Origin of the sequence: Citrobacter sp. HN-141 (genome assembly GCF_033341895.1) — a bacterium.
Taxonomy (GTDB): Bacteria; Pseudomonadota; Gammaproteobacteria; order Enterobacterales; family Enterobacteriaceae; genus Citrobacter.
In genome coordinates this window covers 1-56,297 of the sequence record NZ_JAWPBF010000010.1, presented here as the reverse complement: position 1 = coordinate 56,297, position 56,297 = coordinate 1, and the positions used below count along the sequence as shown (strand labels likewise).

The following is a 56,297-nucleotide window of genomic DNA, read 5'->3' as shown; positions in this document are numbered from 1 at the left end:
TCTGGCATAAGCCGCGCTGAATCGGTCATTCATCACTGCCTCCTTGTGGCTTATTCTGTCCACCTGGCCGCATTGAATCCTGACCGTTCTTGCGCACTCTTCGTAGGATTACGGATTTACTTTGCGGATTTGTTTCACGTCGATTTCAACGGAGTTCCAGTCTTTATCCACTTCACCCTGAATTTCAACCGTATCCTGCGGGCCGACGGTTACGCCGTTCCAGCGTTTATGGTCGATATCCACATTAACCGTGCCAGTGGCATCCTTAAACAGGTACAGATCGTCGGAAATACGTTCAACGATGTTCCCGCGCAACGTGACCCAGGTGTCATCACGCAGTGATTTTGCACTTTCAACAGTGGTACTGCTGCCGTTCGGGCCAGTAAACCCGCCATTTTGACTTTGCGTCGTCGTAGGTCCAGAGAAACCGCCCTGCTGTGCGGCAAAAACAGGTGCGGAACACAATGCCATCACAGCAACCATTGCAGCTAATTTTTTCATCTTCATGTCTCCCTTTCATGTTGGTTTACGACTATTTAATAAGTTAATCCTTAACAAGTTCTTAAGGCAAAAAAAGATACTTTTTTTGCTGTACAGAGACCGTTATCACAAGGTTTACTGTCGGCAAAGAGCGTTATCGCAGGGAAGAACATATGCGTATTTTACTGATCGAAGATGACACATTGATTGGCGATGGCCTTAAAACAGGTCTGAGTAAAATGGGTTTCAGCATCGACTGGTTTACCGAAGGTCGTCAGGGAAAAGAAGCGCTGTACAGCGCCCCTTATGATGCGGTGATCCTTGACCTGACGCTGCCTGGTATCGACGGGCGCGATATCCTGCGCGAATGGCGGACAAAAGGTAAGCAAGAGCCTGTGCTGATTCTGACGGCTCGGGATGCGCTGACAGAACGCGTTGAAGGCCTGCGCCTGGGCGCGGATGACTATCTGTGCAAACCCTTTGCACTCATCGAGGTTGCCGCCAGACTGGAAGCATTGGTACGCCGCGCCAGCGGCCAGGCCAGCAACACTCTGAGCCATGGTCAGGTCTCGCTTGATCCCGGCGCGCTGGTCGCGACAGCCGCAGGTGAACCTTTGTCACTCAAACCCAAAGAGTTCGCCCTACTGGAACTATTGATGCGTAATAAAGGCCGCGTGCTGCCCCGCAAACTGATCGAAGAAAAACTGTATAACTGGGATGAAAACGTCTCCAGCAACGCCGTTGAAGTGCACGTCCACCACTTACGCCGTAAGCTAGGCAGCGACTTTATCCGCACTGTACATGGTATTGGCTACACCTTGGGTGACGCATGAAACTCACACAACGCCTCAGCCTGCGCGTCAGGCTAACGCTTATATTCATGATTTTGGTTTTAGTGACCTGGCTGATTTCCAGCTTTGTCGCCTGGAAGCAAACGACCGATAACGTGAATGAGATGTTCGACACGCAACAGATGCTGTTCGCCAAACGCCTTATCACGCTGGATCTCGATGAACTAAAAGCCTCTGAACGCATAGCGCATACCCCGAAAAAATTCAAACATGGTCATATTGACGACGATGTTCTGACCTTTGCGGCCTACACGCCAGAAGGGAAAATGGTTCTTCACGATGGCGACAATGGCCAGTACATTCCCTATAGCTATCGCCGGGAAGGTTTTGACGATGGCTATCTGAATGGCGACAACGATAAATGGCGTTTTGTCTGGCTGACTTCCGCAGATAAAAAGTATCGAATCGTTGTCGGCCAGGAATGGGAATATCGTGAAGATATGGCTTTAGCGATTGTGACAGCACAATTGGTGCCGTGGTTGGTCGCTTTGCCGCTGATGCTGTTAATCCTGATTGTGTTGTTAAGTCTTGAACTTAAACCACTGAAAAAACTGGCGCAGGCGCTACGTTTACGCGACCCGGAATCAGAAGAACCGCTCAGTTTGAAAGGCATTCCTGGCGAGGTCCGCCCGTTGGTTGAATCACTCAATCAACTTTTCACTCGTATTCATACCACCATGGTGCGTGAACGGCGCTTTACTTCAGATGCTGCTCACGAGCTGCGTAGTCCGCTGACGGCGTTGAAAGTGCAAACCGAAGTGGCGCAACTGTCTGACGATGATCCTCAGGCAAGGCAAAAAGCCTTAATGCAGATGCAGGCCGGGATCGATCGCGCCACGCGTCTGGTCGATCAGTTACTGACGCTTTCGCGCCTTGACTCCCTCGACAACCTTCAGGATGTAGCGGAAATCTCGCTGGAGGAGTTGCTGCAATCTTCAGTGATGGATATCTACCATTCGGCCCGGCAGGCGCATATTGATGTGCGTTTGCAGATTAACGCCCACGATATCAAGCGTATGGGACAACCCTTGTTACTCAGCCTGATGGTGCGGAATCTGCTGGATAATGCGATTCGCTACAGCCCGCAGGGTAGCATTGTGGAAGTGACGCTCAACGCCCGCTATTTTAGCGTCAAAGATAACGGCCCGGGCGTGGCACCGGAAGTCCTGACGCACATTGGTGAACGCTTTTATCGTCCGCCGGGACAAAGCGTTACCGGCAGTGGTCTGGGCCTGTCGATCGTTCGTCGTATCGCGACCTTACACGGGATGTCTGCCTCGTTTGGTAATGCCCCGGAAGGCGGGTTTGAGGCCAAAATCAGCTGGTAAAGACCGCATTATTGCTAATAATGCAAAAGACTTTGCACATTTTGCTAATTTCACCGCACCGCCCGTGGGGGTAAAATCGTCCTCAAACGTATTTCCTTGAGGACACAAAATGAGCAACATTCTGATTATCAATGGTGCGAAAAAATTCGCTCACTCTAACGGTCAGTTAAACGACACCCTGACCGAGGTCGCGGATGGCCTCCTGCGCGACCTCGGGCATGATGTTAAAATCGTGCGTGCAGATGGCGATTACGACATTAAAACGCAAGTACAGAACTTCGTCTGGGCTGATGTGGTTATCTGGCAAATGCCGGGCTGGTGGATGGGTGCACCGTGGACGGTGAAAAAATACATCGATGATGTGTTTACCGAAGGTCACGGTACGCTGTACGCCAGCGATGGTCGTACACGTTCAGATGCCTCTAAAAAATACGGTTCCGGCGGGCTGATTCAGGGCAAAAAATACATGCTTTCCCTGACCTGGAACGCGCCAATGGAAGCCTTCACTGAAAAAGACCAATTCTTCCATGGTGTTGGCGTTGATGGCGTGTATCTGCCGTTCCATAAAGCAAATCAGTTCCTGGGAATGGAAGCACTGCCGACGTTTATCACCAATGACGTGATTAAAATGCCAGATGTTCCGCGTTATATCGCAGAATATCGCAAGCATCTGACCGAGATTTTTGGTTAACTAGTCACCTGGAATTAGAAGGAGTTAACCATGCTTACCGTTATTGCAGAAATCCGTACACGTCCAGGTCAACATCACCGCCAGGCGGTACTGGATCAGTTTGCTAAAATCGTTCCGACCGTACTGAAGGAAGAAGGCTGCCACGGCTATGCGCCGATGGTGGATCATGCTGCGGGTGTGAGTTTTCAGACCACAGCACCAGATTCAATCGTGATGGTTGAACAGTGGGAAAGCATCGCGCATCTTGAAGCGCATTTGCAGACCCCGCATATGAAAGCCTACAGCGAAGCCGTGAAAGGCGATGTGCTGGACATGAATATTCGTATTCTGGAGTCGGGCATTTAAGATTGTCGATTTGCCGGGTGACGCTTTGCTATCCGGCATATAATCGCTTCGTCAGATGAGAGCCGGATAAGGCATTTTACGCCCCTTTCCGGCTTTTCTACATGCAATTACCCTTCGAGATCCGCCAGGTCACCTTTTTCCTGCAACCAGTTGCGACGATCCTCTGAACGTTTCTTGGCCAGCAGCATATCCATCACCGCATTCGTACGCTGATCGTCCTCATCATCAATGATGAGCTGCACCAGGCGACGCGTATTGGGGTCCAGCGTCGTTTCACGTAGCTGCATCGGGTTCATTTCACCCAGACCTTTAAAGCGTTGTACGTTCGGTTTCCCTTTCTTGCGCTTTAACTGCTCCAACACGCCCGCTTTTTCTTCTTCTGTCAGCGCGTAATACACTTCTTTGCCGAGATCGATACGGTACAACGGCGGCAGCGCCACATAGACGTGACCATGTTTCACCAGCGTTCGGAAGTGTTTCACAAACAGCGCGCACAGCAGCGTGGCGATGTGCAGACCATCGGAGTCCGCATCCGCCAGAATACAGATCTTGCCATAGCGCAGCTGGCTCAGATCATCGCTGTCCGGATCGATACCGATCGCTACCGAAATATCGTGAACTTCCTGCGAGGCCAGCACTTCATCAGAAGAGACTTCCCAGGTATTGAGGATCTTACCTTTCAGCGGCATGATCGCCTGGAATTCACGATCGCGCGCCTGCTTGGCCGATCCGCCCGCTGAGTCACCTTCGACGAGAAACAGTTCGGTGCGATTGAGATCCTGTGCGGTACAGTCAGCCAGTTTCCCCGGTAGCGCCGGACCGCTGGTCAGCTTTTTGCGTACCACTTTTTTCGCCGCACGCAGACGACGCTGCGCACTGGAAATCGCCATCTCAGCCAACAGTTCGGCTGACTGCACGTTCTGGTTCAGCCACAAACTGAAAGCATCTTTCACCACGCCAGAAACGAATGCCGCACACTGACGCGAAGAGAGGCGCTCTTTGGTCTGTCCGGCAAACTGTGGATCCTGCATTTTTACCGACAGCACATAGGCGCAACGATCCCAGATATCTTCTGCCGACAACTTCACGCCACGCGGCAGAATATTGCGGTACTCGCAGAACTCGCGCATCGCGTCCAGCAGTCCCTGACGCAGGCCGTTAACATGCGTACCGCCCTGCATAGTAGGGATCAGGTTGACATAACTTTCAGTCAGCAACTCACCGCCTTCCGGCAGCCACAGCAGCGCCCAGTCAACAGTTTCCGTCTCACCGCTAAAATTACCGATAAACGGTTTTTCCGGCAGCGTCGGCAGGCCATTCACCGCTTCGCTCAGGTAGTCATTCAGACCGTCCTGGTAGCACCAGCGCTGCTCGCTGTTGTTAACTTCATCTTTAAAGGTAATTTCTACGCCCGGGCACAGTACCGCTTTGGCTTTCAGTACGTGCGTTAAGCGAGAAACAGAGAAACGTGGGCTGTCAAAGAAGGTTTCATCCGGCCAGAAGTGCACGCTGGTACCGGTATTGCGTTTACCGCAAGTGCCGACCACCTGCAGATCCTGCACTTTGTCACCGTTTTCAAACGCGATGTTGTACACCTGACCATCGCGACGCACGTTCACTTCTACACGTTTTGAAAGCGCGTTGACCACGGAGATACCCACCCCGTGTAAACCGCCTGAAAACTGGTAGTTCTTATTGGAAAACTTACCGCCTGCATGCAGGCGACAGAGGATCAGCTCAACCGCCGGAACGCCTTCTTCTGGGTGAATATCCACCGGCATGCCGCGTCCGTCGTCAATGACTTCCAGCGATTGATCGGCATGTAAGATCACATCCACGCGTTTCGCGTGGCCAGCCAGTGCTTCATCCACACTGTTATCAATCACTTCCTGCCCAAGATGGTTAGGACGGGTCGTGTCAGTGTACATCCCAGGGCGACGGCGTACCGGCTCAAGCCCAGTGAGTACCTCAATGGCATCAGCGTTATAAGTTTGCGTCATGGTTTAAATTAGCAATTCGAATTGATCGTCAGAAACTGTGCAGTCCAAGGAAATCGACAATCGGGTTGAAATAATCTTCGAAGCCCGTGAATGCGTGGTTTCCGCCCTCAATAACTGTCTGACGGCAGGAGGCGTAATACGCCACCGCCTGGCGGTAGTCCAGCACTTCATCGCCCGTTTGTTGAAGCAGCCAAATCAAATCCGGTGCTTCCAGCGGGTCAATCTGCATGACTTTAAGATCGTAAATATGGCGTGACTCTAGCACATATTGCTGCCCCGTGTAGGGGTTCTCGTTTTGACCGAGATAGTCGACCAGCAGTTCGTAAGGCCGTACAGCAGGGTTCACGACCACCGCTGGCAGCATAAAACATTGCGACAGCCAGGTGGCGTAATAGCCTCCTAAGGAAGAGCCGACAATCCCCAGCGACTCGCCGCCATGTTCAAGGATAATTGACTCCAGCATCTCTGCCGCCTGGGCTGGATACGGAGGTAACTGCGGTACAATCATCTCAACGTGCGGATGGTGCTCCGCCAGCCAGTTTTTTAGCAGACACGCCTTCGCCGAACGAGGAGAACTATTGAATCCATGAAGATAGAGAAGCGTAGACATCAGTAGCCTTCTGAAGCGGTATCAGGGTGGAACCGATTTCCCTGTAGACGACACACCTGGGTCTGCAACGTACCGTCGGCAAAGAGTTCCAGAGTACGCCAGCCGGGGCTTATCGTATCTAACGTGAAATTGGCGCAGTGCGGCTTAAATTGCACGCATGTTGATGGCGTCGCCAGCAGTCGGCGGCCGTTCCAGTCGAGATCCAGCTCCTGATGAATATGCCCACAGAGCAGATACTTCACGCGCGGATAGTTCACCAGCACGTTGTCGAGCTCCGCCGCATTACGCAGACTGTGTTGATCGAGCCAACTGCAGCCCGCAGGCAAAGGGTGATGATGCAGAAGCAGCAACGTATTACGTTCAGGCGCATCGGCAAGTTTACGCTCCAGCCACTCAAGCTGAAACTCGCTTAACTCACCGTGAGGGACGCCGAAAACCTGGCTGTCCAGCAACAAGATTTGCCACTGTTCACCGATGAAGATGCGTTTGGCGGGGGAAATACCCGCATCCTGAAGCGCGCTGTACATCGCTGGCTGAAAATCGTGATTACCGGGTAACCAAACGCAGGGCGCACGAAAACTTGCGATGCCCTCAGCAAAATGCTGATAAGCCGCAGCGGATTGATCCTGCGCCAAATCCCCAGTCGCGACGATGAGATCGTACTCTGGCGACTCTGCATGTATTGCATCCAGTACGCACTGGTAGCTATCCCAGGTGTTCACACCCAGTAAGGTTTCATGCTTTTCGGCAAACAGGTGAGTATCTGTAATTTGTAAGATCCTGACTCTGGCCTCACCAGCCAAAGGAAGGGTTAACAGGCTTTCCAAATGGTGTCCTTAGGTTTCACGACGCTAATAAACCGGAATCGCCATCGCTCCATGTGCTAAACAGTACCGTAACCAGTCGGCCAAAAACTGATTAATTTGATGCTTTTCGTCGCGTTGATGCAACTTTTTATTTGGATAATCATACCGCGCTTTGAAGCGAAAGATCTGCTGACTTGAACACACTTCAGCCACCCTCGCATCATGATACAGGCGCACAGTCAGCGACGGCAGGCTCCAGTAGGTAACCGCTGGTGCCGTTTGTTCAATCGCGACAAGCGTAGTGTATCGGGTCGATTCAACAATCGTTAATCGATATTGTGCGTTTGCAACCTGATAGCTCACTGTTTCACCGGCTGCATCATTGCGTGGCAACAGGCGGCGCAACTGCGAAAAATTGGTTTCGCACAGGCGCATCATTTCAGGGAAGTCAGGTGTGTAACGCTTCATTTTTTCCACTCAGTTTTTAACTCTTGATAGTGCAGCTGTAACCATTGCAAGGCGATGACAGAAGCCGCGTTGTCGATTATCCCCTCTTCTACCCATTGGTAAGCCTGCTCCCGACTCACCACATGAACACGAATATCTTCGTTTTCATCCGCCAGACCATGGATACCATTTGCGGTCGAAGCGTCCACTTCACCTACCAAAATCGACAGGCGCTCACTGGTGCCGCCCGGGCTTGCCAGATAGCTCAGCACGGGCTTAGTCCGCTTCACATCCAGTCCGGCTTCTTCCATTGCTTCACGGCGAGCCACATCTTCAACGGTTTCACCTTCTTCAATCATTCCGGCTACCATTTCCAACAGATACGGCGTTTCGCTGGTGTCATAGGCCGCGATACGGATCTGTTCAACCAGCACAACTTCATCCCGCTCAGGGTCAAAGGGTAGCAAGACTGCCGCGTGTCCGCGCTCAAAAATTTCACGCTTCACTTCACCGCTCATACCACCGTTAAACAGACGATGACGGAAGCGATAAAGATCCAGTGAAAAAAAACCGCGGTATAGTGTTTCTCGTGCAATAATTTCTACATCATTTTTAGTGAATGTCATTGGCAAGTTGTCTGGTTTACGCATTGTGCTGTCCTGGTACCAATAGTGATTAAAGTGTGAATTTCAAGGTCGTTTGACTGCTGTTTGAGCGCCCTTGTGTTAAATTGATGCAAATTAACGCCGTATGGCACGTAACGCCAACTTTTTGAAGTGGCGGATTCTGCTAGAATCAGCAATTATTTTTACAATTTGATCAGCGCTAAATACTGCTTCACAACAAGGAATGCAAATGAAGAAATTGCTCCCCATCCTTATCGGCCTGAGCCTGTCGGGGTTCAGTACTCTGAGCCAGGCAGAAAACCTGATGCAGGTTTATCAGCAAGCACGCCTGAGCAACCCGGAATTACGTAAATCCGCCGCCGATCGCGATGCTGCATTCGAAAAAATTAACGAAGCGCGTAGTCCTTTACTGCCGCAACTGGGCTTAGGTGCCGATTACACCTACAGCAATGGCTTTCGTGATGCCAATGGCGTCAACTCCAACGCGACCAGTGCTTCGTTAAGCCTGACTCAGACTCTGTTCGATATGTCAAAATGGCGTGCCCTGACGCTGCAAGAAAAATCAGCGGGCATCCAGGACGTGACCTATCAGACCGATCAGCAAACGCTGATCCTGAATACCGCCACGGCCTATTTTAACGTATTGAACGCGATTGACGTGCTCTCTTATACCCAGGCACAAAAAGACGCCGTTTATCGTCAGTTAGATCAGACGACCCAGCGTTTTAACGTTGGCCTGGTTGCCATCACTGACGTACAGAACGCCCGTTCACAGTACGATACCGTGTTGGCGAACGAAGTTACCGCGCGTAACAACCTGGACAACGCCGTTGAGCAACTGCGTCAGGTCACCGGCAATTACTACCCGGAACTGGCCTCGCTGAATGTTGATGGTTTTAAAACCAACAAACCGCAGGCGGTGAATTCGCTGCTGAAAGAAGCTGAAAACCGCAACCTGACGTTATTGCAGGCACGTTTAAGCCAGGATCTGGCGCGTGAGCAAATTCGTCTGGCGCAGGACGGTCATCTGCCGACGCTGGGTTTAACCGCCTCGACTGGTGTTTCTGATACCTCTTACAGTGGTTCTAAAACTAACACCTCTCAGTATGACGACAGCAACCAGGGCCAGAACAAAATTGGTCTGAACTTCTCGCTGCCGCTGTACCAGGGCGGGATGGTTAACTCGCAGGTTAAACAAGCGCAGTACAATTTTGTTGGCGCCAGCGAGCAACTGGAAAGCGCGCACCGCAGCGTAGTACAGACCGTTCGTTCATCATTCAACAACATTAATGCGTCTATCAGTAGCATTAATGCGTACAAACAAGCCGTTGTCTCTGCGCAAAGCTCCCTGGATGCGATGGAAGCGGGTTATTCTGTCGGTACACGTACCATCGTGGACGTGTTGGATGCCACCACCACGCTGTACAACGCTAAGCAGCAGTTGGCAAATGCGCGTTATACTTATCTTATCAACCAGTTAAACATCAAGTCTGCGCTCGGTACACTTAACGAACAGGATCTAGTGGCGTTGAACAATACGCTGGGCAAACCTATTTCCACCGCACCTGATGCCGTTGCGCCGGAAAACACCCAGCAAGACGCCGCAGCAGATGGTTATACCGCAAACAGTGCGACACCGGCGGTCAAACCGGCAGCCGCACGGACAACCAGCAGCAGTAACGGCAACAACCCGTTCCGTAATTGATGTTGATGACGGGGCTTCGGCCCCGTCTGAACGTAAGACAACGTAAAGATCCGCCCCTTCTCCCGCATTCTCGCCTCTTCCCGCTTCAATTTCGACCAGCCATCCTCTATTCTGAGCAGTATTTACCACTGGGTCCTGGAAGACATAAATGAAACGGACAAAATCTATACATCACGCGTCGTTCCGCAAAAGCTGGAGCGCACGCCATCTGACTCCTGTCGCACTGGCTGTGACCGCTGTTTTTATGCTGGCAGGCTGTGAAAAGAGTGACGAAACGGTTTCGCTTTATCAGAATGCGGACGACTGCTCTGCGGCGAATCCGGGTAAAAGCGCTGAATGTACTACCGCATTCAACAACGCACTGAAAGAAGCTGAACGCACGGCACCAAAATACGCTACGCGCGAAGACTGTATTGCCGAGTTCGGTGAAGGTCAGTGCCAGCAGGCACCTGCCCAGGCAGGAATGGCGCCTACGGGCGAAGGCCAGGCTCAAGCGCAGAATCAAAGCAGTGGCAGCTTCTGGATGCCGCTGATGGCGGGTTACATGATGGGTCGGATGATGGGCGGCGGCATGGGCGCGCAACAACCGCTGTTCAGCTCGAAAAATCCGGCCAGCCCGGCATATGGCAAATATACCGATGCCGGCGGTAAAAACTACGGTGCCGCCACACCGGGCCGCACCATGACCGTGCCGAAAACCGCGATGGCACCAAAACCTGCCACCACGTCTACCGTTACGCGCGGCGGATTTGGTGAGTCGGTGGCAAAACAGAGCACCATGCAACGTAGCGCCAGCGGCACCACGACACGTTCGATGGGTGGCTGATCCCTATGGAAAGAGTCAGTATTGTTGAGCGCCCGGACTGGCGCGACAAAGCTACCGAATACGGTTTCAACTTTCACACCATGTACGGCGAGCCGTACTGGTGTGAAGATGCCTACTACAAGCTCACGCTGGCCCAGGTTGAAAAACTGGAAGAGGTCACCGCAGAGCTGCATCAGATGTGCCTCAAAGTGGTGGAAAGAGTCATCAACAGCGATGAGCTGATGACCAAGTTTCGCATTCCAAAACATACCTGGGGCTTCGTCCGCCAGTCCTGGCAGACACAGCAGCCGTCGCTCTATTCCCGTCTCGATCTGGCGTGGGATGGCACGGGTGAGCCTAAGCTTTTAGAAAACAACGCAGATACGCCAACCTCATTGTATGAAGCGGCTTTTTTCCAGTGGATCTGGCTGGAAGATCAGCTTAATGCGGGCAACCTGCCGGAAGGCAGCGATCAGTTCAACAGCCTGCAGGAAAAACTGATCGAACGTTTCACTGAGCTGCGCGAGCAGTACGGTTTTCAACTGCTGCACCTGACCTGCTGTCGCGATACGGTCGAAGATCGTGGAACGATCCAGTATTTGCAGGATTGCGCGGCTGAGGCTGAAATTGCCACTGAATTTCTCTATGTCGAAGATATCGGGCTCGGTGAAAAAGGTCAGTTCACGGACATGCAGGATCAGGTGATCGCTAACCTGTTCAAGCTATATCCGTGGGAGTTTATGCTGCGTGAAATGTTCTCCACCAAGCTGGAAGACGCTGGCGTTCGCTGGCTGGAACCGGCATGGAAGAGCATTATCTCCAACAAAGCACTGTTGCCGCTGCTGTGGGAAATGTTCCCGGATCATCCGAATCTGCTACCGGCATATTTCGCCGAAGACAACTATCCGCAGATGGATAAGTTTGTCGTGAAACCGATCTTCTCACGTGAAGGGGCTAACGTTTCCATCATTGAGAACGGTAAAACGATCGAAGCCGTGGAAGGGCCATACGGTGAGGAAGGCATGATCGTGCAGCAGTTCCATCAGCTACCAAAGTTTGGCGACAGCTATATGCTGATCGGCAGCTGGCTGATTAACGATCAACCTGCCGGGATCGGCATTCGTGAAGACCGTGCGTTGATCACCCAGGATCTGTCACGTTTCTATCCGCATATTTTTGTCGAATAATTGAGAGTGCCGGGTGGCGGCTTCGCCTTACCCGGCCTACAACACGAATTTAATGCCCGATAAGCGCAGCGCCATCGGGCATTCATCATCCGACCTGCACCGACAACATACTCAGGCTACCCATCTCAATGCCATCGACAGGGATCGTGACAGACTCTTTACCATCCCATGCGCCTAAAACATACAGCAGCGGCAGGAAGTGATCCGGCGTCGGGTTCGACAACGATCCGCCTTCATGCTCGAGATAATTCACCAGCGGATGCTGTTCAACCGGTCCCTGCCAGGTCAGGTTGGCTTTCACATACTCATTGAATGAAGTCGCCCACGGGTATGGTGTATTCTCACCGTGCCAGCGTGCTGTACGCAGGTTATGCACCACGTTGCCACTGGCCACCAGCATGATGCCTTCATCGCGCAACGCTGCCAGCTTACGGCCTATTTCAAAATGCCAGGCCGCAGGTTTGGTGCTATCGACACTCAACTGCACCATCGGGATATCTGCGTTCGGGTACATTTTGATCAGCACCCCCCATGAGCCGTGGTCAAATCCCCACGCCTCTTTATCTAACGTGACTGGCACTGGAGAAAGCAGATCCACCAGATGCTGGGCCAGTTCAGGAGATCCCGGGGCCGGATAATGCGTGTCATACAGTGCTTGCGGGAAACCACCAAAATCGTGGATCGTTTTTGGTGCTTCCATCGCGGTCACACCTGTCCCACGAGTGAACCAGTGTGCCGAGACCACAACAATCGCTTTCGGGCGCGGCAACGCTTCCCCCAGTTGCTGCCAGGCGCGGGTATAAACGTTATCTTCCAGAACATTCATTGGGCTACCGTGTCCCAAAAACAATGCTGGCATACGAGTTGAAGACATGATGATATCCTTACTGAGGGAGTCATTTTGATATCACCACAATACGCTTTTTCGGTTGATGAAGAACTCAGATAACCATGATGAAGATCATCAGTTATTTTGACGATCCGCCCCGAATAGCAGATTGATAAGGAGTTTTATTTGTCGATGTCAGTACCTTTACTTCTGACCTTACTGGCAGGCGCCGCCACATTTATCGGTGCATTTCTTGGCGTGCTGGGACAAAAACCCTCTAACCGCGTTCTCGCGTTTTCTCTGGGTTTTGCCGCAGGCATTATGTTGCTGATCTCCCTGATGGAAATGTTGCCAGCGGCACTGGCAGCAGAGGGAATGTCGCCGGTGCTGGGTTACGGGATGTTTATCGTTGGTTTGCTGGGCTACTTTGGCCTGGATCGTTTACTGCCGCACGCTCACCCTCAGGATTTAGTCCAAAAAACCACACGGCCGTTGCCCGGTTCCATTAAGCGTACCGCGATTTTATTAACTCTGGGTATCAGCCTGCACAACTTTCCGGAAGGAATCGCGACTTTTGTTACTGCCAGCAGCAACCTGGAGCTGGGTTTTGGTATTGCACTGGCCGTCGCATTGCACAATATTCCTGAAGGTTTAGCCGTTGCCGGGCCCGTTTACGCTGCCACAGGCTCCAAACGTACCGCTATATTCTGGGCAGGGATCTCGGGTATGGCGGAAATATTAGGTGGGGTACTGGCATGGTTAATTCTGGGCAGTTTGATTTCGCCCGTGGTGATGGCGGCAATTATGGCCGCGGTCGCCGGAATTATGGTCGCATTATCCGTTGATGAGCTGATGCCGCTGGCAAAAGAGATCGACCCCAATAATAATCCCAGCTATGGGGTACTGTGTGGAATGTCGGTAATGGGCCTCAGCCTGGTTATCCTGCAATCTATGGGAATCGGGTGAAGCCGATGGCGGATGCGGCTCTGCGATTCAGAACATCCGCCTCATTCATGGTGGCAGGGCCGCTATTCGTGGTCCTTGGCGGTGGTACCACCTTCGCCCGCATGGCTAAACAGTTTGTTGCGCGCCTCGAGTAATGCATCTCTGTCTTGCCGGAACGCTCTGCAATAACGTTTCATATGGCAATAATAACCGACAGCAACGAGTGCAATTAATACAATCCAATACCAGGCAATAAACATTCTTTTACCCTTAAAATTTAACATCATTAAACATTTAACGTTAAAATTTTACATAACTATATTCTGACCTACCTCTATAGTGGCATAACATGAAAACAAATATATGATTTCGATCATATAACGTAACGGATAACGCTAATCGAAAAACCTGCATTAAAAAGGAAACAATATCATCACATTTACGCGACTAAATAAAATTTCATTATCCAGAACAACGTCCCTCATTGTCATTCAAAGAATAATAAAAATGTTACCCACTGATAATTAATAAATTTCTCGCGGAGCGGGATATTTATTTAAACATTTACGGGCTATACCATTTAATTATGACAACGCATCAGCATAAGAAAAATATATTAATAACTATTATTTAGTGTTGATACGTAGTACCAGAGCATCCCATCGAACTAAAGCTAAATTCTCCGGCTATAACAACAAAAAACCGAAGCCAGAAAACTGACTTCGGTTTTTTTATCCCTACCGCGGTTGTCGCGGTAGTCAGCAATTAGCTGGCTTTGCGCTCATGCGCCTGACGGTAAGCCACTAAATCTTCGATAGTGACTACAGCCATATTGTGCTTGCCGGCAAACGCAATGCACTCCGGCGCACGCGCCATGGTGCCATCATCATTAGTCAATTCGCACAGCACACCAGCCGGTTTAAAACCAGCCAGCGTCACCAGATCGATAGTGGCTTCGGTGTGGCCGCCGCGAGTTAACACACCACCAGCCTGAGCACGCAGCGGAAAAACGTGACCCGGGCGGTTCAGATCGGAAGGTTTAGCGCCATCTTTAATCGCCGCGCGAACGGTCGTGACACGGTCTGCTGCGGAAACACCGGTAGTCACACCTTCTGCCGCTTCAATGGTCACGGTAAAACCCGTACCGTAAGCGCTGGTGTTATTTTCCACCATCATCGGCAGATCGAGCTGTTTGCGTCGGTCTTCAGTGATGCACAGGCAAACAATACCGCTACCGTGACGGATGGTCAGCGCCATCTGTTCAACAGTCATGGTTTCTGCCGGGAAAATCATATCACCTTCGTTTTCACGGTCTTCATCGTCAAGCACCATCACACCGCGTCCTTCACGCAGCGCAGCAAGCGCATGTTCAACACGTTCGAAAGGCGTACCAAAAGAGGAAAGTAGCGTCTGATTCATGGTAAAAAAACCTCACTAAAATTATGGTTACCAGAATCAGGGCAGTCTTAGGAGTGCCGTCAAAGCGGCAAAAAAATAACGTGAGCGGGTCCATGCCCGACTGGATCGTTACTCTCTCCCATCCGGACTCTAACCGTCGGCCCCGGAATTACACCGGATCTGCTGACCTTTTTGCCGTAACAAAAAGCGCTCGCGGGCTTTCAACATTCGTTGATTTACCGCCGGTGGGGAATTTCGCCCCGCCCTGAGAATAAGCGGGTTAACTATAACGCTATTGATTACCTTCATCAACGCCTTTACTCGACTTAGCTTCACACAATTCTGGTTTATGCCTTGGGCAGTTCGCACTACAATAGGCAGCAACACGTACCAGTTCAGGGAAACCATAATGATTGACCCGAAAAAAATTGAGCAGATTGCTCGTCAGGTTCATGAGTCGATGCCGAAAGGGATCCGGGAGTTTGGCGAAGACGTTGAGAAGAAAATTCGCCAAACGCTGCAGTCGCAGCTGACACGTCTGGATCTGGTAAGCCGCGAAGAGTTTGACGTACAAACCCAGGTTTTACTGCGTACCCGTGAAAAACTGGCGCTGCTTGAGCAACGTCTGACGGAGCTGGAATCGCGTGAAAAAACGGCAGAAGTTAAACCAGCCCCCGCGATCCCGTCAGTCGATCCGCAAGAGTAAAAACGACAACGGGCCGTAAGGCCCGTTAATATGTCAGTGTTCCAGTTCTAATTTTTTCGCCTCTGTTGCCTGCTGGCAGTAAAGTGCATAGCGTTTGCAAAACCAGCTGCGATGTTCCTCATCCATATTTCCAGTGACAGCCTGGATATCAACGGGTCGGCCCTCAGCCTGCATTCTGGCAAAACTCCGGGCCAGGAAATCGAAATTGTTCAGTGAATACATATTGCTGTTCATGAGCATACCCTCCAGTTATTGAATATCTGTTAAGGCCATATGCTTTTTCTGATTTCAGTATTTCCCTGGATACGAAGTTATTCTGTACATATTGTGCGCCCAAAAACCGCCTGCTTCACACTTTTCTACGAAATCTGAGAGAGAGTCAAATGAGGTCTATCAGAGGAGGAATACATCTCCTCCTCTCATCTTTCTTCCGGTACTTCGGGGCGAGAAAACAGCATCGTCAAGCAAGGAAAGCGCGCTAAACGGAAGGTTCGACGCGTTTCCAGTATTTGTTATTTGTCGCTGTCTTTCTGGATCTTTTTGATGATATTGGTCGTCGAACAGCCATCTTCGAAGTTGAGTACCAACACTTCTCCGCCGTTGGCCCACACCTCTTTGCTGCCGGCAATCTCGTCCGGCTTGTAATCGCCGCCTTTGACCAGCAGATCCGGCAGAACACCGGCAATCAGACGCTGCGGCGTATCCTCTTCAAAAGAGACGACCCAGTCGACGGACTCCAGCGCCCCCAGCACGATCATACGTTGTTCAAGCGGGTTGACCGGGCGCGTTTCACCTTTCAGACGTTTGGTGGACGCATCGCTGTTAACCGCGACGATCAGACGGTCACCCAGCTTGCGCGCATTTGCCAGATAGGAGACATGCCCCGCATGCAGGATGTCAAAGACACCGTTGGTCATCACCACTTTCTCACCACGTTTGCGGGCGCTGGCGACAGCCTGCTTCAGCTCATCTTCACTCATCACGCCAAAACCGGTATCAGCGCGACCGCGCACGGCATTCTCCAGCTCGATCGGTGAAACCGTAGAGGTCCCCAGCTTACCGACAACAACACCAGCAGCCGCGTTAGCAAAATAGCACGCCTCTTCCAGCGAATTACCCGCGGCAAGCGTCGCTGCCAGCACGCCGATAACCGTATCGCCCGCACCGGTTACGTCATACACTTCCTGCGCCTGCGTCGGCATATGCAGCGGCGATTTGCCCGGTTGCAGCAACGTCATCCCCTGCTCGGATCGCGTTATCAACAGTGCGGAAAGGTCGAAATCAGCAATCACTTTCATGCCGCGTTCAACCAGTTCATCTTCGCTTTTGCACTTACCGGCCACCGCTTCAAACTCAGACAGATTCGGCGTCAGCAGCGTTGCACCACGGTAGCGTTCAAAATCGGTTCCTTTCGGATCGATAAGCACCGGCACCCCAGCCTTACGCGCCAGCGCAATCATCTGCTGCACGCTTGCCAGAGCACCTTTGGCGTAGTCCGACAGCACCAGCGCGCCGATAGATCCCAGTGCCTGATTGATACGCTCATGCAGTGGCTGCGGATCCACACCTTCAAAACCTTCTTCAAAATCCAGGCGAATCAGCTGCTGGTTGCGGGAAAGCACGCGCAGTTTGGTGATCGTCGGATGGGTCGGCACGGACACGAAATCGCATTTTACGTTTACGTCCGCCAGCGTTTTGCTCAGCGCACGCGCCGCGTCGTCAATACCGGTCAGGCCCACCAGACGCGAATTCGCTCCCAGGGAGGCAATGTTCATCGCCACGTTTGCTGCGCCACCAGGACGTTCTTCAATGGTATCCACTTTGACCACCGGGACCGGCGCTTCCGGGGAGATACGGCTGGTAGGGCCGTACCAGTAGCGATCCAGCATCACATCACCGACAACCATGACTCCTGCACGTTCAAACTCTGGCAGCGTTACTTTCATTCCTGTCTCCTGAGAGATTCTCTGAGGGTCTTAAAATTTGCGCGCGATAATAGCACACTTCACTCGGCAACCAGCCACTTCTGCCAGCTGTCACGCACCAGCGTACGTTCAGCACTGAAGCTCTCCGGCGCGACATGGCCCGGAAGTTCCTGCAGGGCAAGATGGTGAAGTTCATCGCGCAGCGTTGTGTAAGCGCGGGTAAGCGCCAGCGCTTCCTGTTCGTCCATAATGTCGTTTTGCGCCAGTAATTCCAGAATGCGCACGTTATCCGACCAGCGCGTCAGCTTGGGTTTTTCGTGGGCATAGCGCAGCACCAGATATTGCGTAATAAACTCAATGTCGGTGATACCGCCTTCATCTGCTTTGATATCAAAACGATCGCGATGCTTATTGCCCAGATGGGCACGCATTTTCTCACGCATTTCGCGCACGTCTGTCTGCAATGTTTTTCCATCACGGGCGAGCGTCATGATATCGCGCCGCACCACATCAAACTGAGAGGTCAGTTGCGGGTCGCCGTACACCACACGAGCCCGCACCAGCGCCTGATGCTCCCACGTCCAGGCTTCGTTACGCTGGTAGTCAGCGAAAGCATCTGTTGAGGTCACCAGCATCCCCGCTGCGCCTGACGGACGCAGGCGTGCATCCACTTCATACAAAATGCCAGATGAGGTGCGGGTACTGAAAAGATGCATAATGCGCTGCGACAGGCGCAGATAGAACTGCCGCCCGTCAATCTCACGTTCGCCGTCCGTCATCACATCCATCGGACAGTCATGCAGGAAAATCAAGTCGAGATCGGAGCTATAGCCCAGCTCCCAACCGCCCAGTTTGCCGTAGCCAACAACGGCAAAACCGCGGCCTTCGCGATCGCCAAGATGCGTTGGCTGCCCGTAGCGGGCGACCATTTGCGTCCACGCCTGCTGAACTACGGCATCAATAATGGCTTCCGCCAGCCAGGTCAGATGATCGCTAACCTTCATCACCGGCAACGTCCCGGCGATATCAGCCGCCGCAATACGCAGCAACTGCGTTTGCTTAAACTGACGCAGGGCTTCCAGCTGCTGCTCTTCGTCATCTTCCGGTACGCGCAGTAAATACTGACGTAGCTCATCGCGATAGGCGTCAGTCGCCGTGGGCTGATACAGCGTGTTGGGGTCCAGCAGCTCATCGAGCAACAACGGATAACGTGCCAGTTGGCTGGCCACCATGGGTGAGGCAGCGCACAGCGAAATCAAGTGTTTAAGCGCCCCTGGGAATTCGCTCAGCAGTTCCAGATAAGTCGTGCGGGTGACAATACCCACCAGCAGCGGAGTAATACGCGACAACGGCACGGAGGCATCATCGCGGGAACAGACATCGCTCAACAGATGCGGCATCAAATGATCCAGCACCTGACGCCCCCGCGGGCCTATCGTGCGCTTATCCAGCTCTTTACGAAAATCGGCGATCAGCGTCAGTACACGGCGGCGATCGTCATCCGCCAGATGCATCAGCACTGGCGTCGTATCATCTTCCTGCAACGCATCCTGCCACAGCTCGCGCCACTGTTCCGACAGCGACTCTTCCTGAGTTTCGGCTTCGTCATCGCCAATTAACTCATTAAACACCCGGCGCACATTACTCATATGTACCGCCAGCATATCGGTCAGCTGCTGCCAGTCATCGACATGCATCCCCCACGCCAGTCTTGCCCGGTTCAGCTCATCACCCGGCAGCGTTTGGGTCTGTTCGTCATTGATACTCTGCAGCAGGTTTTCGAGGCGGCGTAAATAGAGATAGGCTGCTCGCAGTTGTTCCGCATCGGTATCAGACAGCAGGTGCAGCGCATTGATGGCGCTCAGTGTGGGTAAAAGCGAACGGGATTGCAGAGAAGGCTCACGCCCGCCGCGGATCAGCTGGAATACCTGAACGATAAATTCGATTTCACGAATACCGCCCGCGCCGAGCTTGATGTTGTCCTTCAGACCACGACGGCGAACTTCACGGGCAATCATTCCTTTCATGTTACGCAGGGACTGGATCACACTGAAATCGATGTAGCGACGGAAGACAAACGGTCGTAGCATGGCGCGAAGCTCGCTGACATAAGTACCGTCGGTATCGCCCATAATACGTGCTTTGACCATCGCATAGCGTTCCCAGTCGCGCCCTTGCTCCTGGTAATAATCCTCCAGCGCGGAGAAGCTCAGCACCAACGGACCGCTGTCGCCAAACGGACGTAAGCGCATGTCTACCCGATAAACAAACCCATCCATTGTTGGCTGATCCAACACTTTGATGAGCCGCTGGCCCATACGGGTAAAGAACTGCGCGTTATCCAGTTCACGCCGTCCACCCTGTGTAGAGCCATGTTCCGGCCAGGCGAAAATCAGATCGATATCGGAAGAAAAATTCAGCTCGCCGCCACCGAGTTTTCCCATCCCTAAAATCAGCAGCGGTTGCGGGGTGCCTTCCTGATTACAGGGCGTTCCCCACTCACGGCAACAGGCGTCATACAGCCAATCACGTGCGGCAATGATCAGCGTCTCCGCCAGGTGACTTAGCTGTTGCAAAATACTCTCTTCAGCCACCAGCGACAGCGTCTGCGCCCAGGCAATGCGCACCATGATGCGACGGCGGAACAGGCGCAGTTCACGCATCAACGTCGCTTCATCACTGACGTCGTACAACGCTTGCTGTAACCAGGTGACATAGTGTTGCCATTCATCAGCCTGTGGCGCGGCGCTTTCCAGCTCCACCAGCCACTCAGGATGGGCAATCACACTGTCGCGAACAAAATCACTGAATGTAAGCACTGACTTCGCCTGCACACTCAGTGAAGACTCAGATATTGCTGCTGGCAGCCGCTCAACAACGGTCGGCCAGTACTGCTGTAACGGTGAAGAGAGCTGCTTCATTTACGGGTTATCCTTTGAATGGTGCCGAATGGCGGCGTTTCGCTTTATCCGGCCTACATGACACTGACATCCATCGCGTAGGCCTGATAAGCGCAGCGCCATCAAGCATCCCGGCCTCGGTCCTGGTTATCGTTTACCGCTGTGCAGCCAGAACGGCTCCTGAGAGATCGCTTCGTTGCGGAAGTGTTCAATTTCAATATGTTGGCGGGTTTCGATGGCATGACGCAGCCCCTGCCAGTTAGCAATCCATTCTGATGCGACATTCTCATCGTAGTAACCCGCCAGCATCAGCATGCTATCAATATTGCGCGTCAGACGAGGGAGTTGATCGGCGTACTGATCGCCCAGCGGTTGCGCAAAAGCCGTTTTCAGTTCAGCGGCATGACGTGAAAGATGGGTGTCAGAAAAACGCTTAAAGGAGTCGGTAATTTTAGCCTGCGCTTTTGCATCAAGGAACGTTTGCCACCCTTTGGTTACCAGCCATTCGGTAAGTGCCAGTTTAGCCATTGCCGTTTGCGTACTATAAACCGCCGAAACGGCAGAAACGTCCGACACAATGATCGCTTCCGACTGAGTGAGCAAATCACGTAAGTGAGCGCTCGCTTTACGTGGAACATGACCACCAAAGAGCATCAGGACGTGGCGAACCAACCCTATTGCAGCCAACACGCCGGCTTTCGCACCTTTGACGCCGCGCACCCACAACTCTTCGTGATACTGCCATTGCGACAATGCCTGTTCCAGCGCCGCTTCCAGCCCTTGTTCAATGTTCGCTTTCGCAGGGACTTGCAGAATACCCGTCGGTTTGATTTCACGCGGCGCGTTCCCCTGCGCCAGATGATAACCACGAGCCGCCTTGCTCAAGCTGCCCTGGCGTAAACCGGTTTGTGACACCAGCTGACTTGCCAGCTTCAGTACCGCACGGGTATCGCCGCTCAACAACTCAAGTTCAAGCTCGCAGAGGGGTTCTGCAAACTCGCCGGCCTTCACTTCCCCCAGATCGAGAGCGATTTCAATCCGGCTGCCGTCGACATCAACCAACCATTTCTCACGGTAAAAATCGGTGCTGAACAACGGTTGCACCTGAGAGGCAAGATCGGCTGGCAGTTCACCATTGGGCCAAACCTCAGCAGGAAACAGGGTGAGATCCAGTTCCGGCGCGCTCAAGGCGACATTATATTCTGGTCGTTGATGCAGACCGCCCGTTACCCGTCCGGCAATTTTCATGGTCATTTCATAACGACCATTCTCACCACGAATACGCAGCCCCATATCATGGCCTCGCAACCAGCCATCCGAGGTTTCGTAGTAAATATTCAGCAACTGACTGGGGGCGTGATGCTCTCCCCCCAACGTATTCAGACGTTCACGTAGCGCATCTACAGCATCACTATTGACGATAAACTTTAATTCGATTTCCTGGGCCATGGTCTTGTACTTATGGGTTATGTCACAGTTGAGAAAACAGACTGCGAACTAAGTGCATTCTTTATTGTCAGTAGATAGTATTTTGCGCCAAATTGCCATGCAACGTGCAATTTGACGGGCGTAAAAGTTTCGGGTGGTGGCAAAAAGGACACAGATGATTCCGATTGATGTCGAATGCTTTGCGTAGAGACACTGATGCCACTACTATCGTTCCACTTTCTATGACAATAACGACAGCCTGATGCCAAAATTACGCCTGATTGGATTAACTTTACTCGCACTTAGCGCCACTGCAGTCTCTCATGCCGAAGAGAAGCGCTATGTCTCTGATGAACTGAACACCTGGGTCCGCAGCGGTCCAGGCGATAATTATCGCCTCGTGGGCACGGTTAACGCCGGCGAGGAAGTTACGCTTTTACAGACTGACGCCAACACCAACTACGCCCAGGTGAAAGACAGCACTGGACGTACCGCGTGGATCCCACTTAAAGAGCTGAACAGTACGCCAAGCCTGCGTACCCGTGTACCCGATCTGGAAAACCAGGTTAAGACACTGACCGATAAGCTCAATAATATCGATACCACGTGGAACCAGCGCACCGCCGATATGCAGCAAAAAGTAGCGCAAAGCGACAGCGTGATCGACGGGTTGAAGGAAGAAAACCAGAAGCTGAAGAATGAGCTTATCGTGGCGCAAAAGAAAGTCAGCGCCGCTAACCTGCAGCTTGATGACAAACAGCGCACCATCATCATGCAGTGGTTTATGTATGGCGGCGGCGTGCTCGGACTCGGCCTGCTTCTCGGTCTGGTTCTGCCACACATGATCCCAAGCCGGAAGCGCAAAGATCGCTGGATGAACTGAATCGCCTTCTCCGCCACACTGACATATGATTAAGGAATACTGTTTTTCAAAAGGAATGTGGTGTGAAGATTTATCTGGTCGGTGGTGCTGTTCGGGATGCGTTATTAGGGCTACCGATTAAAGATAAAGATTGGGTCGTTGTCGGCGCCACGCCGCAGGAGATGCTTGACGCGGGCTATCAGCAGGTAGGTCGCGATTTCCCCGTGTTTCTCCACCCACGCACCCGGGAAGAGTATGCTCTGGCGCGCACCGAACGAAAATCGGGCTCAGGCTATACCGGATTCACCTGTTATGCCGCGCCGGACGTTTCGCTGGAAGCCGATCTTCAGCGCCGCGATCTGACGATCAACGCGTTGGCCCGTGACGACGACGGAGAGATTATCGATCCGTATAACGGCCGTGGCGACCTGGAAAATCGTTTGTTGCGCCATGTATCCCCTGCTTTTAGTGAAGATCCGCTGCGCGTTCTGCGCGTGGCGCGTTTCGCTGCCCGCTATGCACACCTCGGATTTCGTGTTGCTGATGAAACCATGACGCTGATGCGCAACATGGCAGCTGCTGGCGAGCTGGAACACCTGACGCCAGAACGCGTGTGGAAAGAGACAGAAAGCGCCTTAACCACCCGTAATCCGCAGGTATTTTTCCAGGTCCTGCGCGATTGCGATGCCCTGCGCGTGCTGTTCCCGGAAGTAGATGCCCTGTTTGGCGTTCCGGCCCCCGCACAATGGCATCCGGAAATCGACACCGGCATTCACACGCTGATGACGCTGTCGATGGCGGCCATGTTAAGCCCGGAGGTCGACGTGCGTTTCGCCACGCTGTGTCACGATCTCGGTAAAGCATTGACACCCAAAGCACTCTGGCCGCGCCACCATGGTCACGGCCCGGCAGGCGTTAAGTTGGTAGAACAACTGTGCCAACGCATGCGCGTGCCCAATGACATCCGCGATTTAGCCAAACTGGTAGCCGAATTTCACGATCTGATTCATACCTTCCCGATCCTGCAGCCCAAAACCATCGTGAAACTGTTTGATTCCATTGACGCCTGGCGTAAACCGCAACGTGTGGAACAAATCGCCCTGACCAGCGAGGCCGACGTGCGTGGCCGAACCGGTTTTGAAGCAGCAGATTATCCGCAGGGCAGATTGCTGCGCGAAGCCTGGCAGGTTGCACAGGCGGTGCCAACGAAAGACGTCGTTGAGGCGGGATTCAAAGGGCCGGAAATTCGCGAGGAGCTAACCCGACGTCGCATTGCGGCGGTGGCTAGCTGGAAGGAACAGCGCTGCCCAAAAGCGTAGGAAATGCATTGCCGGATGCGCTGCGCTTATCCGGCCTACAGCTTCGAAACGGATATAACCCGTAGGCCGGATAAGGCGGAACGCCGCCATCCGGCACCACGGAAAGTCATCAGAAGAACACCACGTAAACGGCGGCGGCGACCACAAAACGATAAATCGCAAACGGAATAAACGAGATCCGTTTAATCAGTTGCAGGAAGGTTTTGATCGCCACCAGCGCCACAACAAATGCCGTCACGAAGCCGACAGCAAACATCGGAATATCTGACGCAGTCAGGAACGACCAGCTTTTGTAGAGATCCAGCGCCGTCGCGCCCATCATCATCGGAACCGCCAGCAGGAATGAGAATTCAGATGCCGCATAACGGCTCACACCCATCAGCATACCGCCAGAGATAGTCGCTCCGGAGCGGGAAAAACCGGGCCATAGCGCCAGACACTGGAAACAGCCAATCATAAACGCCTGGCGGTAAGTCATATCGTCCAGACCCGGCGCACGCGGCTCTTTTGGTTTGAGGCACTCTGCGACAATCAGCAGCACGCCCCCCACCACCAGCGCGTACATCACATTGATTGGGTTAAACAATGACTTGATGGTGTCGTGGAAGACCAGACCCAGAACCACAGCAGGAACCATCCCCAACAAGATATGCCCGAGGGTCAGTCGCCCTTTGCCAGTACCTTCATACGGAGTCTTGCCAAAGTGAATGCCAATTAAACCAAACAGACGTCGCCAGAACATCACCACAACCGCCAGAATGGAACCCAGTTGGATCACGACTTCAAACGTTTTTGCGGTATCGCCCTCAAAACCTAGCAGGTGGCCAACAATTATCATATGGCCGGTACTGGAAACGGGTAGGAACTCCGTCAGCCCTTCGACCACACCCAAAATTGCCGCTACCAGCAGCGAGTGCATATCACTCATCAATAAACCCCTAACGAAAGAGAAAAAGCACGGCAAAAAAGAGCCGACGTCAGGACTCTTTTATACCTGTTTGGTTTAGATATTATTAAGTTAATTATTTTCTTTCAGATTATTGCTACGTTCGATGATAACCCCGACGTTTGCCGCACGGGCCACCGCACCAGGTTTGCTCAGCTTGATGCGCACCCATGGAGAATTAAAGCGGCTGAGCAGGAGATCCGCCACCTCTTCCGCCACACGTTCTACCAGTGCAAAACGCCCACCTTCCACATGATTAACAACTGTTTGAGCAATATCAGCATAGCTCAGGCAATCAGCGACATCATCACTTTTGGCAGATTTACGGTTATCCCATGCCATTTCGATATCGAACACCAGTTTTTGTTCGATAGTTTGTTCCCAGTCATAAACACCGATAGTGGTGATTACTGAAAGTTGCTCTATAAATACAATATCCATCACGACCTGCCTGCTTTTTGGCTAACCCGGATACCACTTCCGGCGAAATATGCGTATTATCCACAGAAGTAGCGTTTTACACGACATTTTCAAAACGGAACAGCTTATGAGTGCAATCGCGCCTGGAATGATCATCTTCGCGTACCTCTGCGGCTCAATTTCCAGTGCCATTCTGGTATGCCGCCTCGCTGGATTGCCGGACCCGCGTACAAGCGGCTCAGGGAATCCGGGCGCGACAAACGTGCTGCGAATTGGAGGCAAAGGAGCCGCCGTCGCCGTGCTGATTTTCGACGTCCTGAAAGGTATGTTACCCGTCTGGGGGGCATACGCGCTAGGCGTCAGCCCCTTCTGGTTGGGATTGATCGCTATCGCGGCCTGCCTGGGGCATATTTGGCCGATATTTTTCGGCTTTAAAGGTGGAAAAGGCGTCGCCACCGCCTTTGGCGCGATTGCGCCGATTGGTTGGGATCTTACTGGCGTAATGGCCGGCACCTGGCTGCTCACCGTCCTGCTGAGCGGCTATTCATCATTAGGCGCTATCGTCAGCGCACTGATTGCGCCGTTCTACGTCTGGTGGTTCAACCCTCAGTTCACCTTTCCGGTCTCCATGCTGTCATGCTTAATTCTGCTGCGTCACCATGACAACATCCAGCGTCTGTGGCGTCGTCAGGAGACAAAAATCTGGACCAAGCTAAAGAAAAAGCGCGAAAAAGACCCTGAATGATTTTCTTGCCGGATGGCGACGCGAACGCGTCTTATCCGGCTTGTGGGATCTGATACCCCTCAACAGGCTTACCCAATCTGTGTTGACACCACGCAGCCAGAAACTCCACGCACACACGCAGCTTCACGCTGCGATACAGCGGCTCCTTATAAACCGCCCAAATATTGGCGCTCTGCGCGTAGCCTGGCAGTACACGAACCAACTCGCCGCTGCGCAGGAACGGCTGCACATCCCATTCGGAGCGTAACATAATCCCTTTTCCTTGCAGCGCCCATTGCAGCACAATCTCACCGCTGTTGGACGAAAGGTGCCCTGCCACCTTAACCGTTTTTTTCTCCTGACCGTTGTCGAGCTCCCATACCCCGTGGGTCATATCGCGCTCTTTCGTTACCAGGCAATCGTGATGACTTAATTCCTGTAACGTCATCGGCTGGCCATATTTTTGTAAATATATCGGTGCGGCACACAATATTCTTTTATTTTTCGTTAACAAATGTGCAATATAATAATCAGGAATGTCATCATTAATTCGAATATCCAGATCGATATTATCCTGAGCTAAATCAATTTGCCGATCGTAAAGCTCAAAATGCACCTGTAATTCAGGATAGCTGTGCATCAATTCGGTAATTGCCGGGGCAATATAACTACGCCCAAATCCAAAACTACAGCCGATACGAATCATCCCTTCCGGACGCGTTTTGATTTGTGTAACGTCATCCACCAGATGCTGATAACGGGCAAGGATCTCCAGCGCATGTTCATAACAGCGTTGCCCGCTTTCCGTGAGTGCCACGCCGCGCGCAGAGCGGCTAAGCAGTGTTGTGCTCAGCGTAGATTCGAGGATCTGAATGCGTTTTGTCACAAACGCGGGCGTTTGTCCAAGCGTCGCGGCGGCTGCGCTAAAGCTGCCACTATGAACAATCTCAACCAGCACCTGCAGGTCTTTCGCCAGGGGATAAGTGTTCAGCATATTCAGTATATCCGTGATGTTGTTAACCGCAGTGTAATTCTCTGATGCGAATGAAACCCTGCCCTCGCGCAATTTTTATTGCCTTATCCGGACATCATTCACGAACTGTTAATTGGATATTCACAGTGGCAAATAATATAAAACCACATTTTTAGTGTTAGTTTGTGCCGGAGAATTTATTTCCAGATAAATAAAAGAACTGGAGTTAACAAGATGAGCAAGCAAAATAACCAAAATGCGATAAATACGCTGACGAACATTGTCGCAGACTTTACCGCCATGATTTCTACCCGCATGCCTGACGACGTCGTAGATAAATTAAAACAGCTACGCGAAGGTGAAACCTCGCCGATGGGTAAAATCATTTACCACACCATGTTTGACAACATGCAGAAGGCTATCGACCTGAATCGCCCGGCCTGTCAGGACACCGGCGAAATCATGTTCTTTGTAAAAGTCGGCTCCCGCTTTCCGCTACTGGGCGAACTGCAAAGCATTTTGAAACAAGCCGTTGAAGACGCGACCGTCAAAGCGCCGCTGCGTCATAACGCGGTCGAGATTTTTGACGAAGTGAATACCGGTAAAAATACCGGTACCGGTGTGCCGTGGGTCACCTGGGATATCATCCCTGACGGCGACGATGCAGAAATCGAAGTCTACATGGCGGGCGGTGGCTGTACGCTGCCGGGACGATCCAAAGTGTTAATGCCTTCTGAAGGCTACGAAGGCGTAGTGAAATTTGTCTTCGAAAATATCTCCACGCTGGCGGTCAATGCCTGCCCGCCGGTGCTGGTCGGTGTCGGTATTGCGACCTCCGTAGAAACTGCGGCCGTGCTGTCACGAAAAGCGGTACTGCGTCCTATCGGGTCACGTCACCCGAACCCGAAAGCGGCTGAACTGGAACTGCGCCTGGAAGAGGGACTTAACCGTCTGGGCATTGGCCCACAAGGGTTGACCGGGAATAGCTCCGTCATGGGCGTACATATCGAATCTGCCGCACGCCATCCCTCCACTATCGGCGTTGCCGTCTCTACTGGCTGCTGGGCGCACCGTCGCGGCACGCTGCTGGTTCATGCTGATCTCTCCTTCGAAAATCTGTCTCACACCCGGAGCGCGTTATGAAAAAGATCCTGACAACCCCGATCAAAGCCGAAGATCTGGCAGACATCCGCGTTGGCGATGTCATTTACCTGACCGGTACGCTGGTGACTTGTCGCGACGTGTGCCACCGCCGCCTGATCGAACTTAAGCGCCCGATCCCGTACGATCTAAACGGTAAAGCAATTTTCCACGCCGGACCGATCGTGCGTAAGAACGGTGAAAAATGGGAGATGGTTTCCGTTGGCCCAACCACCAGCATGCGTATGGAAGCCTTCGAGAAAGAGTTCATTGAACAAACAGGTGTGAAACTGGTGGTCGGTAAGGGCGGTATGGGGCCGTTGACGGAAGAAGGCTGCAAGCAGTTCAAAGCGCTGCACGTGATCTTCCCGGCTGGCTGCGCAGTCGTTGCGGCAACCCAGGTTGAAGAGATCGAAGAAGTGCACTGGACGGAGTTGGGCATGCCGGAATCCCTGTGGGTATGCCGGGTAAAAGAGTTCGGCCCACTGATTGTTTCCATCGACACCCACGGCAATAACCTGATCGCTGAAAACAAAAAGTTATTCGCTGAACGCCGCGAGCCGATCGTGGAAGAAATCTGCGAGCACGTGCACTACATCAGATAACCCTTCCGGAGGGGCGCTGCGCCCCTCCCCCTTTCGCAGGGATACAACAATGGCACCTTTAGCTGGTTGGTGGCGATACCTGGCTCCGCTGGTGGTTATCGCCATTATTGATGTTCTGCCCGTTCCCACCGGTCTTGAGAGCCACACCTGGCTCTATTTTGCCGTCTTTACCGGTGTGATTGTCGGGCTCATTCTGGAACCTGTACCGGGTGCAGTAGTCGCGATGATAGGTATTTCGATTATCGCGGTACTGTCGCCGTGGATCCTGTTCAGCCCGGAGCAACTCGCGCAGGACGGTTTTAAATTTACCGCCAAATCGCTGTCATGGGCGGTATCGGGTTTTTCTAACTCAGTTATCTGGCTGATTTTCGCTGCTTTTATGTTTGGCACCGGCTATGAGAAAACCGGACTTGGTCGACGTATTGCGCTGATGCTGGTGAAAAAGATGGGGCACCGTACGTTGTTTCTCGGCTACGCGGTGATGTTCTCTGAACTGATCCTTGCTCCTGTCACACCCTCTAACTCTGCGCGTGGCGCCGGAATAATCTACCCGATTATCCGCAACCTGCCGCCGCTGTATAACTCACAGCCCAATGATCCCAGCGCCCGCTCTATCGGCTCTTACATTATGTGGATGGGGATTGTCGCTGATTGCGTTACCAGCGCTATTTTCTTAACGGCAATGGCACCAAACCTGCTGCTAATCGGTCTGATGAAAGGCGCATCTCACACGGCGCTAAGCTGGGGCGACTGGTTCTTAGGGATGTTACCGCTGAGTATTTTGCTGGTGTTGATCGTGCCCTGGCTGGCGTACGTGTTGTACCCGCCGGTGCTAAAATCCGGCGACCAGGTACCGCGCTGGGCAGACACCGAGCTAAAAGCAATGGGGCCGCTGTGTGTGCGCGAGAAAAAGATGCTGGTGCTGATGGTCGGCGCGCTGGTGCTGTGGATCTTCGGCGGTGACTATATCGATGCCGCGATGGTCGGTTACAGCGTGGTAGCACTGATGCTGGTGCTGCGCATCATTAGCTGGGATGACATCGTCAGCAATAAAGCCGCGTGGAACGTCTTTTTCTGGCTGGCCTCGCTGATAACGCTCGCCACCGGGCTCAATAACACCGGTTTTATTACCTGGTTCGGCAAGCTGCTGGCAAACGGGCTGAGCGGCTATTCGCCAATGATGGTGATGGTGGCACTGATCGTGGTGTTTTATCTGCTGCGCTACTTCTTTGCCAGCGCCACGGCCTATACCTCGGCACTGGCGCCGATGATGATTGCCGCCGCGCTGGCGATGCCCGCTATCCCACTACCCGTCTTCTGCCTGATGGTGGGTGCGGCGATTGGTTTGGGCAGCATTCTGACCCCCTATGCAACCGGCCCAAGCCCTATCTACTACGGTAGCGGCTATTTACCGACGGTAGATTACTGGCGATTAGGTGCCATTTTCGGCCTGATCTTCCTCGTGCTGCTGGTAATAACCGGCCTGGTCTGGATGCCCCTCGTTTTACTGTAAACCCCATTGGGGCGGCGTATTGTCGCCCCTTTTTCCATAAGCTTCTCATATGACCCTTTTCCCACTGCGCTGAGGCATACTTTTTTGTATGCAAATACCCTCATGCCGATAAGGGAAACGCTCTGGATACGGTTGCGCACGAGACACATACACGGGGCTGGCAGGCCGAACTGGATCTGCAGTTTACCCGCACCACACACAAAACGGTGCTTGCCTCGTCGCATCATCACGGCCCGTTAACGGTCCAGCGCCCGTTTTACCCGGAAGAGGACGTTTGCCATCTCTATTTGCTTCATCCACCGGCGGGGATCGTCGGCGGGGATGAGCTCCATATCGCCGTAACGCTCGACGAAAACAGCCACGCGTTAATCACCCAGCCAGGCGCGGGAAAATTTTATCGCAGCCGTGGGCCGCAGGCGCAGCTACGCCAGCATTTTACCCTCGCCCCACACGCCACGCTGGAGTGGCTACCGCAGGACACGATCCTCTTTCCCGGCGCCAATGCCACTCTCCAGTCAGTCTTTCACCTGACACATGAAAGTCATCTGTTTGCCTGGGATCTCTTGTGTCTCGGACGACCGGTACTGCAGGAAACGTTCAGTCACGGCACGCTGCAGAACCGTCTGGAAGTATGGCGGGATGGACAACCGCTCCTGATAGAACGCCTGAAGTTGCAGGGTGGAGACTTGAGCAGCATTGCCCGGCATCCCTGGGTTGGCACACTGCTGTGCTACCCGGCGAACGAAAATATTCTGGAAGGAGTACGTGAACGGCTCACACCACTGGGAAATTACGCCGGAGCCACGCTTAACGACGCATTGCTTACGCTACGTTTTCTGGCAGATGACAACCTGGTCGTTCAGCGCGTGATGCGCGATATCTGGCAATTTGTACGCCCACTGCTTACGCAGAAATCTCCTGTACTCCCGCGAATCTGGCAAACCTAAGAGAACCCTTATGGAACTGACCCCCCGAGAAAAAGACAAGCTGTTGCTGTTTACCGCTGCGTTGGTGGCAGAGCGCCGCCTGGCCCGCGGGCTAAAGCTGAACTACCCGGAATCAGTAGCGTTGATCAGCGCTTTTATTATGGAAGGTGCGCGCGATGGCAAAACTGTTGCCTCACTGATGGAAGACGGTCGCCACGTTCTCACCCGCGATCAAGTGATGGAAGGCGTTCCGGAGATGATCCCGGATATTCAGGTAGAAGCCACGTTTCCGGACGGTTCTAAGCTGGTCACCGTCCATACCCCGATCGTTTAAGGAGCAGCAATGATCCCTGGTGAATATCAGATCTCAACGGGAACTATCGCGATCAATTCGGGCCGGACAACCCGCACGATCGTGGTGGAAAATCATGGCGACCGCCCCATCCAGGTGGGATCGCACTATCACTTTTACGAAGCCAATCCAGCGCTACATTTTGACCGTCAGTCCGCACGCGGTTTTCGCCTGAATATTGCTGCGGGTACCGCAGTACGTTTCGAACCCGGACAAAAGCGGGAAGTCGAACTGGTGCGTGTGGCCGGTGCACAGCGGATCGTGGGTTTTCGCGGTGAAGTCATGGGTGCACTGGAGGCAGACAATGAGTGAACTGTCCCGGCAGGCCTACGTTGATATGTTTGGCCCGACCACCGGCGATAAAGTACGGCTGGCAGATACGGAACTGTGGATCGAAGTAGAAAAAGACTTCACCACCTACGGCGAAGAGGTCAAATTCGGCGGCGGAAAAGTGATCCGCGACGGTATGGGTCAGGGTCAAATGCGCGCGCAAGCGTGTGTGGATCTGGTGATAACCAACGCGCTGATCGTCGATCACTGGGGGATCGTTAAAGCGGATATTGGCATCAAGAACGGCAGGATCTTCGCCATTGGCAAAGCCGGTAACCCGGATATTCAACCTGACGTCACGATCCCTGTCGGCGTTGGCACGGAAGCGATCGCCGGAGAAGGTAAGATCGTCACCGCGGGCGGCGTGGATACGCATATTCACTGGATCTGCCCGCAGCAGGCGCAAGAAGCACTGGTATCCGGCGTGACGACAATGATCGGCGGCGGTACGGGACCGGCAGCAGGAACCCATGCCACCACCTGTACGCCAGGTCCATGGTATATCGCCCGTATGCTGCAGGCGGCTGATGCGCTGCCGGTTAACATCGGTTTGCTGGGCAAAGGCAACGGCTCAAATCCTGACGCCCTGCGCGAGCAAATCAGCGCGGGGGCAATTGGCCTGAAGATCCACGAAGACTGGGGTGCCACCCCGGCAGCTATCGACTGCGCACTGACCGTCGCTGATGAAATGGACATTCAGGTCGCGCTGCACAGCGACACGTTGAATGAGTCTGGCTTCGTCGAAGACACGCTGGCGGCAATTGGCGATCGCACGATTCATACCTTTCACACCGAAGGGGCGGGTGGCGGCCATGCGCCGGACATCATCACCGCCTGCGCACACGCGAATATCCTGCCCTCTTCTACCAACCCAACGCTGCCTTACACCGTCAACACCATCGACGAGCACCTCGATATGTTAATGGTCTGCCACCACCTCGACCCGGATATCGCCGAGGACGTGGCTTTTGCCGAATCGCGTATTCGTCGGGAAACGATCGCCGCCGAAGATGTGCTGCACGATATTGGCGCATTTTCCCTGACCTCATCTGATTCTCAGGCCATGGGGCGTGTGGGCGAAGTGATCCTGCGTACCTGGCAAGTGGCGCACCGCATGAAGGTCCAGCGCGGTCCGCTGGCGGAAGAAACCGGCGATAACGATAACCAACGCGTTAAACGCTATATCGCCAAATACACCATCAACCCGGCGCTGACCCACGGTATCGCCCACGAAGTCGGTTCCATTGAGCCTGGCAAACTGGCTGACCTGGTGCTGTGGTCACCGGCATTCTTTGGTGTAAAACCGGCAACAATCGTTAAGGGCGGGATGATTGCCTGCGCACCAATGGGCGATATCAACGCCTCGATCCCGACTCCGCAGCCGGTGCATTACCGCATGATGTTTGGCGCGCTCGGCGCGGCGCGGCATCACAGTCGTCTGACATTTATCTCTCAGGCTGCTGATGCGCTAAACCTCCCGCTACAGCTCAATCTGCAAAGTGCCATCGCTGTCGTTAAGGGCTGCCGGACGGTGAAAAAAGCCGACATGATCCACAACAGCCTACAGCCCAATATCACCGTCGATGCCCAAACCTACGAGGTGCGTATTGATGGCGAACTTATCACCAGCGAACCGGCAGATGTGTTGCCGATGGCGCAACGCTATTTCCTGTTTTAAGGAGTGACGATGATCTACCTGACCCAACGCCTTAACCACGCTCATCCTGTCACTGCAAGCGTCACGCTGCCCATTGATATTCGGGTAAAAAGTCGCGCCAGAGTCGCGTTGAACGATGGCCGCGAAGCCGGGCTGATGCTGCCGCGAGGCTTACTGTTGCGCGGCGGCGATCTGCTGACCAACGACGAAGGCAGCGAAGTCATCGAAGTCATCGCCGCGCCGGAGTCGGTTTCTGTTGTGCGCTGCGCCGATCCTTTCCTGCTCGCTAAAGCCTGTTATCACCTCGGCAACCGCCACGTTCCTCTGCAAATCCTGCCCGCTGAATTGCGCTACCACCACGATCATGTGCTGGACGATATGCTGCGCCAGTTCAACCTCGAGGTCACGTTCGCCCAGTTGCCGTTTGAACCAGAGGCAGGCGCTTATGCCAGCGAGTCACACGGCCATCATCACGGTCATGCGCACTGATGCATAACACCCAACAGCTGCGCCTGATGCAGCTTGCCAGCAGCAGTTTACCGGTCGGAGCGTTTACCTGGTCCCAGGGCCTGGAGTGGGCGGTCGAGATCGGCTGGGTGACAAGCGTCGATGACTTCTCTGGCTGGCAAATCCAGCAGATGGAACAGAACTTTTTTACCGTCGACCTGCCGCTACTGGCGAGACTTTATCGTGCCTGCGAGCAGGACGATCTTACGGCGGCACATCGCTGGACGGCCTGGTTATTGGCCTGCCGGGAAACCCGCGAACTGCGGGATGAAGAACGCAGCCGGGGCGCCGCTTTTACGCGCCTGGTCACCGACTGGGAGCCCGATTGTTCCCCACAATGGCGCGCGCTCTTTAGTGAAAGCCAGCTCTGCGGCATGGCCTGGCTGGGCGTACGCTGGAAAATCCCGCTGACAGAGCTGGCGTTAAGCTTCGGCTACAGCTGGATTGAAAGCGCGGTGATGGCCGGCGTCAAACTGGTCCCCTTTGGTCAGCAGGCGGCGCAGCGCTTGATTATCTCGCTTTGCGATCGCTATGCGCAGGATCTGGCACAGGCACTGGCTTGCCCTGACGCCAGTCTCGGCTCCTCAACGCCACTGGCCGCCATCGCCTCTGCCCGGCATGAAACGCAATATTCCCGACTATTCCGCTCCTGAGGAGAAAACATGAATACACACAAACATCCCCTGCGCGTGGGCGTAGGCGGCCCGGTGGGTTCCGGCAAAACGGCGCTGCTGGAAGCGTTATGCAAAGCCATGCGCAGCAGCTATCAGTTGGCGGTGGTGACCAACGATATCTACACCAAAGAAGATCAGCGCATTCTCACCGAGGCGGGCGCACTGGAGCCAGACAGGATCGTCGGTGTGGAAACCGGCGGCTGCCCGCATACCGCCATCCGCGAAGATGCATCGATGAATCTGGCTGCCGTAGAAGCACTGAGTGAGAAATTCGGCAATCTGGATCTGATTTTTGTGGAAAGCGGCGGCGATAATCTGAGCGCTACCTTCAGCCCGGAACTCGCGGACCTGACGATCTATGTGATCGACGTTGCTGAAGGCGAGAAGATCCCGCGTAAAGGTGGTCCGGGGATCACCAAATCCGATTTTCTGGTGATCAATAAAACCGATCTGGCTCCTTACGTCGGCGCATCACTGGAGGTGATGGAGCGCGATACCTTGCGCATGCGCGGCGAGCGTCCATGGACGTTCAGTAATTTAAAATCCGGAGAGGGTCTGGAAACAATTATCGCGTTTCTGGAAGAGAAGGGAATGTTGCGGATGTAGTGAGAATTATCGCCGGGTGGCGGCTTCGCCTGACCCGGCCTACGGTTTTTTTGCCCGGTAAACACAGCGCCACCGGGCAAAAAAACTTATGCCGCCGGTAATTCCGCCAGCGGCCAGCGTGGACGTACCGTCACGCCAAGATCCGCCGTCGCGCCCGCTTTAAAACGCACCATGCCGGCATAGGCGATCATTGCCCCGTTGTCGGTGCAAAATTCCGGACGCGCATAGAACACTTCGCCACGGCGTTTTTGCATCATCTCGGCCAGTTTTGCACGCAGTGTGCGGTTCGCACTGACGCCTCCCGCCATCACCAGACGTTTAAAACCGGTTTGATCCAGTGCGCGCTTGCACTTGATCATCAGCGTATCGACGACCGCATCTTCAAAGGCTCGGGCGATGTCTGCGCGGGTCTGATCGTCATTTTCGTTATTACGAATGGTATTTGCGGCGAAGGTTTTCAGACCGGAGAAGCTGAAATCCAGCCCTGGACGGTCGGTCATCGGGCGCGGGAAGACAAAACGCTTTTCAACGCCTTGCGAAGCCAGTTTTGACAGCATTGGACCGCCAGGATAATCCAGCCCCAGCAGCTTGGCCGTTTTATCGAATGCTTCGCCAGCGGCATCATCAATCGATTCGCCCAGCAGTTCATACTGGCCAATTCCGGTGACGCTAATCAGCTGCGTATGACCGCCGGAAACCAGCAGCGCGACGAACGGGAACGCAGGGGGATTCTCTTCCAGCATCGGCGCCAGCAGATGCCCTTCCATATGGTGCACAGGAATTGCCGGTACGCCCCAGGCGAACGCCAGCGAACGTCCTACGGTCGCGCCAACCAGCAGCGCGCCAACCAGACCAGGACCTGCGGTATAGGCTACCGCGTCAATCTCTTTGGCTGTCAGTCCCGCCTCTTTCAGCGCGGCCTGGATCAGCGGTACGGTTTTACGTACGTGATCGCGCGAGGCCAGTTCTGGCACTACGCCGCCGTAGTCAGCGTGTAATTTCACCTGACTATACAATTGGTTGGCTAAAAGACCTTTTTCATCGTCGTAAATGGCGATGCCGGTTTCATCGCAGGATGTTTCAATACCCAGTACACGCATGACTTGTTTTACCTCGCTTTATTACCGCGCAGTGTAGGACCAATGCGGGTTGATGTAAAACTTTGTTCGCCCCAGGAGTTTCGCTCGTGTATACTCCTTGTCCTTATAAAAGTCCCTTTCAAAATCGCGTCGGTGCTTTACAAAGCAGCAGCAATTGCAGTAAAATTCCGCACCATTTTGAAATAAGCTGGCGTTGATGCCAGCGGCAAACCGAATTTATTAAAGGTGAGAGTTACATGCCGGTAATTAAAGTACGTGAAAACGAGCCGTTCGACGTAGCACTGCGTCGCTTCAAGCGTTCATGCGAAAAAGCAGGTGTTCTGGCGGAAGTTCGTCGTCGTGAGTTCTATGAAAAACCGACTACCGAACGTAAGCGCGCTAAAGCTTCTGCTGTGAAACGTCACGCGAAGAAACTGGCTCGCGAAAACGCACGCCGTACTCGTCTGTACTAATCCATTGAGAGCCAACGCTCTCAATTCAGACTGAGTTGTAGTTGTAAGGCCGTGCTTCCGGAAGGAATGCGCGGCTTATTTTCGTTTATACACGTCATCATTCAAGCTGCCTCAGTGTTGGCTGCAGTCGCTCACCCCAGTCACGTACTGCTGTACGCTCCTGAGGATTCGCTTCCTTGCCGCCTTGATGCATCCTGAATGATTTTGTGTATATGAGTCATCAAAAAACAGGGGCTTATGGCTGGACGAATTCCTCGCGTTTTTATCAATGACCTGCTGGCAAGAACCGACATCGTCGATCTCATCGACGCGCGGGTAAAGCTGAAAAAGCAGGGCAAAAATTATCACGCGTGCTGTCCGTTCCATAACGAAAAAACCCCCTCTTTCACCGTAAACGGTGAAAAACAGTTTTATCACTGCTTTGGGTGCGGTGCACACGGTAACGCCGTCGACTTTCTCATGAACTACGACAAGCTCGAGTTCGTGGAAACCGTCGAAGAACTGGCCGCAATGCACAACTTAGAAGTGCCCTATGAAGCAGGCAGTGGCCCCAGTCAGATAGAGCGCCATCAACGGCAAAGTCTTTATCAATTGATGGACGGCCTGAACACTTTTTATCAACAGTCTTTGATGCAGCCCGCCGCTACCCCTGCGCGCCAGTACCTGGAAAAGCGAGGATTAAGTAGCGACGTTATCACCCGTTTTGCTATTGGTTTTGCGCCCCCCGGCTGGGACAACGTCCTGAAACGGTTTGGCGGCAATGCTGAGAATCGCAAATCGCTGGTCGATGCGGGGATGTTGGTCACCAACGATCAGGGACGCAGTTACGATCGCTTCCGCGAACGGGTGATGTTCCCCATCCGCGACAAACGTGGTCGGGTCATTGGTTTTGGTGGACGTGTGCTGGGCGATGCCCTGCCGAAGTACCTGAACTCCCCGGAAACCGATATTTTCCATAAAGGTCGCCAGCTGTATGGCCTTTATGAAGCCCAACAGGATAACGCCGATCCGCAGCGTCTGTTAGTGGTCGAAGGCTATATGGATGTGGTGGCGCTGGCACAGTACGGCATTAACTACGCCGTGGCATCCCTTGGGACGTCAACCACCGCCGATCACATTCAGCTGTTGTTCCGTGCAACGAACAACGTCATCTGCTGCTACGACGGCGACCGCGCCGGGCGCGATGCAGCATGGCGCGCGCTGGAAACCGCACTGCCTTATATGACAGACGGCCGCCAGCTACGTTTTATGTTTTTACCTGACGGCGAAGACCCCGATACGCTGGTGCGTAAAGAAGGGAAAGAGGCCTTTGAAGCCCGGATGGAGCAGGCGCTGCCGCTCTCCGCGTTTTTATTTAACAGCCTGTTGCCGCAGGTCGATTTGAGTACCCCGGACGGACGCGCACAGCTCAGCACGCTGGCATTGCCGCTGATTACTCAGGTACCAGGCGAAACGTTGCGCATTTATCTGCGACAGGAGTTAGGGAACAAGCTCGGCATCCTGGATGATAGCCAGCTTGAACGTTTAATGCCAAAACTGGCAGAAAATGGGGCTTCCCGCCCTGTTCCACAGCTAAAACGTACGACCATGCGTATACTTATAGGGTTACTGGTGCAAAACCCGGATTTGGCCCCGCTGGTTCCGCCGTTAGGCGCACTGGATCAAAATAAGCTGCCTGGACTTGGCTTATTCAGAGAACTGGTCAACACTTGTCTGTCTCAGCCAGGTCTGACCACCGGACAACTTTTAGAACACTATCGCGGTACAAATGATGCTGCGACCCTTGAAAAACTGTCGATGTGGGACGATATAGCAGATAAAGATATCGCAGAAAAAACCTTCACCGACTCACTCAACCATATGTTTGATTCGATGCTTGAACTGCGCCAGGAAGAGTTGATAGCTCGTGAGCGCACACACGGTTTAAGCAGCGAAGAACGCCGGGAACTCTGGACGCTGAACCAGGAACTGGCAAAAAAATAAGCGAAAGACAAAACAAAGACAAAATCATTCGCGTTGTATCAAGGCAGCAAGTGAACGAACGCCTGGGAGTGTACATAAGTACATGACCAGGATGACAAATCCGCCGGGAGCGGATTTGAACGCTGCTTGCGGCGGCCCCGTAAGGGGCGAGGCTCAGGATGAGCCGAGTAACGAACGCAGCTAACGCAGAGACAACGTGAAGGATGAAGTATTTAACGGCTTAACTGCCGAATATCGATCGGGAAGCCCCCGACAGCCGCACGGAGAGGCAGCGGCAAAATATAAGTATGCCCTCGTTTTGCCGTTGGCGGTTTTACCGCCCAACACCAATCAAACGAATTAAGTGTGGATACCGTCTTATGGAGCAAAACCCGCAGTCACAGCTGAAGCTTCTTGTCCAACGTGGTAAGGAGCAAGGCTATCTGACCTATGCCGAGGTCAATGACCATCTGCCGGAAGATATCGTCGATTCAGATCAAATCGAAGACATCATCCAAATGATCAATGACATGGGTATTCAGGTGATGGAAGAAGCACCGGATGCCGATGATCTGCTGCTTGCTGAAACCTCCAACAGCACCGATGAAGACGCGGAAGAAGCGGCTGCCCAGGTTCTGTCCAGCGTTGAGTCCGAAATCGGCCGTACAACTGACCCGGTCCGCATGTACATGCGTGAAATGGGTACCGTTGAACTGTTAACCCGTGAAGGCGAAATCGACATCGCTAAACGCATTGAAGACGGGATTAACCAGGTTCAATGCTCCGTTGCCGAATACCCGGAAGCCATCACCTATCTGCTTGAGCAATACGATCGCGTAGAAGCTGAAGAAGCACGTCTTTCCGATCTGATCACCGGCTTTGTCGATCCGAACGCAGAAGAAGACATGGCGCCAACCGCGACCCACGTCGGCTCTGAACTTTCTCAGGAAGAGATGGATGATGACGAAGACGAAGATGAAGAAGACGGCGACGACGACAGCAGCGACGACGACAACAGCATCGACCCTGAATTAGCGCGCGAGAAATTCGGTGAACTGCGTACCCAGTACGAAATCACCCGCGACACTATCAAAGCGAAAGGCCGCAGCCATGCAGCCGCGCAGGAAGAAATTCAGAAGCTGTCTGAAGTATTCAAGCAGTTCCGCCTGGTGCCAAAACAGTTCGACTACCTGGTCAACAGCATGCGCGTCATGATGGACCGCGTGCGTACTCAGGAACGTCTGATCATGAAGCTCTGCGTTGAGCAGTGCAAAATGCCGAAGAAGAACTTCATCACTCTGTTCACCGGCAACGAAACCAGCGAAACCTGGTTCAACGCGGCAATCGCGATGAACAAACCGTGGTCTGAAAAACTGCACGATGTGGCAGATGATGTTCACCGCGGCCTGCAGAAACTGCAGCAAATTGAAGAAGAAACCGGCCTGACCATCGAGCAGGTAAAAGACATCAACCGTCGTATGTCCATCGGTGAAGCGAAAGCCCGCCGTGCGAAAAAAGAGATGGTTGAAGCGAACTTACGTCTGGTTATCTCTATCGCTAAGAAATACACCAACCGTGGTCTGCAGTTCCTGGATCTGATTCAGGAAGGCAACATCGGTCTGATGAAAGCGGTTGATAAATTTGAATACCGTCGTGGTTACAAGTTCTCCACCTATGCAACCTGGTGGATCCGTCAGGCGATCACCCGTTCGATCGCGGATCAGGCGCGTACCATCCGTATCCCGGTACATATGATTGAGACCATCAACAAGCTCAACCGTATCTCCCGCCAGATGCTGCAAGAGATGGGTCGCGAGCCGACGCCGGAAGAGCTGGCTGAACGTATGCTGATGCCGGAAGACAAGATCCGTAAAGTGCTGAAGATCGCGAAAGAGCCTATCTCCATGGAAACGCCGATCGGCGATGATGAAGATTCGCATCTGGGTGATTTCATCGAGGATACCACCCTCGAGCTGCCGCTGGACTCTGCCACCACCGAGAGCCTGCGTGCCGCAACGCACGACGTGCTGGCTGGCCTGACCGCCCGTGAAGCGAAAGTTCTGCGTATGCGTTTCGGTATCGATATGAACACCGACCACACGCTGGAAGAAGTCGGTAAGCAGTTCGACGTTACTCGCGAACGTATCCGTCAGATTGAAGCGAAGGCGCTGCGTAAACTGCGCCACCCGAGCCGTTCTGAAGTGCTGCGTAGCTTCCTGGACGATTAATCTTCAGGTTTAAAACGCGAAAAAGCTCCCTGATGGGAGCTTTTTTTCGCCTGTTAATCGAAGCATTCCCCGACGGCGCTACGCTTGGCCGGGCTACAGGCCACGCGCCTTCAACGCCACATTCACTTCCCGATACGCCTCCACCAGTTTATCCAGCGTGATCCGGCTTAACCCACTGGGGTTCGGCAATACCCAAATCTGCGTCGCACCAATCGTCAGCGTCTGTTTCCCCCACTGCGCTCCACGTTGACTGAACCCCTGCTCAAACGCCTGCTTACCAAGGATAGCGAGCGCGGCTGGCTGATACTCTTCTATTTTCTCGATGAGCTTACGGCCACCGCTACGCATCTCCTGTAGCTTCACCTCATTGGCTTGCACCGTTGGCCTGTCGACGAATTTGGTGACGCCGCAGCGGAAATCCAGTAGGTGTTGCGCCTCTTCCGGCTTTAGCTGGCGTTCGGTAAATCCCGCCTGATGGATGACCTTCCAGAAGCGATTAGCGGGGTGTGCAAAGGGGAATCCTGTTCCTGCGGAAGACAGCCCCGGATTGATGCCGCAAAACACCACCCGCAACCCCGGTGCCAGTATGTCCTTAACCATAATTACTCCGAACAATACATCAAGGGACAAGTATAACGAACTGAAAATACATTGTTTATAAAAACAGCATCCGTACGCTTATGTCTGGATTGCAACGCGGAGTTACTTTATAATCCACCGCCACGGCCCCTTAGCTCAGTGGTTAGAGCAGGCGACTCATAATCGCTTGGTCGCTGGTTCAAGTCCAGCAGGGGCCACCAAATAAAACAAGGAGTTAGATGAGAAATCATCTGACTCCTTTTTCGTTTTATACGAATCGGGTCAGGTAATGGGTCAGGTAAGGAATTGCCTCCCTGCCCTCTTCATCTCGCTGCCAGCATCCCCGGATAGTGCTTCGCCACGATATCATTCATCTTTTCTGTCAGGTCGATACGTTTAAAAGTGATGTGCGCGGTTCCTTTCTGGAAGTAACGTATACTGAAAAAATCATCTTCGTAAATATCCTTCGAAGGGTTATCCCGAATATGTTCCATCAATCGAGTAGTAACATCGCCACGGTTATCGGGTATCGGTTTACCATCCAGCAGAAATAACATTCGTTCCAGGTCCGCTAATTGATCCCGCCGCCATCCCCAGTTCAAACTAAATCCCCAGCGGCTATGCGTCACCAGATTGTTGACGATGATCTTTTTACCAAAGCTGCAGGGACTATTGGTTTTGTAATCCCACGACAGCCCTTTGAAGACATTGATAATGCCACGCTCAAACACATCCATTTTGTTCAGATGTAGCTGCTCAAAAGTACTGAGGATATTTGCCTCGCTGATGGCGGGCAGATCCCCCTCCTCCAGGTTCTTATGCCACTGGTCACGGGCCTGAGCATCCATCAAGGCCATCATGCCAGACTTCAACATCAAGTCTCGCCAGATACTACGGTCAATATTGCGGGTAACGGAAGGCAGCGCTTTGTCTACCTTTTCGGTCATCCAGCTATCGTAACGGTGCCCGGCCTTCATCGCCCAGTCTTGCGCTGTGCCACCGCCAATTTCTGAGGTTAGCCGTGAAATGGCATCAAGCTGCTGAATGAGTTGTTCTATCTGTTTCAGTGCGGCATCGCGGCCAGTCACTATGCGTTCAATACTGGTCGAGCAAATCAGCTCGCTATGATCGGTTAATACTTCAGCTTTAGTTTGCATGACATTTTGTCCTTAAAAAGCAAACGCGCCCGCCGGGTAATGGCAGGCGCATTATGCAATATGTAAACAAGGGAGAAAGCTCAGAAATTTAAATCAGGAAGGTTGTACGCAATATTCACCGTACTACGTTGTTACGGCTTTGCCGCAACAAGCCAGTTGCCTGCCGTGCTCGCAGAATATCTGCTGCCCGAAGATAAGGTGATTGTTCCTGCCAACTAAACCTTCTGCGATCGATACGAACAAGCTCGTATTTTTCCACCAGAAAGTTAACGGCATTGGCCAGCGTGATACCTGCATCGATATGTTCCTGTATAACGGATTCATCCCTGAACGGCGTGTCGTTCAGGGTCAGGCCGTAGTGTTGTTCCAGCAGGCGTGTCAGTAGAATTTGCCAGATAGCCACGGGTGACAGGCAGGGTTTTACCGCCCGCGAAGTTGCTGCAGATTGAGGTTTCATGCTTGCTCTCGTGAAAGTAATTAGCGCTTAGTGGGGTAAATGGCGATGTATACGTAGCCGCAACTGCCGAGGGTGTCGGCTTCGCAGGTAAAACCGGTGTGGTACAGGGTGACGCAATGAACGTGTAGGGGATTCAGTTCACCGGAGGTCAGCATCGATTCCATCTGGCTGATAAAGTGCGGGAATGTTTCATCCAGCTTCTGGCATTCGGCGTCACTGAACTTACCGGTGATACTGGCCCGGTCAGCTAGGTAGTGCAGCCGGTTGCCCTCCTGCACCAGACGTGTTCCCAGGCGCGGCGTGATATCGCGCTGCAAGCCCCAAGTGATGTTGCTCATTACAGTTCTCCACTATTGTCAGTTTAGGGTGATGCTCATCAGGCAGGCATAAGGCCCGTTGCGGTCCTGGCGGCGTTCGGCGTACACAGCCAGGACTCCTGTGATATCCGGAACGTCCCTGCCGGTGTAATGGCAGACGCTACCGTGCCACTGATATTTTCCGGTGCAGTAGCGAAAGATTCGGGACTCAGGATGCTGGCGGTATATCGTCATTGCCCGGCGTTTACTGATAATTTTCATGTCATACCTCACAGCAGACCGTGTTCTGCGAACGAATAGATTTGCCTGCCGCCGACAATCAAGTGGTCAGGGACGCGGATATCCACCAGCTGAAGCACCTGCACCAGTCGCTGCGTGAGGGTTTTGTCAGCCTGGCTGGGTGTTGTCTCACCAGAGGGATGGTTGTGCGCGAGTATCACCGCCGCCGCGTTGAAGTATAGGGCACGTTTTACCACTTCCCGGGGATGCACCTCGGTACGGTTAATCGTGCCTGTGAAGAGCGTCTCATGGGCAATCAACTGATTCTGGTTGTCCAGATACAACACACGGAACTCTTCCCGCTCAAGCGCGGCCATATGCAGTCGCAGCCATTCACGTACGGCGTGGGTAGAGGTGAAGGCCACGCCGGGCTCATGCAGGTGGCGGTCCAGAGCCCTGAGCGCCCGCTGAATGAGACGCCGGTCCTGTGGCGTCATCTCGCCGGGTAAAAAGGAAAGCTGTTTCATCTGTTGCTCCTTCGGTCAGTCGATAATACGCAGAATGGCGTGGGCCTCTGGATGCTGCAGGGCGTAGTCCCGCAGGCGGTAATAGTGTTCAGTCATGGCATCGCATTGGGTGCGACAGGCGTGATGGCTGTACGCAATCAGGCAGACAGCAATACCTGCGGCTTCTGCACTCATTTGGGCATCGTTGCCGTTCAGGCAATTAAACAGACGCCATATCTCATCATTGTCAGACTCGGGAGCCATAAACGCCCCGCCATTGCTGAGGGTGTAAAAGGACCAGATACCACCGCTGTAGGTCGAACAGAAGCGATCCATCCAGGCGAAAATACGGGGTTCCAGCGTTATCCACTGCGGGATAGCGCCAAAGTGCAGTGGCCAGAAGCGGATGCGTTGTTCGTCAGGTACTGGTGTTGCAGTAAGGTCTAATTGAGGTTCATTAGCGGATATCAATTCGCATTGAGTTTCTGTCGTCATGGATATTCTCCGTCAATAAAAAACGCCAGCGACGATGGCTGGCGTATGGGGGTATGCAGGAATGATGAATGGGTGTGGTCAGCAGGAGGATGCTCTGAGGATGCCATACTGCCGGATATAGCGGTTAAGTCCTTCACCGGCATCAGGTTCAAAACACCACGCCCGCCAGACCATTCGACCTTCAGCGTCACGAACCACCAGGCGGAAGTGACTGCGCTGGTCATCTTCAATAGAGATGTTTTGATACCGGCTGGTAACAGCTTCGGCCTGCTGTCGGGTGAAAGGTCCCGTTGGCAGTAATTGAAGTTCAGACATTCTGATAACCTTTAAAGACAAAGCCCCTGACGCAGACGCGTCAGGGGCTTTGAGAGAGTGTTGTTGTGCGGATTCAGTCAGAAACCCGTTTGCACCTTATACAAGCGCAAAGTTTTGCTGCCCCGGACAATCTTTACATACAGGGCATTATCTTTTGTGCCACGCACAAACCCGGCCTTCACATCCCCTTTGCAGTCGCCGCCGTCAAAAGGGATGTTAAGTCCGGTGTTAAATACCAGGTCAATAAGCCCGAAACTTAAATCTTCACAGGCTGGACCGGGCATGTCCTGAATCAGGGCAAACTTACGGTCATCACTGACATCGGCCATTGAGCAGACTGTAGTGTTGATGTCATTACCCTGGCACCAGTATTCCTGGCCGGGATTGTCTTTATCCATCAGACTTTCCGGAAGTTGCGCGGCACCGGCGCTGAAAGCCGCGAGCGAGAGAATTAAAGCCGGGATAACAGAGGTCACTATTTTTAGCATGGTCTTCTTCCTGAATAAATGCGAACCGGATTGCGCCAGATATACCTGCAAGCCATCTGGCGCGGTTAAAACATCTGTAACCAGATCCTCAACAGTTACCGGTTCGGCGGCAGAGTTCAGCCATACTCTGCTTTGCCACCCATTGCTGCAGCTCCCTATCTTTTTGAGAACGCTTAGCCTCCAGCGCGGCCTGTTGTTTGGGATTGACGCAGTTATCAGGCACGACCATCAGGGTGTTTGGTTTAAATTTTGTCCGGGCTAGTCGCACTGTCTCTGCCGGGTCATCAGTTCCACTCGCTCGCTGCTGCGCCTCGTCAAGCAATGCAGCCTGTGTATCAATCAGAACGAAACCACATGCCTTTCCCTCACCCTGGTAGACAGATGTCAAATCGGAGGAAGAACCACTGGCTGTTTTGAGCGCCAGTTTGCGTACCGTTTTAGTATTTTTATCGGCCAGAAAATAGCCTCCATTGTATCCCTGACGTAGCAGGAATTGCCGGGTCCAGGGATAATTATCGATCACTCTGGCACCATACAGCGCGTTGCTAAGGGTATGGTTGTCCAGACCATCAGCTGATTTCCAGCCATCTGCCTGCATGTACTGCCAGGCCTTAACCGTACCCACGATATTTTCAGCGGCTACTGGTAAAACTGTTCCGACGCACAGGCTGAGCGCCAGCGTGGTGGCAGTGAGTAATTTCATTTTTGCTCCTTAAAGGGTGAAAAACCGTCGTCACCGACAACGAAAAGTGAATGGAAAGTTTGAAAGTGAGGTAAAACCCGAAGAAAATCTGGGTGTGACAACAGGTTACGTACCTGTGTATCCGGGACAAAAAGCGCAGGGTTGAATGTGACCGTGTGAATATCACCCAGCGTGAAAACCGTTATATGTCCCTCATGTTCACCGGTCAGGTACCAGCAGCCGTCGCTGCACACCAGTCGATAGGGAGCCAGACCAGTGCAACGATGACCCTCTGCCAGTAGCGTTACCCGACGGTGTTCTGTGATGGCGCGAATAAGTCGCGTAAACACTTCAGGCCGTGCTTGCGTCCTGACGTTGGTGCTGTGCCAGATAAGGCAAGGAGACTCGCTGGCGCTCAACAGAGAGTTGACCAGTTGGTTGTCTATATCCGGAAAAAGCGCCTCCACACCGGACTGACGGACAAAGGTCTGCACCGTCAGCTCCCTCTGACGGCTGCCGGACAGCAGACGACATTGCCCGTTACGGAATTCCAGATCGAGATAGGCCAGACGCTCGCGAAAATCCCGACGCAATGTGCGCACTGACACGCCAAATTCGGCGGCCAGTGTCTGTATGATCAGCGTTTCTCCCGCCACAAGACGGCTGATAATCAGCGACAGCCGGACCGCGAGGCGCTCATGGCGGCGCTCAGACTGAGACATGAGAGGCGTTCTCCACCCTGTTAATGGACTGAAAATTAAGTGATTAGTGTAACGAGAGGGTCGGACAGGATACGGACAGCGGAAGCGGTATTTTTTCTGCAGGATGAATGCAATCAGAATGCGGCTTCATCGTCTTTTTGAGGAAAAAATGCCTGGAAATCGATCAACGAACGGACAGGAGGTGTCCGTATGCTGCCGGAGCTAACATCCGTTTGCCTCAAATCTGGAGAGCATAGCTTCCGCCATCACCCATAGCGCCCGGTTGAGCTTAACGTCGCCGTCAATGCCGCGCACGGCACGGGTATGCGTTCGCCCGCCTTTTGCACTACGTCCGCTGAGCCCGCCTTTAATCAGATTTTCCTGAATACGCTGGTAGGTAGTCCACAGGTCGTTACTCTCATCCTGCCAGCGGCGCGGGGAAAGTATCTGCGATTCAGTAACAGGCTGGTGGTCCTCACCAAAGCGATACGTAAGCGCGGCTTTTGCCAGTGCCTGCTGCGCAGGTGGCGGCAACCGCAACGACTGCATCGCATCCCGCTTCTCCTCCACCCGGTCAAAAATGCCCAGCACTTCATACGCGCCTTCAATCACCTGACTCACCACGTCCCCCTTGTGCGGCACCCTGACCTCACCAAACGACTCGCCGCAGACGAGGCCGTTCTGACACACGGCTCTAAATAATCCTGGCAACATCTGGTACGAGCTGGTGCCATCATGGGAGTTGAGAAGAATGATTTCCGGCACCTGTTTACCGGTGATCTGCCCCTCCCGACGCAGGCGCAGCATATGCTTCGTATGTTCACGACGACCCGGGTCACGCACGCGGGTCTGGCAGGCAAAGAACGGCTGGAAGCCCTCCCGCTGCAGGCTATCGACCAGAGAGATGGTGGGTATATACGTGTAGCGTTCACTGCGGGATGCGTGTTTGTCCTCGCTGAACACGCTGGGCACCACGCGAAACAGCTCTTCGCGGGTTAACGGGCGGTCGCGACGAATAAGGTTTGCAGCGCCAAAGCGCGAAGCCAGACGGGTCATAAGCAGACTCCTCATAACGGAAAAACAAATAAAAGAAAGCCCTGTCGCACAGGCGACAGGGCTCGGGAAAGAACAGACAATCGTTAAACGTTCAGAAGAAGAAATTCCAGACGGCCCGGGCAACCGACACCACGGTATCGCGCACCGCGCGTATGACTGCCCTCACCGGAGCCGGTATCAACGGCAGGGCACTTACCGCATCCAGCGCCGTGCCGATCGTTTCACCAAAATCGTCACGCGCTTTTTTCTGGACTGTCGGTGTGCGAAAGGAGGGCTTCAGTTGCGACACCACCGGGCTGCTGGCCTCACGCGGCAGGCACTTAATCATCCGCTCGGCCATCACCCGCAGTCCCCACTTAGCCCGAACTGAAATGGCACACACCGGATGCACGGGCTGGAACAACTCATGCAATAGGCAGATTTTACGGCTGATGTTTTGTTTCTGTTCTGTGGATAATCGTTCTCCTCTGCTGGTGGGTTCAGCCTTGTCCGACTGGCTGATAACAAACAGCACCTTATGCCGGTATGCCTCGCCAATCACCTTGTGATAAAAGTGCTCATCCACTGACAGCGCCCGGTCATCAGCCTTGATCAACCACAGTACCAAGTCGAGGCGAGGAAGCTGTTCACGGTAAAGAGCAGCATATTCGGTATCACGTGCGCCACTTTCCCCGACACCAGGCAAATCCACTAGTGTCATAAACCGCCCTCCAACCTGAAAACGAAAACGCAGTGGCTCACGGGTACAGGCTGCTACATCGCTGACCGGCGATACCTCACCGGCAAACAGAGCATTGCACAGACTGGATTTACCAGCCCCGGTTTTGCCCATAATGCCGATCATTGGTTCATAACTGGTTAACTGGCTTACCTGGTGCAAAATGCGTTCAGACACCCATTGCGGTAACCCAGAAAGTGAGTTCTGCAGCGAATGCAAGCCTTCCCGATTTCTCATGACATCTCCTGAGACAAATAAAACAAAAAAGGCGAATCCTTGAGGAATTCGCCGTAATGATGTTGCGTTCATGGAAATGATATATGTCTGAAAAATTTTAGAGTGCAGGTGTCTTATTAACAAAACCAGGGCTATACCCCAGCTTCGGCTTCGCGGAGAATACTGATGATCTGTTCGTCGGAAAAACGCTTCTTCATGGGGATGTCCTCATGTGGCTTATGAAGACATTACTAACATCGGGGTGTACTAATCAACGGGGAGCAGGTCAGTTCTCATGCTTTAAAACTTGAAGTTATGAATGATTTTTTTAGTGTTCAACCTGATATCTGAGCACTATATAACGCTATTCTTACCAGAAAAAATTTGATCACGATCGCGTGTAATAAATTTAAATTACTTGATTTAATCTATTCGGCATGAGTATGCTACACCGCACAAAGCATATGTAATTTATCTTTATTCGGAGTTTGAATGCTGCTCACCTACAAGGAAATAGCTACGTTTACGGCAGGCTCGCACATCAGCCGTATCCAGGAAAGCGCAGATGGGTCCGCATTTCGTTTCTATGCGACCGAACAGTTTCTGGTAGATGACTGGCAGTCAGCTATTGTGTCAGCCGAGAAAGAACAGTGGGTGAAAACGCATCAGGATGTTGTGCTGGCGCAGAAAGGAGATGTTGTCATCAGCTTGATTCATGGCAAGGCGGTTCGCGTGAGCACCGAAAATGCCGGACGTATTTTAGGTAATAACTACGTCAAAGTGGATGTTGATACCAGTCGGATTGATGCCGCGTGGTTCCTCTGGCATTTCAATGAAAGCCCGGAGGGACGACGTCAGCGGATTCAGACCACCCAGGGTTCTACCGTCGTACAGCGTATCGCGGTTAATGAACTGAAAAATTTTACCGTTACCCTCCCGCCACTCGCACAGCAAAAAGCGATGGGAGGGCTCTATCTGGCGGCGCGAGAAAAACGCTTTTATCAGCAGCGAATTGCCGCCCTGAGTGAACAACAGATCCTGAGCCTGCTCGGTGGTATGATTTGACTTATTACGTCACTCTTTCGTGACGAAGAAAAACAACAGGAACAACTATGTCTCCCCAGATTGAAGCGCAAAATTTAAGTGAACTGCAAGGCCGCCTGTGGAATATCGCCGATACCCTGCGCGGTAAGATGAATGCCGATGAATTCCGCGACTACTGCCTAGGTTTTATCTTCTACAAATACCTGTCAGAAAAATTTGTCGCGTATGCGAACAAAATTCTGGCGGAAGATAGCATTCAGTACAACGAACTGACTGCGGAACATCCCGCTTATCAGGATATCGTTGATGCGGTAAAAGAGGACAGTGTCCAGACCTTAGGCTATTTCCTGCCGCCAACGGATCTGTTCCACACCATGGCAGAACGTGTGGCTAAAGACCCCAAAGGCACAGGTACCGGCTTTATTCTGGAAGACCTCGCGACTACCCTACGCAGCATTGAACAGAGCACGCTGGGTACCGACTCCGCGGATGACTTCAGCAACCTGTTTGAAGATCTTGATTTAGGCTCCAGCAAGCTCGGTAACACGGCGAAAGCAAAAAATGAGTTGATCGGCAAAGTCGTCACTGAACTCGACAAACTGAGCTTTAACCTGAGCGAAGCGAGTTCCGACATTCTGGGGGATGCCTACGAGTACCTGATCGGCCAGTTCGCCTCAGGCGCAGGTAAGAAAGCCGGGGAGTTCTATACCCCACAGCCGGTTTCCACCCTGCTGGCTAAAATCGTCACCACCCACAAATTGAAGCTGAAAAACGTCTATGACCCGACCTGTGGCTCTGGCTCTTTGTTATTGCGCGTGAAGCGTGAAGCCTCGTCGGTGGGTAAAATCTACGGTCAGGAGATGAACCGTACCACCTACAACCTGGCGCGTATGAACATGATCCTACACGGGGTTCACTATGCGGATTTTGAGATCATTCAGGAAGATACGCTGGAGCATCCGCAGCATACGCATCTGAAATTTGACGCCATCGTTGCTAACCCACCTTTTTCCGCTAAGTGGAGCGCCAGCCCGCTGTTTATGAATGATGACCGCTTTGCCCAGTACGGCAAACTGGCACCGTCCAGCAAAGCAGATATGGCGTTTGTACAGCATATGTTCCATCACCTGGAAGATGACGGCACTATGGCGGTGGTGTTACCCCACGGCGTACTGTTCCGTGGTGCAGCGGAAGGCCATATTCGTCAGTTTATGATTGAGAAGCTGAACTGCATTGATGCGGTGATCGGCCTGCCAGCCAATATCTTCTACGGCACCAGTATTCCGACCTGCGTGCTGGTATTGCGCAAGTGCCGCAAGCACAACGACACTATTCTGTTTATCGACGCCAGCAATGACTTTGAGAAGGTGAAAACACAGAACCGCCTGCTGCCGGAGCATATCGACAAAATCGCCGATACCTATAACGACTGGAAAGCGGCTGAGAAGTACAGCCATATCGCGACGCTGGAAGAAATCCGTAGCAACGATTACAACCTCAATATTCCGCGCTATGTTGATACTTTTGAAGCGGAAGAAGAGATTGACCTCAACGCCGTGGCGCAGGAGATTCGCGATCTGGAAGGGAAAGTGGCGGAGATTGATAAGACCATTGCTGGGTTCTGTAAGGAGCTGGGGATTGATGCGCCGTTTACTCTGACGGAGGGGGGGAAGTGATGGTGCCGAAGCTTAGATTTGCGGGGTTCAATGAGCCATGGAGTGAAACCTCGCTCGGTAAAATATCTTCATTTATTACCAGCGGTTCTCGTGATTGGGCACAGTACTATGCTGACGGCGGAGATAAATTTATTCGCATGACAAATCTCGTAAGAGATGGAATTACATTAAACTTGTCAGATTTAAAATTTGTTCGTTTGCCTGAAAATTCGAATGAAGGTAAACGCACAGCCTTACAGCATCATGATATTTTGATTTCTATTACCGCGGAACTGGGTAAACTGGGATGGGTTCCAGATGATTTGGGAACTGCGTATATTAATCAACATACTGCTTTAGTTAGACCTAATTTATCTATAGTTTCGTCCAAGTTCATCGCAAATCTTTTGTCGACGAAAAAATATAATAATATATTAAATCAGCAGAATGATTCTGGAGCTAAGTCTGGGCTTAATTTAAGCACAATTAAAAATTTTGGATTTTATGCAACCAATAAAATAGAACAAACCAAAATCGCCGATTTTTTGTCCTCTGTTGACGAAAAAATCGTGCTACTGAGCAAGCAGCACGACCTGCTGTGTCGGTACAAAAAAGGGATGATGCAGAAGATTTTCAGTCAGGAATTGCGGTTTAAGGATGAATGCGGCGAAGATTTCCCAGTATGGCATCATAAAAACCTAGGTGATATCTGTAGAATAAGAACTGGAAAACTAGATGCTAATGCAATGGTTGTTGGTGGAAAATATAGATTTTATACATGCGCGAGAGAATTTTATCAAATTGATGAGTATGCATTTGACACTGAAGCCCTATTAATATCAGGTAACGGTGCGAATGTTGGGTACATACATTATTACTCAGGAAAGTTTAATGCTTACCAGAGAACGTATGTACTGGACGGTTTCATTCATAATATTGAGTATGTGAAATATTTTCTTGATATGTATTTGAATGAAAGAATTTATGGGGAAAAGAAAGAAGGAAATACCCCTTATATCGTTATGGGGACTTTGGCTGATATGCAGATCAAATTGCCAATCATTAAAGAACAAACCAAAATCGCCAACTTCCTCTCCTCTCTCGACGATAAAATTACCGTCAAAAAAGCAGAACTGGACAAGCTAATAACCTGGAAGCATGGCCTGCTCCAGCAAATGTTTGTATAAAAATAATCCGGCCCGACCAACTTCGGGCCTGCAAAATAATAAAAGGCACTATGTACTGATGGCAACGCAAAGCGAATACGAGTTAGAAGCGCAACTGGTGGAACAGCTGGTTGGCATGCACTACGAACGGGTGAATGTCACCGACGAAACCAGTATGAAAGCCAACCTGCGAAAGCAGATTGAAATACATAACCGGCTGGAATCTTCTCCGCTAACGGACGGCGAATTTAACCGTATTTTCTTGCACCTGACAAAAGGTAATGAAGTCATCGATCGCGCCAAAATTCTGCGCGATCGCTACCAGTTATTGCGTGATGACGGCACCGAGAAGTGGCTCAGCTTTATCAATAAAGAGGAGTGGTGCCAGAACGAATTTCAGGTAGCGAGCCAGGTGAAGCAGTTCAACGCCGAGCAAAACACGCGTAAAACCCGCTTCGACGTCACGCTGCTGATCAACGGCCTGCCGCTGGTGCAGATCGAACTTAAGCGTCGCGGTCTGGGACTGAAAGAGGCCTTCAACCAGATCGATCGCTACCATCGGGATGCGTTCTGGGTCGGCAGCGGCCTGTTCCAGTATGTGCAGATCTTTATTATCAGCAATGGCGTGGATACCAAATACTACGCTAACAATCGTGCTAACCACTTCGAACAGACCTTCTTCTGGACCGATGAAAAGAATAACCCGCTCAAAGCGCTGGAAAAATTCACAGATGCATTTCTGAAGGTCTGTCACATCGCAAAAATGATCACCCACTACACGGTGCTGAACGAAACCCGTAAGTGCCTGATGGTGATGCGCCCGTACCAGTTTTATGCCTGTGAGGCGATGATCCGCCATGTGAAAGAGAATCTCCACAAGCAAGGGCGGCCGGAGAACGGCTATATCTGGCATACCACCGGCTCCGGTAAAACGCTGACATCATTTAAAGCCAGCCAGGTGATCATGGAGATGCCGGAAGTGGATCGGGTCATTTTTGTGGTCGATCGCCGGGATCTGGATTATCAGACGGCGAAAGAGTTCAACGGCTTTGCGAAAGACAGCGTGGATACCACCAACAACACCAGTACGCTGATAAAACATCTCAAGCAAAGCAGCACCAAACTGACGCTGACCACCATTCAGAAGCTGAATAATGCCATCACCCATGAAGGGTATAAAGCGCAGCTTGCACATCTGCGAAAAGAACGCATCGTTTTTATCTTCGATGAATGCCACCGCAGCCAGTTCGGTGATACGCATAAAGCGATCGTGAACTTCTTCGAGAACGCACAGCTGTTTGGTTTTACCGGGACGCCAATCTTTGCCGATAACGTCAATATCACCAACGGTGTCAAACAGACCACCGAACTGTTGTTCGATAAATGCTTGCATAAATACGTGATTGTCGACGCCATCCGGGATGAAAACGTACTGCGCTTTGCCGTGGAATATGTCGGTACTTACAAGCGTAAAGAGAGCAGCAATGAGATCGATATTGATGTTGAGGATATCGACACCAAAGAGGTGATGGAAAGCGATATCCGGTTGGGCAAAATCACTGACTATATCCTTGCTCATCATAACGCCAAGACCCGCAATCGCGAGTTCACCGCGATGTTCTGCGTCGGGTCAGTCGATATGCTGATCACCTACTACAAACTCTTTAAAGGCAAGCAGGCCGCACTGCAGGCGGCGGATGCTAACTACAAGCCGTTAAAAATTGCCACCATCTTCACATACGCCGCCAATGAAGCCGACAAAAGTGATAAAGAGGCGGTAAACGGTCTGCTGGATGAAGAGGATATTAGCCTGCCGCAAGGGGCTAAAGTTGACACCTCAAGTCGTGATCATCTGGATAGTTTTATCGAGGATTATAACGAGCTGTATGGCACCAGCTACTCGGCCAATGACTCAAAAAGCTTTTACAATTACTACAAAAATATTGCCCAGCGCACCAAAGAGAAAGGCATCGATATTCTGCTGGTGGTGAATATGTTCCTCACCGGTTTCGACAGCCCGGCGCTGAACACGCTGTACGTCGATAAAAACCTGCGTTTTCACGGCCTGGTACAGGCGTTTTCCCGCACCAACCGCATTCTCAACGAGAAGAAAAGCCACGGGAATATCGTCTGCTTCCGCAATCTGAAGAAAGCCACCGACGATGCTATTGCCTTGTTCTCGAATAAAGATGCCTCTTCTACGGTGCTGGTCAAACCCTTTGAGGAGTACTTCGGGGATTATCAGAACGCTGTCGATCGCTTGTTAACGCTGACGCCAACGGTGGAAAGCGTGGACGATTTGCCAGATGAGGAAGCACAGCTGGCATTTGTAACGGCATTCCGCGATGTGATGCGTTTGAAAAACATTCTCGAAAGCTTTGCCGATTTTGATGATGCGGCTAAACCGCTATCGGACCAGACGCTGGCGGATTTCACCAGTAAGTACCTCGATATCCACGACAAGGTGAAAAAACACTCCAGCAAGGAGAAAGTCTCGATTCTTGAAGACGTGGATTTTGAAGTCTCGCTGATTCATCGCGACGAAATTAACGTCGGCTACATTTTGCGTCTATTGGCTGGCATTCAGGCGATGCCGCCAAAAGAACAGCAGGAGCAGAAGAAAAAGATCATGGATATTGTCGACAGCGACGTCACGCTGCGCAGTAAACGTGAGCTTATCGATAACTTTATTGAAAAAAGCCTGCTGCATGCCTCGCATGACGAAGATATCACTCAGGTGTTTGAAGCTTATGTCGAACAGGAAAAAGGTAAGGCGCTGGCAGCCTTGTGTAGCGAAGAGCGACTCGATTCGATCAAACTGACCGGCTTACTGGATAACTACCTCTTTACCGACGTGATGCCGCGAGAGGATGAAGTGGCAGAAACGCTAACCTGGACGCCGAAGATTCTGGAACGCAAGAACGTGCGGGCACGTGTCTACGACCGTGTGCGCAATGTGATTGAAACGTTTATCAATGGGATGCGCGGGTTTTAAAAGATTTTGGTGACGAATATGGCAGAGGTATTTTCATGAGTGAGATAGATATCCAGGGTGATGACGCGTTGGTTCAACTGCTGTTGAACGCAGACAAAGGCGATATAGATCTGCTGATCGATTATGTCACTAACACCGGTAAGCTTGGGAAGGTGCGAACAAGTTCCTGATATGAGATCATCATATTCATCCGGAGCGCATCCCAGAGGGACATCATGAGCCA

General features: G+C 52.5%; 61 protein-coding genes, 1 tRNA gene and 1 riboswitch (1 of these 63 running past the window's edge). Of the genes, 30 read left to right on the top strand and 32 right to left on the bottom strand.

From position 1 onward, the window contains the following. Both RYZ59_RS13745 and RYZ59_RS13740 read right to left on the bottom strand, forming a co-directional pair. Positions 1-33: the 5' end (the start) of a GyrI-like domain-containing protein gene (locus RYZ59_RS13745; RefSeq protein ID WP_137382564.1), read on the bottom strand. The gene continues 834 nt to the left of window position 1, outside the view; 33 of the gene's 867 nt are visible here — the first part of the coding sequence; its start codon is at positions 31-33; its stop codon lies beyond the left edge, outside the window. Between the two features lie 75 nt (positions 34-108). Then, a complete protein-coding gene (locus RYZ59_RS13740; RefSeq protein WP_202037742.1) occupies positions 109-501 on the bottom strand; it encodes a YgiW/YdeI family stress tolerance OB fold protein in 393 nt (130 codons plus the stop codon). Between the two features lie 152 nt (positions 502-653). On the opposite strand from RYZ59_RS13740, the gene qseB reads away from it, so the two are divergent. The 4 genes from qseB to RYZ59_RS13720 all read left to right on the top strand — a co-directional run bounded on the left by qseB (position 654) and on the right by RYZ59_RS13720 (position 3,695). Continuing rightward, positions 654-1,313: a quorum sensing response regulator transcription factor QseB gene (gene qseB / locus RYZ59_RS13735; RefSeq protein WP_318048647.1), complete on the top strand. Its 660-nt coding sequence runs from the start codon at positions 654-656 to the stop codon at positions 1,311-1,313. Then, on the top strand, positions 1,310-2,659 hold the full coding sequence (gene qseC / locus RYZ59_RS13730) for a quorum sensing histidine kinase QseC (protein ID WP_202037740.1): 1,350 nt from the start codon (positions 1,310-1,312) through the stop codon (positions 2,657-2,659). Before qseB ends, qseC begins: the two co-directional genes overlap by 4 nt. Positions 2,660-2,768: 109 nt before the next feature. After that, positions 2,769-3,350 carry an NAD(P)H-dependent oxidoreductase gene (locus RYZ59_RS13725; protein WP_202037739.1) on the top strand — a complete coding sequence of 194 codons (582 nt, stop codon included), beginning with the start codon at positions 2,769-2,771 and terminating at the stop codon, positions 3,348-3,350. Positions 3,351-3,380: 30 nt separating this feature from the next. After that, the gene (locus RYZ59_RS13720) at positions 3,381-3,695 is read left to right on the top strand and encodes a putative quinol monooxygenase (protein ID WP_003024557.1); all 315 of its coding nucleotides are present in this window, start codon (positions 3,381-3,383) and stop codon (positions 3,693-3,695) included. A gap of 107 nt (positions 3,696-3,802) precedes the next feature. Here RYZ59_RS13720 and parE read toward each other — a convergent pair whose 3' ends face one another. From parE to nudF, 5 genes are read right to left on the bottom strand one after another with little or no spacing between them, the layout of a single operon-like run. Continuing rightward, complete coding sequence (gene parE, locus RYZ59_RS13715; RefSeq protein ID WP_040233967.1) at positions 3,803-5,695, bottom strand: DNA topoisomerase IV subunit B; 1,893 nt, start codon at positions 5,693-5,695, stop codon at positions 3,803-3,805. A 28-nt stretch (positions 5,696-5,723) separates the two neighbouring features. Then, positions 5,724-6,305: an esterase YqiA gene (gene yqiA, locus RYZ59_RS13710; protein WP_003024575.1), complete on the bottom strand. Its 582-nt coding sequence runs from the start codon at positions 6,303-6,305 to the stop codon at positions 5,724-5,726. Further along, a complete protein-coding gene (gene cpdA / locus RYZ59_RS13705) occupies positions 6,305-7,132 on the bottom strand; it encodes a 3',5'-cyclic-AMP phosphodiesterase (RefSeq protein ID WP_271442239.1) in 828 nt (275 codons plus the stop codon). Before cpdA ends, yqiA begins: the two co-directional genes overlap by 1 nt. A 24-nt stretch (positions 7,133-7,156) precedes the next feature. Continuing rightward, positions 7,157-7,579, bottom strand: coding sequence for a DUF1249 family protein (locus RYZ59_RS13700; RefSeq protein WP_005123087.1), 423 nt, complete (start codon positions 7,577-7,579; stop codon positions 7,157-7,159). Continuing rightward, positions 7,576-8,208, bottom strand: coding sequence for an ADP-ribose diphosphatase (gene nudF / locus RYZ59_RS13695; RefSeq protein ID WP_040233966.1), 633 nt, complete (start codon positions 8,206-8,208; stop codon positions 7,576-7,578). Before nudF ends, RYZ59_RS13700 begins: the two co-directional genes overlap by 4 nt. 199 nt (positions 8,209-8,407) lie before the next feature. Between nudF and tolC the strand changes: the two genes are divergently transcribed. The 3 genes from tolC to RYZ59_RS13680 all read left to right on the top strand — a co-directional run bounded on the left by tolC (position 8,408) and on the right by RYZ59_RS13680 (position 11,881). Further along, entirely contained in the window at positions 8,408-9,889 is a 1,482-nt protein-coding gene (tolC, locus tag RYZ59_RS13690; protein ID WP_318048650.1) for an outer membrane channel protein TolC, read from the top strand. 148 nt (positions 9,890-10,037) lie between these two features. Further along, positions 10,038-10,715, top strand: a complete 678-nt coding sequence (locus RYZ59_RS13685; protein WP_016154521.1) for a DUF1190 family protein — start codon at positions 10,038-10,040, stop codon at positions 10,713-10,715. 5 nt (positions 10,716-10,720) lie between these two features. Further along, a complete protein-coding gene (locus tag RYZ59_RS13680; protein ID WP_318048652.1) occupies positions 10,721-11,881 on the top strand; it encodes a glutathionylspermidine synthase family protein in 1,161 nt (386 codons plus the stop codon). 85 nt (positions 11,882-11,966) lie between these two features. On the opposite strand, the gene ygiD is transcribed toward RYZ59_RS13680, so the two are convergent. Beyond that, on the bottom strand, positions 11,967-12,755 hold the full coding sequence (ygiD, locus tag RYZ59_RS13675) for a 4,5-DOPA dioxygenase extradiol (protein ID WP_318048653.1): 789 nt from the start codon (positions 12,753-12,755) through the stop codon (positions 11,967-11,969). Between the two features lie 147 nt (positions 12,756-12,902). On the opposite strand from ygiD, the gene zupT reads away from it, so the two are divergent. After that, positions 12,903-13,676, top strand: coding sequence for a zinc transporter ZupT (gene zupT, locus RYZ59_RS13670; RefSeq protein WP_016157488.1), 774 nt, complete (start codon positions 12,903-12,905; stop codon positions 13,674-13,676). 62 nt (positions 13,677-13,738) lie between these two features. Here zupT and RYZ59_RS13665 read toward each other — a convergent pair whose 3' ends face one another. Together RYZ59_RS13665 and ribB are read right to left on the bottom strand one after the other, a co-directional pair. After that, positions 13,739-13,915 carry a hypothetical protein gene (locus tag RYZ59_RS13665; RefSeq protein ID WP_318048654.1) on the bottom strand — a complete coding sequence of 59 codons (177 nt, stop codon included), beginning with the start codon at positions 13,913-13,915 and terminating at the stop codon, positions 13,739-13,741. 505 nt (positions 13,916-14,420) lie between these two features. After that, positions 14,421-15,074 (bottom strand): 3,4-dihydroxy-2-butanone-4-phosphate synthase, encoded by a 654-nt coding sequence (ribB, locus tag RYZ59_RS13660; RefSeq protein WP_137382554.1) that lies wholly within the window; start codon positions 15,072-15,074, stop codon positions 14,421-14,423. 106 nt (positions 15,075-15,180) lie between these two features. Beyond that, a riboswitch (FMN riboswitch) is annotated at positions 15,181-15,330 on the bottom strand. Between the two features lie 132 nt (positions 15,331-15,462). Here ribB and ubiK point away from each other — a divergent pair. Beyond that, on the top strand, positions 15,463-15,759 hold the full coding sequence (gene ubiK / locus RYZ59_RS13655) for a ubiquinone biosynthesis accessory factor UbiK (protein WP_003024618.1): 297 nt from the start codon (positions 15,463-15,465) through the stop codon (positions 15,757-15,759). Positions 15,760-15,792: 33 nt separating this feature from the next. Here the strand turns inward: ubiK and glgS are convergent, their stop codons facing one another. The 4 genes from glgS to RYZ59_RS13635 all read right to left on the bottom strand — a co-directional run bounded on the left by glgS (position 15,793) and on the right by RYZ59_RS13635 (position 22,033). Further along, positions 15,793-15,999, bottom strand: coding sequence for a cell surface composition regulator GlgS (gene glgS / locus RYZ59_RS13650; protein WP_137382553.1), 207 nt, complete (start codon positions 15,997-15,999; stop codon positions 15,793-15,795). A 272-nt stretch (positions 16,000-16,271) separates the two neighbouring features. Further along, positions 16,272-17,705, bottom strand: coding sequence for a bifunctional D-glycero-beta-D-manno-heptose-7-phosphate kinase/D-glycero-beta-D-manno-heptose 1-phosphate adenylyltransferase HldE (hldE, locus tag RYZ59_RS13645; RefSeq protein WP_318048656.1), 1,434 nt, complete (start codon positions 17,703-17,705; stop codon positions 16,272-16,274). 59 nt (positions 17,706-17,764) lie between these two features. Then, complete coding sequence (gene glnE / locus RYZ59_RS13640) at positions 17,765-20,605, bottom strand: bifunctional [glutamate--ammonia ligase]-adenylyl-L-tyrosine phosphorylase/[glutamate--ammonia-ligase] adenylyltransferase (RefSeq protein WP_318048658.1); 2,841 nt, start codon at positions 20,603-20,605, stop codon at positions 17,765-17,767. Between the two features lie 126 nt (positions 20,606-20,731). Beyond that, positions 20,732-22,033: an inorganic triphosphatase gene (locus tag RYZ59_RS13635; protein ID WP_318048659.1), complete on the bottom strand. Its 1,302-nt coding sequence runs from the start codon at positions 22,031-22,033 to the stop codon at positions 20,732-20,734. A 241-nt stretch (positions 22,034-22,274) separates the two neighbouring features. Here RYZ59_RS13635 and RYZ59_RS13630 point away from each other — a divergent pair, with 241 nt between their 5' ends. Both RYZ59_RS13630 and RYZ59_RS13625 read left to right on the top strand, forming a co-directional pair. Next, complete coding sequence (locus tag RYZ59_RS13630) at positions 22,275-22,895, top strand: TIGR04211 family SH3 domain-containing protein (RefSeq protein WP_137382547.1); 621 nt, start codon at positions 22,275-22,277, stop codon at positions 22,893-22,895. A gap of 62 nt (positions 22,896-22,957) precedes the next feature. Beyond that, positions 22,958-24,193, top strand: a complete 1,236-nt coding sequence (locus RYZ59_RS13625) for a multifunctional CCA addition/repair protein (RefSeq protein ID WP_318048660.1) — start codon at positions 22,958-22,960, stop codon at positions 24,191-24,193. 109 nt (positions 24,194-24,302) lie between these two features. Here the strand turns inward: RYZ59_RS13625 and bacA are convergent, their stop codons facing one another. Then, positions 24,303-25,121, bottom strand: coding sequence for an undecaprenyl-diphosphate phosphatase (gene bacA / locus RYZ59_RS13620; RefSeq protein ID WP_318048662.1), 819 nt, complete (start codon positions 25,119-25,121; stop codon positions 24,303-24,305). Between the two features lie 90 nt (positions 25,122-25,211). Next, entirely contained in the window at positions 25,212-25,580 is a 369-nt protein-coding gene (folB, locus tag RYZ59_RS13615; protein ID WP_137382544.1) for a bifunctional dihydroneopterin aldolase/7,8-dihydroneopterin epimerase, read from the bottom strand. A 106-nt stretch (positions 25,581-25,686) separates the two neighbouring features. Between folB and plsY the strand changes: the two genes are divergently transcribed. After that, complete coding sequence (gene plsY / locus RYZ59_RS13610; protein ID WP_202037729.1) at positions 25,687-26,304, top strand: glycerol-3-phosphate 1-O-acyltransferase PlsY; 618 nt, start codon at positions 25,687-25,689, stop codon at positions 26,302-26,304. A gap of 31 nt (positions 26,305-26,335) precedes the next feature. Here the strand turns inward: plsY and ttdR are convergent, their stop codons facing one another. After that, positions 26,336-27,277, bottom strand: a complete 942-nt coding sequence (ttdR, locus tag RYZ59_RS13605; RefSeq protein WP_318048665.1) for an L-tartrate utilization transcriptional activator TtdR — start codon at positions 27,275-27,277, stop codon at positions 26,336-26,338. 213 nt (positions 27,278-27,490) lie between these two features. Between ttdR and ttdA the strand changes: the two genes are divergently transcribed. The 10 genes from ttdA to ureG all read left to right on the top strand — a co-directional run bounded on the left by ttdA (position 27,491) and on the right by ureG (position 35,566). Beyond that, positions 27,491-28,399: a L(+)-tartrate dehydratase subunit alpha gene (gene ttdA, locus RYZ59_RS13600; protein ID WP_202037727.1), complete on the top strand. Its 909-nt coding sequence runs from the start codon at positions 27,491-27,493 to the stop codon at positions 28,397-28,399. Beyond that, positions 28,396-29,001 carry a L(+)-tartrate dehydratase subunit beta gene (gene ttdB / locus RYZ59_RS13595; protein WP_318048668.1) on the top strand — a complete coding sequence of 202 codons (606 nt, stop codon included), beginning with the start codon at positions 28,396-28,398 and terminating at the stop codon, positions 28,999-29,001. The genes ttdA and ttdB overlap by 4 nt, the downstream gene beginning before the upstream one ends. A 49-nt stretch (positions 29,002-29,050) precedes the next feature. Next, positions 29,051-30,514 (top strand): anion permease, encoded by a 1,464-nt coding sequence (locus tag RYZ59_RS13590; protein ID WP_318048669.1) that lies wholly within the window; start codon positions 29,051-29,053, stop codon positions 30,512-30,514. 122 nt (positions 30,515-30,636) lie between these two features. After that, on the top strand, positions 30,637-31,461 hold the full coding sequence (locus RYZ59_RS13585; RefSeq protein WP_318048688.1) for an urease accessory protein UreD: 825 nt from the start codon (positions 30,637-30,639) through the stop codon (positions 31,459-31,461). Positions 31,462-31,471: 10 nt separating this feature from the next. Continuing rightward, positions 31,472-31,774: an urease subunit gamma gene (locus RYZ59_RS13580; RefSeq protein ID WP_137382538.1), complete on the top strand. Its 303-nt coding sequence runs from the start codon at positions 31,472-31,474 to the stop codon at positions 31,772-31,774. A gap of 9 nt (positions 31,775-31,783) precedes the next feature. Next, entirely contained in the window at positions 31,784-32,104 is a 321-nt protein-coding gene (locus RYZ59_RS13575; RefSeq protein ID WP_137382537.1) for an urease subunit beta, read from the top strand. Continuing rightward, a complete protein-coding gene (ureC, locus tag RYZ59_RS13570; RefSeq protein ID WP_318048670.1) occupies positions 32,097-33,800 on the top strand; it encodes an urease subunit alpha in 1,704 nt (567 codons plus the stop codon). Before RYZ59_RS13575 ends, ureC begins: the two co-directional genes overlap by 8 nt. A 9-nt stretch (positions 33,801-33,809) precedes the next feature. After that, entirely contained in the window at positions 33,810-34,268 is a 459-nt protein-coding gene (ureE, locus tag RYZ59_RS13565) for an urease accessory protein UreE (RefSeq protein ID WP_137382802.1), read from the top strand. Continuing rightward, positions 34,268-34,939: an urease accessory protein UreF gene (locus RYZ59_RS13560; RefSeq protein WP_318048673.1), complete on the top strand. Its 672-nt coding sequence runs from the start codon at positions 34,268-34,270 to the stop codon at positions 34,937-34,939. Before ureE ends, RYZ59_RS13560 begins: the two co-directional genes overlap by 1 nt. Positions 34,940-34,948: 9 nt before the next feature. After that, a complete protein-coding gene (ureG, locus tag RYZ59_RS13555; protein WP_318048674.1) occupies positions 34,949-35,566 on the top strand; it encodes an urease accessory protein UreG in 618 nt (205 codons plus the stop codon). Positions 35,567-35,652: 86 nt separating this feature from the next. Here ureG and tsaD read toward each other — a convergent pair whose 3' ends face one another. Then, positions 35,653-36,666 carry a tRNA (adenosine(37)-N6)-threonylcarbamoyltransferase complex transferase subunit TsaD gene (gene tsaD, locus RYZ59_RS13550; RefSeq protein WP_038633989.1) on the bottom strand — a complete coding sequence of 338 codons (1,014 nt, stop codon included), beginning with the start codon at positions 36,664-36,666 and terminating at the stop codon, positions 35,653-35,655. 236 nt (positions 36,667-36,902) lie between these two features. Between tsaD and rpsU the strand changes: the two genes are divergently transcribed. From rpsU to rpoD, 3 genes are all read left to right on the top strand, one after another. Beyond that, complete coding sequence (gene rpsU / locus RYZ59_RS13545) at positions 36,903-37,118, top strand: 30S ribosomal protein S21 (RefSeq protein WP_001144069.1); 216 nt, start codon at positions 36,903-36,905, stop codon at positions 37,116-37,118. Positions 37,119-37,355: 237 nt separating this feature from the next. Continuing rightward, positions 37,356-39,101, top strand: a complete 1,746-nt coding sequence (gene dnaG, locus RYZ59_RS13540; protein ID WP_318048676.1) for a DNA primase — start codon at positions 37,356-37,358, stop codon at positions 39,099-39,101. Between the two features lie 359 nt (positions 39,102-39,460). Beyond that, a complete protein-coding gene (gene rpoD / locus RYZ59_RS13535) occupies positions 39,461-41,308 on the top strand; it encodes an RNA polymerase sigma factor RpoD (protein ID WP_003024699.1) in 1,848 nt (615 codons plus the stop codon). A gap of 93 nt (positions 41,309-41,401) precedes the next feature. On the opposite strand, the gene mug is transcribed toward rpoD, so the two are convergent. Continuing rightward, a complete protein-coding gene (mug, locus tag RYZ59_RS13530; RefSeq protein WP_318048678.1) occupies positions 41,402-41,908 on the bottom strand; it encodes a G/U mismatch-specific DNA glycosylase in 507 nt (168 codons plus the stop codon). A gap of 124 nt (positions 41,909-42,032) precedes the next feature. On the opposite strand from mug, the gene RYZ59_RS13525 reads away from it, so the two are divergent. Then, a tRNA-Ile gene (locus RYZ59_RS13525) sits at positions 42,033-42,108 on the top strand. Between the two features lie 102 nt (positions 42,109-42,210). Here the strand turns inward: RYZ59_RS13525 and RYZ59_RS13520 are convergent. The 12 genes from RYZ59_RS13520 to RYZ59_RS13465 all read right to left on the bottom strand — a co-directional run bounded on the left by RYZ59_RS13520 (position 42,211) and on the right by RYZ59_RS13465 (position 49,235). Beyond that, positions 42,211-43,044, bottom strand: a complete 834-nt coding sequence (locus RYZ59_RS13520) for a DUF4942 domain-containing protein (RefSeq protein WP_046495848.1) — start codon at positions 43,042-43,044, stop codon at positions 42,211-42,213. Between the two features lie 115 nt (positions 43,045-43,159). Then, positions 43,160-43,501 carry a TA system toxin CbtA family protein gene (locus tag RYZ59_RS13515; protein ID WP_048215514.1) on the bottom strand — a complete coding sequence of 114 codons (342 nt, stop codon included), beginning with the start codon at positions 43,499-43,501 and terminating at the stop codon, positions 43,160-43,162. A gap of 20 nt (positions 43,502-43,521) precedes the next feature. Beyond that, positions 43,522-43,839 (bottom strand): type IV toxin-antitoxin system YeeU family antitoxin, encoded by a 318-nt coding sequence (locus RYZ59_RS13510; protein WP_046495841.1) that lies wholly within the window; start codon positions 43,837-43,839, stop codon positions 43,522-43,524. Between the two features lie 18 nt (positions 43,840-43,857). Continuing rightward, positions 43,858-44,079, bottom strand: coding sequence for a DUF987 domain-containing protein (locus RYZ59_RS13505; protein ID WP_000691995.1), 222 nt, complete (start codon positions 44,077-44,079; stop codon positions 43,858-43,860). Between the two features lie 8 nt (positions 44,080-44,087). After that, entirely contained in the window at positions 44,088-44,564 is a 477-nt protein-coding gene (locus RYZ59_RS13500) for a RadC family protein (RefSeq protein ID WP_046495838.1), read from the bottom strand. Positions 44,565-44,579: 15 nt separating this feature from the next. After that, the gene (locus tag RYZ59_RS13495) at positions 44,580-45,038 is read right to left on the bottom strand and encodes an antirestriction protein (RefSeq protein ID WP_046495834.1); all 459 of its coding nucleotides are present in this window, start codon (positions 45,036-45,038) and stop codon (positions 44,580-44,582) included. A 78-nt stretch (positions 45,039-45,116) separates the two neighbouring features. After that, complete coding sequence (locus RYZ59_RS13490; RefSeq protein ID WP_046495830.1) at positions 45,117-45,353, bottom strand: DUF905 domain-containing protein; 237 nt, start codon at positions 45,351-45,353, stop codon at positions 45,117-45,119. Between the two features lie 77 nt (positions 45,354-45,430). After that, positions 45,431-45,841, bottom strand: coding sequence for a hypothetical protein (locus RYZ59_RS13485; protein ID WP_046495825.1), 411 nt, complete (start codon positions 45,839-45,841; stop codon positions 45,431-45,433). 88 nt (positions 45,842-45,929) lie between these two features. Continuing rightward, positions 45,930-46,544, bottom strand: coding sequence for a hypothetical protein (locus tag RYZ59_RS13480; RefSeq protein ID WP_046495819.1), 615 nt, complete (start codon positions 46,542-46,544; stop codon positions 45,930-45,932). Further along, a complete protein-coding gene (locus RYZ59_RS13475; RefSeq protein WP_046495813.1) occupies positions 46,541-47,245 on the bottom strand; it encodes a WYL domain-containing protein in 705 nt (234 codons plus the stop codon). Before RYZ59_RS13475 ends, RYZ59_RS13480 begins: the two co-directional genes overlap by 4 nt. A 201-nt stretch (positions 47,246-47,446) precedes the next feature. Further along, on the bottom strand, positions 47,447-48,280 hold the full coding sequence (locus RYZ59_RS13470; protein WP_048215513.1) for a DUF932 domain-containing protein: 834 nt from the start codon (positions 48,278-48,280) through the stop codon (positions 47,447-47,449). A 91-nt stretch (positions 48,281-48,371) separates the two neighbouring features. Further along, a complete protein-coding gene (locus RYZ59_RS13465; protein WP_048215512.1) occupies positions 48,372-49,235 on the bottom strand; it encodes a GTPase family protein in 864 nt (287 codons plus the stop codon). 471 nt (positions 49,236-49,706) lie between these two features. On the opposite strand from RYZ59_RS13465, the gene RYZ59_RS13460 reads away from it, so the two are divergent. The 4 genes from RYZ59_RS13460 to RYZ59_RS13445 are packed head-to-tail and all read left to right on the top strand — an operon-like array spanning position 49,707 to position 56,074. Next, positions 49,707-50,279 (top strand): restriction endonuclease subunit S, encoded by a 573-nt coding sequence (locus tag RYZ59_RS13460; RefSeq protein WP_094169381.1) that lies wholly within the window; start codon positions 49,707-49,709, stop codon positions 50,277-50,279. Positions 50,280-50,326: 47 nt separating this feature from the next. After that, positions 50,327-51,934, top strand: a complete 1,608-nt coding sequence (locus RYZ59_RS13455; protein WP_286627542.1) for a type I restriction-modification system subunit M — start codon at positions 50,327-50,329, stop codon at positions 51,932-51,934. Continuing rightward, positions 51,934-53,100, top strand: a complete 1,167-nt coding sequence (locus RYZ59_RS13450; RefSeq protein ID WP_045889239.1) for a restriction endonuclease subunit S — start codon at positions 51,934-51,936, stop codon at positions 53,098-53,100. Before RYZ59_RS13455 ends, RYZ59_RS13450 begins: the two co-directional genes overlap by 1 nt. 58 nt (positions 53,101-53,158) lie before the next feature. Next, the gene (locus RYZ59_RS13445) at positions 53,159-56,074 is read left to right on the top strand and encodes a type I restriction endonuclease subunit R (protein ID WP_286627543.1); all 2,916 of its coding nucleotides are present in this window, start codon (positions 53,159-53,161) and stop codon (positions 56,072-56,074) included. Here RYZ59_RS13445 and RYZ59_RS13440 read toward each other — a convergent pair. Continuing rightward, positions 56,071-56,297 (bottom strand): hypothetical protein (locus tag RYZ59_RS13440; protein ID WP_318048682.1); only part of this gene is annotated, 227 nt, incomplete at its 5' end. The two genes, RYZ59_RS13445 and RYZ59_RS13440, sit on opposite strands and share 4 nt — an antisense overlap.

Bases quoted from the DNA above. Each gene is read 5' to 3' on its own strand.
- RYZ59_RS13740 (WP_202037742.1), bottom strand. From the start codon at position 501: ATGAAAAAATTAGCTGCAATGGTTGCTGTGATGGCATTGTGTTCCGCA.
- qseB (WP_318048647.1), top strand. From the start codon at position 654: ATGCGTATTTTACTGATCGAAGATGACACATTGATTGGCGATGGCCTT.
- qseC (WP_202037740.1), top strand. From the start codon at position 1,310: ATGAAACTCACACAACGCCTCAGCCTGCGCGTCAGGCTAACGCTTATA.
- RYZ59_RS13725 (WP_202037739.1), top strand. From the start codon at position 2,769: ATGAGCAACATTCTGATTATCAATGGTGCGAAAAAATTCGCTCACTCT.
- RYZ59_RS13720 (WP_003024557.1), top strand. From the start codon at position 3,381: ATGCTTACCGTTATTGCAGAAATCCGTACACGTCCAGGTCAACATCAC.
- parE (WP_040233967.1), bottom strand. From the start codon at position 5,695: ATGACGCAAACTTATAACGCTGATGCCATTGAGGTACTCACTGGGCTT.
- yqiA (WP_003024575.1), bottom strand. From the start codon at position 6,305: ATGTCTACGCTTCTCTATCTTCATGGATTCAATAGTTCTCCTCGTTCG.
- RYZ59_RS13700 (WP_005123087.1), bottom strand. From the start codon at position 7,579: ATGAAGCGTTACACACCTGACTTCCCTGAAATGATGCGCCTGTGCGAA.
- nudF (WP_040233966.1), bottom strand. From the start codon at position 8,208: ATGCGTAAACCAGACAACTTGCCAATGACATTCACTAAAAATGATGTA.
- tolC (WP_318048650.1), top strand. From the start codon at position 8,408: ATGCAAATGAAGAAATTGCTCCCCATCCTTATCGGCCTGAGCCTGTCG.
- RYZ59_RS13685 (WP_016154521.1), top strand. From the start codon at position 10,038: ATGAAACGGACAAAATCTATACATCACGCGTCGTTCCGCAAAAGCTGG.
- RYZ59_RS13680 (WP_318048652.1), top strand. From the start codon at position 10,721: ATGGAAAGAGTCAGTATTGTTGAGCGCCCGGACTGGCGCGACAAAGCT.
- ygiD (WP_318048653.1), bottom strand. From the start codon at position 12,755: ATGTCTTCAACTCGTATGCCAGCATTGTTTTTGGGACACGGTAGCCCA.
- zupT (WP_016157488.1), top strand. From the start codon at position 12,903: ATGTCAGTACCTTTACTTCTGACCTTACTGGCAGGCGCCGCCACATTT.
- RYZ59_RS13665 (WP_318048654.1), bottom strand. From the start codon at position 13,915: ATGTTTATTGCCTGGTATTGGATTGTATTAATTGCACTCGTTGCTGTC.
- ribB (WP_137382554.1), bottom strand. From the start codon at position 15,074: ATGAATCAGACGCTACTTTCCTCTTTTGGTACGCCTTTCGAACGTGTT.
- ubiK (WP_003024618.1), top strand. From the start codon at position 15,463: ATGATTGACCCGAAAAAAATTGAGCAGATTGCTCGTCAGGTTCATGAG.
- glgS (WP_137382553.1), bottom strand. From the start codon at position 15,999: ATGCTCATGAACAGCAATATGTATTCACTGAACAATTTCGATTTCCTG.
- hldE (WP_318048656.1), bottom strand. From the start codon at position 17,705: ATGAAAGTAACGCTGCCAGAGTTTGAACGTGCAGGAGTCATGGTTGTC.
- glnE (WP_318048658.1), bottom strand. From the start codon at position 20,605: ATGAAGCAGCTCTCTTCACCGTTACAGCAGTACTGGCCGACCGTTGTT.
- RYZ59_RS13635 (WP_318048659.1), bottom strand. From the start codon at position 22,033: ATGGCCCAGGAAATCGAATTAAAGTTTATCGTCAATAGTGATGCTGTA.
- RYZ59_RS13630 (WP_137382547.1), top strand. From the start codon at position 22,275: ATGCCAAAATTACGCCTGATTGGATTAACTTTACTCGCACTTAGCGCC.
- bacA (WP_318048662.1), bottom strand. From the start codon at position 25,121: ATGAGTGATATGCACTCGCTGCTGGTAGCGGCAATTTTGGGTGTGGTC.
- folB (WP_137382544.1), bottom strand. From the start codon at position 25,580: ATGGATATTGTATTTATAGAGCAACTTTCAGTAATCACCACTATCGGT.
- plsY (WP_202037729.1), top strand. From the start codon at position 25,687: ATGAGTGCAATCGCGCCTGGAATGATCATCTTCGCGTACCTCTGCGGC.
- ttdR (WP_318048665.1), bottom strand. From the start codon at position 27,277: ATGCTGAACACTTATCCCCTGGCGAAAGACCTGCAGGTGCTGGTTGAG.
- ttdA (WP_202037727.1), top strand. From the start codon at position 27,491: ATGAGCAAGCAAAATAACCAAAATGCGATAAATACGCTGACGAACATT.
- ttdB (WP_318048668.1), top strand. From the start codon at position 28,396: ATGAAAAAGATCCTGACAACCCCGATCAAAGCCGAAGATCTGGCAGAC.
- RYZ59_RS13590 (WP_318048669.1), top strand. From the start codon at position 29,051: ATGGCACCTTTAGCTGGTTGGTGGCGATACCTGGCTCCGCTGGTGGTT.
- RYZ59_RS13580 (WP_137382538.1), top strand. From the start codon at position 31,472: ATGGAACTGACCCCCCGAGAAAAAGACAAGCTGTTGCTGTTTACCGCT.
- RYZ59_RS13575 (WP_137382537.1), top strand. From the start codon at position 31,784: ATGATCCCTGGTGAATATCAGATCTCAACGGGAACTATCGCGATCAAT.
- ureC (WP_318048670.1), top strand. From the start codon at position 32,097: ATGAGTGAACTGTCCCGGCAGGCCTACGTTGATATGTTTGGCCCGACC.
- ureE (WP_137382802.1), top strand. From the start codon at position 33,810: ATGATCTACCTGACCCAACGCCTTAACCACGCTCATCCTGTCACTGCA.
- RYZ59_RS13560 (WP_318048673.1), top strand. From the start codon at position 34,268: ATGCATAACACCCAACAGCTGCGCCTGATGCAGCTTGCCAGCAGCAGT.
- ureG (WP_318048674.1), top strand. From the start codon at position 34,949: ATGAATACACACAAACATCCCCTGCGCGTGGGCGTAGGCGGCCCGGTG.
- tsaD (WP_038633989.1), bottom strand. From the start codon at position 36,666: ATGCGTGTACTGGGTATTGAAACATCCTGCGATGAAACCGGCATCGCC.
- rpsU (WP_001144069.1), top strand. From the start codon at position 36,903: ATGCCGGTAATTAAAGTACGTGAAAACGAGCCGTTCGACGTAGCACTG.
- dnaG (WP_318048676.1), top strand. From the start codon at position 37,356: ATGGCTGGACGAATTCCTCGCGTTTTTATCAATGACCTGCTGGCAAGA.
- rpoD (WP_003024699.1), top strand. From the start codon at position 39,461: ATGGAGCAAAACCCGCAGTCACAGCTGAAGCTTCTTGTCCAACGTGGT.
- mug (WP_318048678.1), bottom strand. From the start codon at position 41,908: ATGGTTAAGGACATACTGGCACCGGGGTTGCGGGTGGTGTTTTGCGGC.
- RYZ59_RS13520 (WP_046495848.1), bottom strand. From the start codon at position 43,044: ATGCAAACTAAAGCTGAAGTATTAACCGATCATAGCGAGCTGATTTGC.
- RYZ59_RS13515 (WP_048215514.1), bottom strand. From the start codon at position 43,501: ATGAAACCTCAATCTGCAGCAACTTCGCGGGCGGTAAAACCCTGCCTG.
- RYZ59_RS13510 (WP_046495841.1), bottom strand. From the start codon at position 43,839: ATGAGCAACATCACTTGGGGCTTGCAGCGCGATATCACGCCGCGCCTG.
- RYZ59_RS13505 (WP_000691995.1), bottom strand. From the start codon at position 44,079: ATGAAAATTATCAGTAAACGCCGGGCAATGACGATATACCGCCAGCAT.
- RYZ59_RS13500 (WP_046495838.1), bottom strand. From the start codon at position 44,564: ATGAAACAGCTTTCCTTTTTACCCGGCGAGATGACGCCACAGGACCGG.
- RYZ59_RS13495 (WP_046495834.1), bottom strand. From the start codon at position 45,038: ATGACGACAGAAACTCAATGCGAATTGATATCCGCTAATGAACCTCAA.
- RYZ59_RS13490 (WP_046495830.1), bottom strand. From the start codon at position 45,353: ATGTCTGAACTTCAATTACTGCCAACGGGACCTTTCACCCGACAGCAG.
- RYZ59_RS13485 (WP_046495825.1), bottom strand. From the start codon at position 45,841: ATGCTAAAAATAGTGACCTCTGTTATCCCGGCTTTAATTCTCTCGCTC.
- RYZ59_RS13480 (WP_046495819.1), bottom strand. From the start codon at position 46,544: ATGAAATTACTCACTGCCACCACGCTGGCGCTCAGCCTGTGCGTCGGA.
- RYZ59_RS13475 (WP_046495813.1), bottom strand. From the start codon at position 47,245: ATGTCTCAGTCTGAGCGCCGCCATGAGCGCCTCGCGGTCCGGCTGTCG.
- RYZ59_RS13470 (WP_048215513.1), bottom strand. From the start codon at position 48,280: ATGACCCGTCTGGCTTCGCGCTTTGGCGCTGCAAACCTTATTCGTCGC.
- RYZ59_RS13465 (WP_048215512.1), bottom strand. From the start codon at position 49,235: ATGAGAAATCGGGAAGGCTTGCATTCGCTGCAGAACTCACTTTCTGGG.
- RYZ59_RS13460 (WP_094169381.1), top strand. From the start codon at position 49,707: ATGCTGCTCACCTACAAGGAAATAGCTACGTTTACGGCAGGCTCGCAC.
- RYZ59_RS13455 (WP_286627542.1), top strand. From the start codon at position 50,327: ATGTCTCCCCAGATTGAAGCGCAAAATTTAAGTGAACTGCAAGGCCGC.
- RYZ59_RS13450 (WP_045889239.1), top strand. From the start codon at position 51,934: ATGGTGCCGAAGCTTAGATTTGCGGGGTTCAATGAGCCATGGAGTGAA.
- RYZ59_RS13445 (WP_286627543.1), top strand. From the start codon at position 53,159: ATGGCAACGCAAAGCGAATACGAGTTAGAAGCGCAACTGGTGGAACAG.